At 69.8% G+C, this 57,671-nt stretch carries 46 protein-coding genes and 3 pseudogenes (1 of these 49 only partly in view); 23 read left to right on the forward strand and 26 right to left on the reverse strand.

The annotated features are described in order from the left end of the window. The 3 genes in view from ACFY0P_RS30025 to ACFY0P_RS30035 are tightly spaced (each overlapping or abutting the next) and all read right to left on the reverse strand, a layout consistent with a single transcriptional unit that may run on beyond the window. Positions 1–557 carry the 5' portion of a cytochrome b/b6 domain-containing protein gene (locus tag ACFY0P_RS30025; protein ID WP_388919807.1) on the reverse strand. 133 nt of this gene lie to the left of the window's left edge, so only the first 557 of its 690 coding nucleotides appear in the window; it begins with the start codon at positions 555–557; the stop codon falls past the left edge of the window. Then, the gene (locus tag ACFY0P_RS30030; protein WP_388919810.1) at positions 541–1,263 is read right to left on the reverse strand and encodes a molybdopterin-dependent oxidoreductase; all 723 of its coding nucleotides are present in this window, start codon (positions 1,261–1,263) and stop codon (positions 541–543) included. Before ACFY0P_RS30030 ends, ACFY0P_RS30025 begins: the two co-directional genes overlap by 17 nt. After that, complete coding sequence (locus ACFY0P_RS30035; RefSeq protein ID WP_388919813.1) at positions 1,260–1,463, reverse strand: hypothetical protein; 204 nt, start codon at positions 1,461–1,463, stop codon at positions 1,260–1,262. The genes ACFY0P_RS30030 and ACFY0P_RS30035 overlap by 4 nt, the downstream gene beginning before the upstream one ends. A gap of 340 nt (positions 1,464–1,803) precedes the next feature. Between ACFY0P_RS30035 and ACFY0P_RS30040 the strand changes: the two genes are divergently transcribed. Both ACFY0P_RS30040 and ACFY0P_RS30045 read left to right on the forward strand, forming a co-directional pair. Then, on the forward strand, positions 1,804–2,748 hold the full coding sequence (locus ACFY0P_RS30040; RefSeq protein ID WP_388919816.1) for an AraC family transcriptional regulator: 945 nt from the start codon (positions 1,804–1,806) through the stop codon (positions 2,746–2,748). 269 nt (positions 2,749–3,017) lie between these two features. Continuing rightward, positions 3,018–3,546, forward strand: a pseudogene (locus ACFY0P_RS30045) (alpha-L-arabinofuranosidase); the annotation flags it as partial. A gap of 116 nt (positions 3,547–3,662) precedes the next feature. On the opposite strand, the gene ACFY0P_RS30050 reads toward ACFY0P_RS30045, so the two are convergent. Continuing rightward, positions 3,663–4,736 carry a lipocalin family protein gene (locus tag ACFY0P_RS30050; RefSeq protein ID WP_388919819.1) on the reverse strand — a complete coding sequence of 358 codons (1,074 nt, stop codon included), beginning with the start codon at positions 4,734–4,736 and terminating at the stop codon, positions 3,663–3,665. A 452-nt stretch (positions 4,737–5,188) separates the two neighbouring features. Here ACFY0P_RS30050 and ACFY0P_RS30055 point away from each other — a divergent pair, with 452 nt between their 5' ends. Continuing rightward, entirely contained in the window at positions 5,189–5,761 is a 573-nt protein-coding gene (locus ACFY0P_RS30055; RefSeq protein ID WP_388919821.1) for a TetR/AcrR family transcriptional regulator, read from the forward strand. A 130-nt stretch (positions 5,762–5,891) separates the two neighbouring features. Here the strand turns inward: ACFY0P_RS30055 and ACFY0P_RS30060 are convergent, their stop codons facing one another. The 5 genes from ACFY0P_RS30060 to ACFY0P_RS30080 form a co-directional block, all read right to left on the reverse strand. Beyond that, entirely contained in the window at positions 5,892–6,035 is a 144-nt protein-coding gene (locus ACFY0P_RS30060) for a hypothetical protein (protein ID WP_388919824.1), read from the reverse strand. Between the two features lie 130 nt (positions 6,036–6,165). After that, the gene (locus ACFY0P_RS30065) at positions 6,166–7,002 is read right to left on the reverse strand and encodes an SDR family oxidoreductase (protein WP_388919827.1); all 837 of its coding nucleotides are present in this window, start codon (positions 7,000–7,002) and stop codon (positions 6,166–6,168) included. A 36-nt stretch (positions 7,003–7,038) separates the two neighbouring features. Then, entirely contained in the window at positions 7,039–7,860 is an 822-nt protein-coding gene (locus ACFY0P_RS30070) for an enoyl-CoA hydratase-related protein (RefSeq protein WP_388919830.1), read from the reverse strand. Continuing rightward, positions 7,857–8,759: a fumarylacetoacetate hydrolase family protein gene (locus ACFY0P_RS30075; protein ID WP_388919832.1), complete on the reverse strand. Its 903-nt coding sequence runs from the start codon at positions 8,757–8,759 to the stop codon at positions 7,857–7,859. Before ACFY0P_RS30075 ends, ACFY0P_RS30070 begins: the two co-directional genes overlap by 4 nt. A gap of 17 nt (positions 8,760–8,776) precedes the next feature. Then, the gene (locus tag ACFY0P_RS30080; RefSeq protein WP_388919835.1) at positions 8,777–10,072 is read right to left on the reverse strand and encodes a CaiB/BaiF CoA transferase family protein; all 1,296 of its coding nucleotides are present in this window, start codon (positions 10,070–10,072) and stop codon (positions 8,777–8,779) included. A gap of 454 nt (positions 10,073–10,526) precedes the next feature. Between ACFY0P_RS30080 and ACFY0P_RS30085 the strand changes: the two genes are divergently transcribed. Further along, positions 10,527–10,820: a putative quinol monooxygenase gene (locus ACFY0P_RS30085; protein ID WP_388919838.1), complete on the forward strand. Its 294-nt coding sequence runs from the start codon at positions 10,527–10,529 to the stop codon at positions 10,818–10,820. A gap of 212 nt (positions 10,821–11,032) precedes the next feature. Continuing rightward, positions 11,033–11,632 carry a CoA transferase gene (locus ACFY0P_RS30090; RefSeq protein ID WP_388919840.1) on the forward strand — a complete coding sequence of 200 codons (600 nt, stop codon included), beginning with the start codon at positions 11,033–11,035 and terminating at the stop codon, positions 11,630–11,632. Here the strand turns inward: ACFY0P_RS30090 and ACFY0P_RS30095 are convergent. Next, complete coding sequence (locus tag ACFY0P_RS30095; RefSeq protein ID WP_388919843.1) at positions 11,592–12,197, reverse strand: TetR/AcrR family transcriptional regulator; 606 nt, start codon at positions 12,195–12,197, stop codon at positions 11,592–11,594. The two genes, ACFY0P_RS30090 and ACFY0P_RS30095, sit on opposite strands and share 41 nt — an antisense overlap. 794 nt (positions 12,198–12,991) lie before the next feature. Here ACFY0P_RS30095 and ACFY0P_RS30100 point away from each other — a divergent pair. The 6 genes from ACFY0P_RS30100 (at position 12,992) to ACFY0P_RS30125 (ending at position 19,610) form a co-directional block, all read left to right on the forward strand. Continuing rightward, a complete protein-coding gene (locus tag ACFY0P_RS30100) occupies positions 12,992–13,765 on the forward strand; it encodes an IclR family transcriptional regulator (protein WP_388919846.1) in 774 nt (257 codons plus the stop codon). A 36-nt stretch (positions 13,766–13,801) separates the two neighbouring features. After that, entirely contained in the window at positions 13,802–14,395 is a 594-nt protein-coding gene (locus ACFY0P_RS30105; protein WP_388919849.1) for a DUF3500 domain-containing protein, read from the forward strand. 327 nt (positions 14,396–14,722) lie between these two features. After that, positions 14,723–15,163: an Lrp/AsnC family transcriptional regulator gene (locus ACFY0P_RS30110; RefSeq protein ID WP_388919852.1), complete on the forward strand. Its 441-nt coding sequence runs from the start codon at positions 14,723–14,725 to the stop codon at positions 15,161–15,163. A 66-nt stretch (positions 15,164–15,229) separates the two neighbouring features. Next, positions 15,230–18,184, forward strand: a complete 2,955-nt coding sequence (locus ACFY0P_RS30115; protein ID WP_388919855.1) for an aminotransferase — start codon at positions 15,230–15,232, stop codon at positions 18,182–18,184. 92 nt (positions 18,185–18,276) lie between these two features. After that, positions 18,277–18,915, forward strand: a complete 639-nt coding sequence (locus tag ACFY0P_RS30120) for a flavin monoamine oxidase family protein (protein ID WP_388919858.1) — start codon at positions 18,277–18,279, stop codon at positions 18,913–18,915. Then, positions 18,822–19,610, forward strand: coding sequence for a flavin monoamine oxidase family protein (locus ACFY0P_RS30125; RefSeq protein ID WP_388920021.1), 789 nt, complete (start codon positions 18,822–18,824; stop codon positions 19,608–19,610). The genes ACFY0P_RS30120 and ACFY0P_RS30125 overlap by 94 nt, the downstream gene beginning before the upstream one ends. 436 nt (positions 19,611–20,046) lie before the next feature. Here ACFY0P_RS30125 and ACFY0P_RS30130 read toward each other — a convergent pair whose 3' ends face one another. The 4 genes from ACFY0P_RS30130 to ACFY0P_RS30145 all read right to left on the reverse strand — a co-directional run bounded on the left by ACFY0P_RS30130 (position 20,047) and on the right by ACFY0P_RS30145 (position 25,760). After that, on the reverse strand, positions 20,047–22,509 hold the full coding sequence (locus ACFY0P_RS30130; RefSeq protein ID WP_388919861.1) for a glycoside hydrolase family 3 protein: 2,463 nt from the start codon (positions 22,507–22,509) through the stop codon (positions 20,047–20,049). A gap of 97 nt (positions 22,510–22,606) precedes the next feature. Beyond that, entirely contained in the window at positions 22,607–23,419 is an 813-nt protein-coding gene (locus ACFY0P_RS30135) for a carbohydrate ABC transporter permease (protein WP_388919881.1), read from the reverse strand. Then, entirely contained in the window at positions 23,416–24,384 is a 969-nt protein-coding gene (locus tag ACFY0P_RS30140; RefSeq protein WP_388919884.1) for a carbohydrate ABC transporter permease, read from the reverse strand. Before ACFY0P_RS30140 ends, ACFY0P_RS30135 begins: the two co-directional genes overlap by 4 nt. 2 nt (positions 24,385–24,386) lie before the next feature. Further along, the gene (locus ACFY0P_RS30145) at positions 24,387–25,760 is read right to left on the reverse strand and encodes an ABC transporter substrate-binding protein (protein WP_388919887.1); all 1,374 of its coding nucleotides are present in this window, start codon (positions 25,758–25,760) and stop codon (positions 24,387–24,389) included. 134 nt (positions 25,761–25,894) lie between these two features. Between ACFY0P_RS30145 and ACFY0P_RS30150 the strand changes: the two genes are divergently transcribed. After that, positions 25,895–26,641: a GntR family transcriptional regulator gene (locus ACFY0P_RS30150; protein WP_388919890.1), complete on the forward strand. Its 747-nt coding sequence runs from the start codon at positions 25,895–25,897 to the stop codon at positions 26,639–26,641. A gap of 30 nt (positions 26,642–26,671) precedes the next feature. Here the strand turns inward: ACFY0P_RS30150 and ACFY0P_RS30155 are convergent, their stop codons facing one another. The 3 genes from ACFY0P_RS30155 to ACFY0P_RS30165 are packed head-to-tail and all read right to left on the reverse strand — an operon-like array spanning position 26,672 to position 29,877. After that, on the reverse strand, positions 26,672–27,706 hold the full coding sequence (locus tag ACFY0P_RS30155; RefSeq protein ID WP_388919894.1) for an N-acetylglucosamine kinase: 1,035 nt from the start codon (positions 27,704–27,706) through the stop codon (positions 26,672–26,674). Further along, positions 27,703–29,004, reverse strand: a complete 1,302-nt coding sequence (locus ACFY0P_RS30160) for a hypothetical protein (RefSeq protein WP_388919897.1) — start codon at positions 29,002–29,004, stop codon at positions 27,703–27,705. The genes ACFY0P_RS30155 and ACFY0P_RS30160 overlap by 4 nt, the downstream gene beginning before the upstream one ends. Positions 29,005–29,058: 54 nt before the next feature. Next, a complete protein-coding gene (locus ACFY0P_RS30165) occupies positions 29,059–29,877 on the reverse strand; it encodes a 6-phosphogluconolactonase (protein ID WP_388919900.1) in 819 nt (272 codons plus the stop codon). A 533-nt stretch (positions 29,878–30,410) separates the two neighbouring features. On the opposite strand from ACFY0P_RS30165, the gene ACFY0P_RS30170 reads away from it, so the two are divergent. Continuing rightward, entirely contained in the window at positions 30,411–31,622 is a 1,212-nt protein-coding gene (locus tag ACFY0P_RS30170; protein WP_388919903.1) for an oxygenase MpaB family protein, read from the forward strand. Positions 31,623–31,775: 153 nt separating this feature from the next. After that, on the forward strand, positions 31,776–33,284 hold the full coding sequence (locus tag ACFY0P_RS30175; protein ID WP_388919906.1) for an MFS transporter: 1,509 nt from the start codon (positions 31,776–31,778) through the stop codon (positions 33,282–33,284). A 325-nt stretch (positions 33,285–33,609) separates the two neighbouring features. Here the strand turns inward: ACFY0P_RS30175 and ACFY0P_RS30180 are convergent, their stop codons facing one another. Then, positions 33,610–37,269 (reverse strand): LamG-like jellyroll fold domain-containing protein, encoded by a 3,660-nt coding sequence (locus ACFY0P_RS30180; RefSeq protein WP_388919909.1) that lies wholly within the window; start codon positions 37,267–37,269, stop codon positions 33,610–33,612. Positions 37,270–37,706: 437 nt separating this feature from the next. Between ACFY0P_RS30180 and ACFY0P_RS30185 the strand changes: the two genes are divergently transcribed. The 6 genes from ACFY0P_RS30185 to ACFY0P_RS30210 all read left to right on the forward strand — a co-directional run bounded on the left by ACFY0P_RS30185 (position 37,707) and on the right by ACFY0P_RS30210 (position 45,712). Beyond that, positions 37,707–38,729, forward strand: a complete 1,023-nt coding sequence (locus ACFY0P_RS30185) for a LacI family DNA-binding transcriptional regulator (protein ID WP_388919912.1) — start codon at positions 37,707–37,709, stop codon at positions 38,727–38,729. 182 nt (positions 38,730–38,911) lie between these two features. Further along, the gene (locus ACFY0P_RS30190) at positions 38,912–40,159 is read left to right on the forward strand and encodes an extracellular solute-binding protein (protein ID WP_388919915.1); all 1,248 of its coding nucleotides are present in this window, start codon (positions 38,912–38,914) and stop codon (positions 40,157–40,159) included. A gap of 10 nt (positions 40,160–40,169) precedes the next feature. Next, a complete protein-coding gene (locus ACFY0P_RS30195) occupies positions 40,170–41,153 on the forward strand; it encodes a carbohydrate ABC transporter permease (RefSeq protein WP_388919918.1) in 984 nt (327 codons plus the stop codon). Further along, positions 41,150–41,974 (forward strand): carbohydrate ABC transporter permease, encoded by an 825-nt coding sequence (locus tag ACFY0P_RS30200; protein ID WP_388919921.1) that lies wholly within the window; start codon positions 41,150–41,152, stop codon positions 41,972–41,974. Before ACFY0P_RS30195 ends, ACFY0P_RS30200 begins: the two co-directional genes overlap by 4 nt. A gap of 82 nt (positions 41,975–42,056) precedes the next feature. Next, entirely contained in the window at positions 42,057–43,787 is a 1,731-nt protein-coding gene (locus ACFY0P_RS30205; protein ID WP_388919924.1) for an amylo-alpha-1,6-glucosidase, read from the forward strand. Positions 43,788–43,858: 71 nt separating this feature from the next. Then, on the forward strand, positions 43,859–45,712 hold the full coding sequence (locus ACFY0P_RS30210; protein WP_388919927.1) for an RICIN domain-containing protein: 1,854 nt from the start codon (positions 43,859–43,861) through the stop codon (positions 45,710–45,712). Between the two features lie 506 nt (positions 45,713–46,218). Here ACFY0P_RS30210 and ACFY0P_RS30215 read toward each other — a convergent pair. Further along, positions 46,219–46,428 carry a hypothetical protein gene (locus tag ACFY0P_RS30215; protein ID WP_388920041.1) on the reverse strand — a complete coding sequence of 70 codons (210 nt, stop codon included), beginning with the start codon at positions 46,426–46,428 and terminating at the stop codon, positions 46,219–46,221. 238 nt (positions 46,429–46,666) lie between these two features. Then, a pseudogene (locus ACFY0P_RS30220) lies at positions 46,667–46,867 on the reverse strand (hypothetical protein); the annotation flags it as partial. A 574-nt stretch (positions 46,868–47,441) separates the two neighbouring features. On the opposite strand from ACFY0P_RS30220, the gene ACFY0P_RS30225 reads away from it, so the two are divergent. Beyond that, a complete protein-coding gene (locus ACFY0P_RS30225) occupies positions 47,442–48,248 on the forward strand; it encodes a MarR family transcriptional regulator (protein WP_388919929.1) in 807 nt (268 codons plus the stop codon). A gap of 29 nt (positions 48,249–48,277) precedes the next feature. Here the strand turns inward: ACFY0P_RS30225 and ACFY0P_RS30230 are convergent. Continuing rightward, positions 48,278–48,523 (reverse strand): annotated as a pseudogene (locus ACFY0P_RS30230) (LexA family protein); the annotation flags it as partial. A 410-nt stretch (positions 48,524–48,933) separates the two neighbouring features. Here ACFY0P_RS30230 and ACFY0P_RS30235 point away from each other — a divergent pair. Further along, positions 48,934–49,692, forward strand: a complete 759-nt coding sequence (locus tag ACFY0P_RS30235) for a hypothetical protein (protein ID WP_388919931.1) — start codon at positions 48,934–48,936, stop codon at positions 49,690–49,692. Positions 49,693–49,874: 182 nt separating this feature from the next. Here the strand turns inward: ACFY0P_RS30235 and ACFY0P_RS30240 are convergent, their stop codons facing one another. From ACFY0P_RS30240 to ACFY0P_RS30255, 4 genes are all read right to left on the reverse strand, one after another. Then, complete coding sequence (locus ACFY0P_RS30240; protein ID WP_388919933.1) at positions 49,875–49,997, reverse strand: hypothetical protein; 123 nt, start codon at positions 49,995–49,997, stop codon at positions 49,875–49,877. Between the two features lie 66 nt (positions 49,998–50,063). After that, positions 50,064–52,145, reverse strand: coding sequence for a M48 family metallopeptidase (locus ACFY0P_RS30245; protein WP_388919935.1), 2,082 nt, complete (start codon positions 52,143–52,145; stop codon positions 50,064–50,066). A 35-nt stretch (positions 52,146–52,180) separates the two neighbouring features. Then, positions 52,181–52,660, reverse strand: a complete 480-nt coding sequence (locus tag ACFY0P_RS30250) for a hypothetical protein (RefSeq protein WP_388919937.1) — start codon at positions 52,658–52,660, stop codon at positions 52,181–52,183. Between the two features lie 472 nt (positions 52,661–53,132). After that, on the reverse strand, positions 53,133–53,612 hold the full coding sequence (locus ACFY0P_RS30255) for a hypothetical protein (protein ID WP_388919940.1): 480 nt from the start codon (positions 53,610–53,612) through the stop codon (positions 53,133–53,135). A 353-nt stretch (positions 53,613–53,965) separates the two neighbouring features. Here ACFY0P_RS30255 and ACFY0P_RS30260 point away from each other — a divergent pair, with 353 nt between their 5' ends. Then, positions 53,966–56,599, forward strand: a complete 2,634-nt coding sequence (locus ACFY0P_RS30260; protein WP_388920024.1) for a hypothetical protein — start codon at positions 53,966–53,968, stop codon at positions 56,597–56,599. Positions 56,600–57,078: 479 nt separating this feature from the next. Here ACFY0P_RS30260 and ACFY0P_RS30265 read toward each other — a convergent pair whose 3' ends face one another. Next, positions 57,079–57,612 carry an AAA family ATPase gene (locus tag ACFY0P_RS30265; protein ID WP_388920027.1) on the reverse strand — a complete coding sequence of 178 codons (534 nt, stop codon included), beginning with the start codon at positions 57,610–57,612 and terminating at the stop codon, positions 57,079–57,081. Between the last annotated feature and the right edge of the window lie 59 nt (positions 57,613–57,671).

A 57,671-nucleotide genomic window follows, 5' to 3' on the forward strand; every position in this document is an offset into this window, starting at 1 on the left:
GTGCGCAGACCGGTACGCGCCTCGGGATCCTGGGATGCCATCCAGATGTGGCCGGCCACCAGGGCACCGATGAGGAGAGCCAGCCAGTCGTGGACGAACGTCGCCCCCGTCCGCAGGAACAGCGGGGTGAGGCGCGGAAACCACATGATGACGCCGGTACCGATCATCACCAACGCGGCTCCCGAGATCACGGCGGCGTACAGCTTCTGCCCCGCGTTGAACTTCCCCGACGGGTGCGGGCGCCGACGCATCGTCGCGCGTATCCAGCCCCGGTCATGGGGACCGAACCGGTTCAGACGGACGAGATCGGCACGGAAGGCCCGTGAGACCAGTCCGGCCAGCAGAGGGACGGGCATGGCGATGCCCGCCCACTCGTGCACGGTCACCAGCAGGTTTCGCCGGCCCACGATCTCGGCCAGCGCGGGCAGGTAGAGGAAGGCGGCGGTGACGAGGGCGGCGCCCATCAGCGCGGCCGTGGTGCGGTGGATCCAGCGTTCGGCGACGGTGAAACGCCGTATCAGCTCGGCCGGATCAGCCGGATCAGCCGGTTGAGTCATCGTCGCGTCCGTTCGACCTGCCGACCCAGGCGTCGATGTCGTAGCCGCGCGGCTCCCAGTAGCCGGGTATCACGCGGTCGGTGACCGTGATCTCGGCCAGCCACTTCGCCGACTTGTAGAAGTACATCGGAGCGGCGTACAGCCGCACGGGACCGCCGTGCGGGGCGGTGACCGGCTTGTCCTGCATCTCGTAGGCGACGAGCATGTCGGGGCGCCGCGCCTGCTCCAGGGTGAGGCTTTCGGTGTAGACACCGTCGAAGCACGTGAAGTGCACCGCCCTGGCCTCCGGTTTCACCCCGGCCGTCGCCAGCAGGTGGGACAGTCGCACGCCGGCGAACGGGGTCTGCGGCACCCGCCAGCCGGTGACGCACTGGACGTCCCGGACCAGGCGGGTCCGCGGCATGGCCTTCAACTCGTCCAGCGTGTACGACGCCGGGCGGTCGACGAGGCCGTTCACCGTGAGCCGGTAGTCGGCGGGAGAGCGACGCGGAATGCTGTCGGCGACGGAGTAGAAGCGGAAACCCCCGCCGCCCGGCAGGAGCCCGGTCAGACCTGTGGGGTCCTTGCTGCTCACGGTGGCCAGCAGGCCGTCCGTCACGTCCTGCAGGCGCGCGCCGGCGGGCACCGCGACGGCGCCGAGTCCGAGGATGCCGAGGATGACCCGTCGTCCGACCGGCCTGCCCTCGCGGTCCGCGTTCTCGGTCAAGCCTTCTCTCCCGCCCGCAGCTTCCTGACTCCGCCGACGAGCAGGATCGCGCCGATGACGGCCACGAACAGCCCGATCACCAGCCACTGCGCCTGCCCGGACATACCGCTGCCGCCCACCGCGCCGGAGCCCTGCAGGCTCCACACCACACCGGAGAAGAGCAGCAGAACCCCCAGCACCAAACGAATCCAGACCTTCATGCCGTGCTCCTCACCATATGCCGAAGGCTCCGCGGCCTTCTTCGACGTTCGGTTCCGTGACCTTGGGAAAGTCAGGAGCACGGAGCTTGGGGCGGCGGACCGAGGCCGGCCGGACCACGAACTCAAGGTGGCCACAGATATGTCGGTGGGACAACTCCGGCCCGCTCGCCGGTCTGCCATGGACACCGCACGTCTCACGTCCGACCAGCAGAGCGTCGATCCCGTACGGACGTTGATCATCCGCTCCGCCGCCACGCTATGCGGAGAGACAGGGGCCCCCAATAAGTGCAACTCTCAACTTCATGCGTCAAACTCTCGCACGTGGCCATAGGCTGCCCTCATGGATGTGCTCAGCGACGTGATCGCGGCCATGCACGTCGGCCGTCCGCACTCTGCCCGCGTCGAGCACCACGGCCCGTTCGCCGGGCGCCTGCCCACCACCGTTCCCGGAGCCGGTTTCCACGTCGTGCTCCAGGGGACCTGCTGGCTGCTCCCCCGGCGCGGCGAACCGATCCCGCTCGACTGCGGCGATGTGGCGTTCCTTCGTCACGGCTCCGAGATCGGGATCGCCGACCACCCCTCCACCCCCATGACCGAGATCCCCCTCCCCACACTGGTCGGCGTCTCGGTGAGGCGCGGAGAGCCCCTCGCCGGGGTCGCGGGCAACTCGCCGGATGCCCCGGCCACTCCCACAGTCATGCTCTGCGGCGCGTATCTGCTGGACGAATCCCGTCCCCACCCGCTGCTCCAGGAGCTTCCGGAGCTCATCCACCTTCCCGCCCGTCTGGGACACCGGCCGGAGATGCGCTCCGCCATCGAGCTGCTGAACGGCGAGTTGGAACAACCCCGCGAGGGTACCGACGCCGTCGTCCGCGCACTGCTGGACATGCTCCTGCTCTACATCCTGCGCACCTGGCACGACTCGCAGGCAGGCCACCACAGGACCACCGGCTGGGCCGCGGCACTGCGCGACCCGGCCACCGCATCAGCGCTGCGGGCCATGCACGCCGATCCGTCCCGGCAGTGGACCGTCGAGGAACTGGCCGCCCACGCCGGCCTGTCACGTCCCGCCCTCGCACGGCGCTTCACCGCCCTGCTCGGCGAACCGCCGTTGAGCTACCTGACCTGGTGGCGCATGACCGTCGCCGCCAGACTCCTCCGGGAATCCGACGCCCCACTCCTGACCGTCGCCAACAACGTCGGCTACACCTCGGAGTTCGCCTTCGCCAACGCCTTCAAGAGGGCCCACGGCACGGCCCCCGGCCGGTATCGGCGACGACCATGACCCGGCCGGGCAGTTCCGCCCGGATCGTCCGATCATCGGTCCGTCCGTGTCACTGGCTGACGCGGCGGGCACCGATCGAGCCGTGACTCCCCGGCCGGACTCCCAAGGGATGACCGCGAGCACCCCCTCCTCTCCCGCACACAATCGGCCGGCAGTGCTCATGGAACTCCACCGCCCGATTCCGGTGAGCGTGCCCTCGCAAGGTCACCTGCATGGCGGGTCTGCTCCGTCGGACCTCCGCCTGGGCCAGCGGGCAGCGCCTGCAGGCCATGTCCCACCCCGGCACCACCCCCGCACGCTTCACCCTCGGCCCGGCCTTCGCCGTGGGCAGCGTCAACCCCGGTCTGTACGGATCGTTCATCGAGCACGTCGGCCGCTGTGCCTACACCTGCGTCTACGAGCCCGGCCGGCCACCGCCGGCGGGGACGGCCTGCGCGGGGACGTCCTGGAGCTGGTCCGCGAGCTCGGCGTCACCACCGTGCGCTGCCCGGGCGGCAACTTCGTCTCCGGTTACCGCTGGGAGGACGGCGTGGGCCCGCGCGAGGAGCGGCCGGCCCGGCTGGACCTGGCCTGGAGGTCCACGGAGACCAACGAGTTCGGCCTCGGCGAGTTCATGGGCTTCTCTGCCAGGACCGGCATGGAGCCCATGATGACGGTGAACCTCGGCACCCGCGGGGCGAGGACGCCCTGCGGCTGCTGGAGTACAGCAACCACCCGGGCGGCAGCCCTCTGACTCCTGGGCACTGGGCACTGGGCACTGGGCACTGGGCACTGGGCACTGGGCACTGGGCACTGGGCAGTTGAAGCATGTCCGCACGGGCAACGACATCACCGATCAGACGCGATGGCATGCGGGTGCGGCCCCTGGCGGAACCCCTGCTCATCGAGCAGGGGTTCCGTTTGCCACCACGCGATCAGCCGGTGACCTCGATGTAGGTGGTGCCGGTGACCCGGCGGTGGCCGTAGGTGCCCGTCACAGCGGCGCTGCCTTCGTAGCGGGGCCCGGTGGTCACCAGTTCCTGGTCCTTGGCGTAGACGGTGACGTTCAGCTTGGCGTGCTCGCCCGGGATCGTGACCTTCCAGCGCGTGGGGTAGCTCTTGCCGGTGGTCGGGCTGGTCCAGCGGGTGGAGTCGTCGGGCTTGAGGGTCGCCTCGGCAACAGTCTGGGTGCCGTCGGGCTTCAGGACGGTCGCGAAGTCGTTCTTCTTGTCGCCGTACTTCTGGTTCCAGACGCTGATCTGGTCGCCGTTGGACAGGCTGAGGTTCATCCAGGACCACGAGGCGTTGCCCGAGGCCAAGTCGGGCAGCGGTCCCCACTGGCGGTCCAGCCACGACTGCCCGCGGACCTTCTCGCTGCGGCCGTTGAGGGTGAGCGTTCCGGAGGTGTCCATGGTGGGCAGGGCGTACTCGTAGTTCGAGTACTTGGCGTCGCCGAACATGGGGAAGTAGCCGGTGCCCATGTTGTAGAGGGCGTTCCCGCGGGGGCGGAACGTGACGTCGATGGTTCCCTCGGGGACCTTGGCACGCAGCTTCTGCTCCTTGGCGTCGCCGGTCCAGGTGATGTTGTCGGTGTGGATGTCCACGCCCTGCTTGTCGGACAGACCCGTCCCGGGCGGGAGGATGATCTCCGACTTCGTGTACCAGCCGGTGTCCTCGTCGGTGATCGACACCGATGACGTGCTGCGCCCTTGCTTGCCGTCGCCGGCACTCAGGTAGTGGGCCAGGAAGCCGTACCGGTGCCCCCCGGCGGTCACCTGCGCCGTCACGTACCAGGACTGGTTGACCCTGTCAGGGTTGGCGGCGAGGTCTGCGGCGGGGTCGATGAGCACCGGGACGCTGGTCCGGGTGAGCCCCTGCTCGGGTGTGGTGCGGTGCGCTGTGGTCGAGTCGGCGGCGGTGGTCGCGGTGGCCGTTCCTCCCCAGGCGAGGGTGAGCGAGGCGATGAGCGCGGAGGCGACGGCGGCCGCGCCGACGGTGGTCTTGCGCATGATGCTTCCTTGTCTGCGGATGCCCTGCACGGACGCGCAGGGATTGTGTGTACGAAACTGTTTCGTACTCTCACGGAACGTTGTTGTGGGCGGACGGTTGACCGGCTCGACGGAAGGGGGTGGCCATGCCAGGCGGTGCGGACTCTCGGGCTGTGTGCGAGGACACCCGCTGCAATATCCGACAGGTGTCAGGTTATCTGCTGCTCGATACGTGTCAACTGGTGATCGCGTGGGAACCGCCGCGTCAGGTCCTCAATGAGGCCGCTGACCTGGGACGGTGCTCAGAAACGCGCCGATCCGGGAAGCTACGCTGGTCCGACTGGCGGGCACGCGCCCGTACAGCCGGTTGAGGAGGACACTTGGCAGGAAAGTCGAGTACCACTCGACGCCCCGGGCGCCCCAGCGGGGATTCCGCAGCGGTGCCTGCGGAGCGGGATGTCCTGGGACGGGGCTTGGAGGCGTTCGCGGAGCTGGGATACGACGGGGCGTCGGCGCGGGAGCTCGCGCGCCGTCTCGGGGTCAGCCACACCTTCATCAACGACCGCTACGGTTCCAAGGCGGCCTTCTGGCGTGCAGTGGTGGACGCCGCCCTCGGGACTCAGCTCGCGCGCATGGCGCCGGCCGCACCCGGGAGCGGCGACGAGGACGTGGTACGGCAGTTCGTCATGGAGTTCTACCGCGTCAACACCGGCGAACCGTACCTGGCTTGGCTGATCGCGGATGAGTTCGCACGGGACACCGAGCGGCTCGACTACCTCTACCAGCGTTTTGTCGAACCGGCGCTGGCCCTCGTCGTGCCCAGCATCGAGAGGCTGATGGCATCCGGGCGCATGGCACGGGTTCCGATGGACGTCCTGTTCTTCGCCATCATCGCTCGCGTGTCCGGGCTGGCACAGGAGCCTCTCGCCCGGCGCCTGGGCCGCCCCGAGCACCTGCCGCAGGCGGACCGTCTCGCCAGGGCGGAGGCCCTGGCCGGACTGGTGGTGGACGGCCTGCTGGCCCCGGGCGACACAAAGGGCCGGTAGGGAGTAGCCGCCACGGTGGTCGTTGGGTCACCGGTGCCGTCTGCGGGATGGGCATGAAGGAACGAGCGCCTTGGCAGAGACACGGTTGAAATCGGCCGCTCTCGCCAAGGAGGCCCGTTGCCACGTCAGTTCACCAGCGACGCCGTCGGCGAGCCCCCCTCCGGTCATCCGCGAGCGTATAGGCGCGATGGCGCACCTTCTCCACCTCGTTGTCGACCTCGCCGTCGCATCCCGGATGGCGCGGCGCGTTCGTTCCGTAGGCGGTGACGAACATCCCCGCTCGACCTCGCCGCGTTCCGAAGCCTGGCCAAGGAGCATGGCGTCTGCGTCCGAGTGGTCCCGCTGAACGGCGAGCGCGGCTGCAGCGCCGCCGACTCCTGCCACACGGCCGAACACCATCACGGTCATCCCGTCCGCGGGGGGTCCACGAAGAGGTCGAGTTCCGGCCGCGGTCCCCCACCGTACCGTGTCAGGTCCATGATGCCGGCGTCGGCCAGGACTTCCGCGTCGACGAGAGTCTGGCCGGTCTGCTCCTGCGGAGAGCGGGAGAGCACGGCGACGGCCGCGTCCGCCATGATCTCAGGGTCGCGTGCCCTGGAGACAGCATTCTCTCCGCCGAGGACGTTGGCCACCGCGGCGGTCGCGATCATGGTCTGCGGCCACAGACAGTTCGCGGCGACTTCGTGCTGCGCGAACTCGGCCGCCCAGCCGAGGGTGAGCAGCGTCATCCCGTACTTCGAGAGAGTGTAGGCGGGGTGGGCCCCGAGCCAGCGCGGGGCGAGGTTGAGCGGGGGCGACAGGGTCAGGATGTGGGCCTGGTCGGACCGCTTCAGATGCGGCAGGCAGGCTCGGGTCAGCAGGAACGTACCCCTGCTGTTGATCGCCTGCATGAGGTCGAACCGTTTGAGGGTCAACTCCTCTGTGCCTCGCACGTCGAGGGCGCTGGCGTTGTTGACGCAGATGTCGATGCCGCCGAACCGGTCGACGGCGGTGGCGACCGCGCGTTCGACGTCGGCCTCTTCGCGGACGTCACCGACCACCGCGACGGCGGATCCGCCGACGGCCTCGATCGCGGCAAGGGCCGTGTGCACGGTGCCCGGCAGTCTCGGGTCAGGCGTGTCGGTCTTGGCCAGGAAGACCGAGTTGGCACCCTCGCGTGCCGCGGCGGTGAGGATGGCCAGTCCGATGCCGCGGCTGCCGCCGGACATCACGATGGTCCGGCCCTTCAGTGATGTCCCCATCCCGGGGCGCTCCCCTCATCGTTCGTGCAGTGGTTGTCAGCGGCCGGTGAAGCGCGCGGGCCGCTTCTCCAGGAAGGCGAGGGCGCCTTCGCGCAGGTCGTGCGAGCCTCGGCAGCGGGCCACGGCCTCCGTCGCGAGGACCAGCGCGGTGCTGCCCGCGGCGTCGTCGCCCTCACTCAGGCGGCGGACGGCCCTGATGGACGCCTTGGCTGCGCGCACCGACAAAGGCGCGTTCGCCGCGATGGTCGCGGCGAGTTCGTCGACGGTCCTGCCCAGTTCGCCGGGTTCGACGACCCGGTCCACCAGGCCCAGGCCGTACGCCTCGGAGGCCGGGAGCCGGCGGCCGGTGAACAGCAGGTCGCTCGCGGCGGCCGGTCCCACGGTCTGGACGAGTGCGGCGGTCTGTTCCAGGGGGTAGCCGACGCCGAGGCGGGCGGCGGGGATGGCGAGAACGCTGCGCGTGTCCGCGTAGCGCAGGTCCGCTCCCAGGGCGAGGGCCATGCCGGCGCCGAGACAGTAGCCGTGGATGCGTGCGATGACGGGCACCGAGAGCGCGGACAGCTGCGTGAACAGCGTCGTGGCGGCGTCGTCCGCCGCCTGTCGTGCGGCTTCGTCCTGCCGACCGGGGAACTCGCTGATGTCCGCGCCGGAGACGAAAGCCTGTTCGCCGGCGCCGCGGAGGACGACCACGCGGACGTCCGGGTCATCGTCCAGCGCCCGCAGGGCGACGGCAAGTTCGGTCATCATCGCCACGGACAGCGCGTTGTGCCGAGCCGGATTGCTGATCTCCACGGTACCGACGGCGTCCCGTATCTCCGTACGGATCCGGGCCGGCGAGGTCTCGGTCACCGCGGTCATCCGGTCTCCTCGTTCACGAAGCGGTTGCGCAGTGCGCCGATCCCCTCGATGCGTACCTCGAACTCCGAGCCGTCGCGCAACAGCACCTTCGGCTCGCGAACGAAGCCCACCCCGGAGGGGGTACCCGTGAGGATCAGATCGCCCGGCTCCAGCGTCATCACCGTGGTGATGTAAGCCAGCAACTCCGGTACGCCGAACAGGAGCGAGGAGGTTCGGTCGTCCTGCAGCACCCTTCCGTCGAGCGCGCCCGTGATGGCGAGATCGGGCCGGACACCGCCGAGTCGGGCGGCGGGCACGACGACCGGCCCCAGCGGGGTCAGCCGGTCCCAGGCCTTGCCGGCGACCCGCTGGGACGTGTGGAACTGGAAGTCGCGGACCGAGACGTCGTTGGCCGCGGTGTACCCGAAGACAACGCTCTCCGCGTCCTTGGCCGCGACCCGGCGGGCATGGACACCGATGACCACGGCGAGTTCGCTCTCGTAGTCGATCTGGTCCGACTCCGGCGGCAGCGCCACCTCCGCGAAGGGCGCCGCCAGCGAGGTGTGCCATTTCGGAAAGAGATCTGGATGGCCCGGCCCTGTGTCGCGACCGCCCTCATGCACATGCGCGAGGTAGTTCTGCCCGATACAGATGACCTTGCCCGGCCGTCCCACCGGACTCAGCAGCTGGTGGTCCGGCGCATCGATCACGGCGCCCGCCTCGATGACCGCCGCATCACCCTCTGCCGCTTCGAGCAGCGCGGGCAGATCGTCGAACACATGGCCGTCCACCAAGGCCAGGCGTGCCTCGGCCGCCCCGTCCCGGCGCAGCGCGACCACCGGGCCGCCACCGTGCAGGACGCGGGCGAGACCGAGGCCGTCCGTCCAGTCCACCGCTGACGTCTGCGTATGAGTGGTCATGCAGGGGCCCTCCTGGTTCATTTCTGTGCCTCGGCGCCTCGGACGGCCACGGCGGCCGCCCCCGTCCTCGGGCTCACGGCGCCGGTCGCGGCCTTCTCGGCATCGGACACGGCGACGACACCCTCCTCCACGAGGGCGGCGATCCGCTCCTCGTCATATCCCAGTTCGGCCAGGACCGCGCCCGTACTGGAGCCCACTTCGGGCGCGCGACCGCGGGCGCGAGGCGCCCCGTCGGCGACGATGGGCGTGTTCACGATCGTCGGCTCCGCGAAACGCTCCTTGTCGTGCACGAACAGGCCGCGCACGGCGAACTGCTCGTCGGTGAGGATGTCACCGATCCCGTTGACCGGACCGCAGGGGACTCCGGCCGCCCGCAGCACGTCCATCCAGTGGTCCCGGGAGTCGGTGGCGAAGCGTGCCTGGATGATCTCCGCCAAAGGCGCGCGGTGCAGGAAACGCTCGTACTCCGTGGCGAAGCGGGGATCGCCGCGCAGATCGAGCTCCAGTACCGCGCACAGCGCCTCCCACGCCCGGTCGACCGCACCGAGCACGAGGGTCGCGCCGTCCTTGCAGGTGAACGCCTCATACGGTGCGGCCAGGCGGTGTGCCGTGCCGAGCGGGGCCGGCTCCACACCCGTCGCCACATAATCGGCGACCTCCCACAACGACCACGCGGCCACCGAGTCGGCGAGCGCCACGTCGACGTACGCGCCACCACCGCCGGCGCGGGCCCGCAGCAGCGCGGCCAGGACCCCGATGGCGCCCCACATCCCGGTGCCCACGTCGGAGACGGGGAACCCCGCCTTGGCGAGTTGTCCGTCGGTGGTCCCGGTGACGGACATCAGGCCGCTGTAGGCCTGCGCGATCAGGTCGATGCCCTTCGCGTCCCACATCGGCCCGAACTGCCCGAAGCCGGAGATCGAGCAGTAGACCAGGTCGGGGCACTCCGGGCGCAGGTCCTCGTAGCCGAGCCCGAGCCGCGCCATGGCACCTGCCCGGAAGTTCTCCACCAGGACGTCGCTGCGTCGCGCCAGAGACCGCACGATGCCGGCACCCGCGGGCGACTTCATGTCGACCGCGAGGCTTCCCTTGTCACGATGGGTCAGGTCGAAGGGAATCGACCTGTGCTGCGGTCCCATCCGCCGCGCACGCAACCGGTCACCGGTGACCGGCTCGATCTTCAGGACGTCCGCGCCCAGGTCGGACAGGATCGTCGTGCAGTACGGGCCGGCCAGCGCCCCCGTCACGTCGAGGACGCGTACGCCCTCGAGGAAGGCCGGACCGCGCTCGGCGGACTGCGTCGGTGCTGTCATGGTGCCCTTCATTTTCCGCCGTCGGTCCACAATGTAGACCACTGGACCATATAGAGGACCTCTGGCAAAGTTAGGCCCGTGATTCCGGGAAGGTCAAGCGCACAGGCCCGGCATCCCCGGCCGCGCCCTGCCTGGGCAACCGCGACACGGCACGCTCGCCGCCGGCGGGGCGCCCAGGAAAGCCGCAACCGAAGCGACGAGGACATCCAGCGGTCACCAGGGCAGCCGGACGTGGCGGGAGACCAAACGCCGCGGCCCGTCACGGACAGCCACGACTTCAAGACCTTCACCGTGGGCACGACCTGGCCATCAGCCGCCCGGTCACCGTCGGCCACGTCACGATGCGCCCCCTGGGGCGCCCCCGGCCACCACCCCGAAAGTCCGGCCGTCGGCGGGTCCGGCCGACGCCGCCGCAACCACACCACCGCACGACGAAACACCGAGGAGCACCCCCATGGCCATCGCTGTCTCCGCCGCCTGGACGGCCCACCCCGGCAAGGAGGACGTCGTCCGCGGCGCCCTGGCCCAACTGGCCCCAGCCACTCGCGCCGAACCCGGCTGCCGGTCATACGTCGTCCACCGGGACCCTCAGCAGCCCACGGTCTTCAGGTTCTTCGAGATCTACGACGACGAGGACGCGCTCAAGGCGCACACCGAGTATCCGCACTTCACGAAGTACGCGGTTGGTCAGGCGGCTCCGGCACCGGCGGACCGCTCCCACCACTTCACCACCGTGCTCGAATTCTGACCCACCCCACCCTGTCCGCGAGCCATGCGTCATCCCGGAGATGTCCCGGCTCGCGAGTCAGCCGGGCGGCGACCCGCAGGGAACCGGCCGCGTTCGCGGCCCTGGCGGCCGGGCCGACGTACCGCAACCCGCAAAGGGGCTGCAGCGGCACGGCCACGGTGTGGGGTTTCCGACACGGCGCGACTATGGACCACGGTGAAGTGAAGGTCACCATGACAGCAACGACGCAGTCCGCCGAGCGCGGTCCGGCCTTCCCTGAGGGCGTACGCGTCCCCGATGTGACGGGGGCTCTGGGCGGCCCGTACTGCACGACGACCCTGTCCTACCTGCGTGCGGACGTTGTCTGCTGCTCGATCTCCGGTTTCGGGAAGTTCGGGCCGATGCGGGACGCGAAGCGCATCGACCTGATCGCGCAGGCCTACAGCGGCCTGATGTCCTCACCGGGACCACCGACGGACAACTCGCCAAGGCGGGGTTCCCCGTCTCCGGGGAGCGGACCTGCTCGCTGCCGGCCCACCTCGACGTGGTGCAGCGCGATGCGGGACGCCGTCAACCTCGCCTGGCGTCTCGACCCCGTGCTCGCCGGCAGGGCCTCCACGTCGGTTCTCGACAGCTACGGTCCGGAGCGACTCGCCCACGTCGCCCCCCTCGTCCAGGGTTCGCTGATGACGTGGTCCCTGGCCGCGGAGACCGACCCGGAGAAGGCCGCCGCCGGCGACGCCTTCCTCCGACCGGCGCAGCAGCGAGCCAGAACCGCAGAACGCACCGCGTTCAGGAGCGGGTTGCCGGTCCCGAAGCGAGCAGCCCGTTGACCACAAGTGTCGAGAGCTCCTCGGCGGTGGCCCTGAGCTCTTCCGGCGAGGCGGGCTCAGGCCGCCCCAACCGTCGTGCCAGCGGCACCTCCACCATTCCGGAGATGGGAGGAATGATGATGAAGAACAGGACGTGCATCGGGACCGGGGCCATGCGCCCCGCAGCCACGAGGCGATCGACAACGTCCCCCATGCTCTGCATGATCGGGGCGATGAAGTTCTCGTACAGGAAGTCCAGCCGCTCGCTGTCCAGAGTGAATTCGTTGAGGAAGATCCGCCCGATCTGTGGTGAGTCCGCCGCGGCCACATAGAAGTCGGTGATGGTCTGCCGCAGCCGCTCGGCGTCGTCGAGCGAGGGATCCACCTGCGGCATACCCGCCAGCCGTGTCCCCAGCGCGTGGTTCACCACCGCACGCCAGAACGCCGCCTTGGAGCCGTACCGGTCGTTGAGGAAGTTGTGGCTGACACCCAGGCGTCGGGCCAGCTCGCGCGCGGAGGCGTGTTCGTAGCCCAGTTCCGCGAAGGCTTCGAGCCCGCGTACCAGAATGCTCTCCTCCGCAGGCACCGCGGGAGTGCCCGCGCCAGGGCGCCCCGGGCGTCGGGCGGACTGGGCTCGTACTTCCACCGCTGTCTCCATTGCTGCTTGTCCGGCCCTGCGTACCGTGAGGGGTACCGAGGCGTGAGCACCCCGAGACCACCGACCAGCTTACTTGACAAACGTCAGATTAACCTAACGTTTCAAGCCCGACAAACGGTCGCGGAGCCCACGTGATCGGACAGGGCGCTAGGTCACGAGCATCATGCCGCTCGGCATCGACAGGGAGAGGGTTGGACCGACTGCGCCGGGGCCGGCCGATGGAGGGCCGCTGTGCGGACATGCGGTCGCCCCGCAGGCTCACTCGTACGGGGCTGCCGGTCGTACTTCCGGCGACGGGATCTGCCGGGCATTGCGCAGCAAGTGCGACGACCGGCAGGAACGCCGTGAACATCAGGCGCTGGACCGTCCGCACGAACGGCGGCGGTTTGCCGATCTCGAACTCCTCCTCCATGCCGTTGCGTAGCCGGCTGGACGGCCGCTGGGCGGCTACGACCTCGAACTGGCCCGAGGAATGGCTCGGCACCTGCGCGACGGGTTCACCCAAGGAGTGCGCGGCCGATCGGTTCACGCCAGGCGCCTGCCTCTCCTCGCTCAGGCGGCCGCTCCGGACACCGCTTCGCGCCGCGGTGGCGCAGCCAACATAGAGCCGATCCATAATGCGGTCAAATGGTCCATAATGCGAATCAACATCCCGCTACCAGGAGTACTGCCCCTGTCGCCCTCACTACGATGAACGAGGTCTACCACCGTAGGGAGAGAGCGTGAGTGAGTCGTCGGACACGCGGCAGGGGATGCAGTCGGTCCTGCGCGCCCTCGATGTCCTCGAGGCCGTGGCCCGGTCGCAACCGGTCGGCATCAGCGCCCTCGCGAGGGCGCTGGGGATCCCGAAGGCGACGGTCCACCGGATCCTGCGCACACTCGGCGAGGCCGGCTGGCTGGCCCCTCAGGGAGCACCGGGAGAACAGCGCTGGGTCCTGACGGCACGGGCGCTCGCGGTCGGAGCAAGGGTCATGAGTCAGGACGACCTCCGGGAACGGGCCCGCCCCATCCTCGAAGAACTCGGCCGGCGGACCGACGAGAACATCCATCTGTCCGTCCCCGACGGCGAGTCACTGGTCCTGATCGACAAGGTGCCGTCCACCCGCCCGGTACAAACGGTCGCGCAGGTCGGCGAGCGTGTTCCCATGGTCCTCACGGCCTCGGGCTGGGCCTTCCTCTCCCGCCTCCCGGTTTCGGAACTGGCCACCCGCATCCCGCCCGTCGTCGACCTGGCCAACGGCACACGCCTTACCCGCAAGGAAGTCCTCGCCGAACTCGAGACCGTCGCGAAACAAGGTTTCGCCGTCAACCCGGGGCGCTGGCGCCCGGACGTCTCCGCGATCGGTTCGGCGATCAACGACCGCCAGGGGCAGCCTGTGGCCGCATTGTCGATCTCGCTGCCCAGCTACCGGCTCACCGACGATCTCCACGGGCCCTACGGGCAGCTGGTGATGGAGGCGACGGAGCGGATCTCGGCGGAACTCACGCGCCACTGACGAACATCTACAGACCCCCGGCCGACCAGGGCGGCGGTGCTGCTTGAACCGCTGTTCCTGGGTGCCGAACTCTGCGAGATCAAGTCCGGGCAGTACGAGGGGCTCTCGGTCTACGGACCGGAACAGGACGCGGGGCTCGCGCTCGGCCGTACGCTGAACGGCCGCCAGCGCGACCGGGCGATCCTCCACCCCTCGATGCTCTCAGCCGATCTCCCCGCGGAATCCGGCGGACCGGTCGACGGCCGGCACATCGGCGGTGCGGGCCGTGACAACGAAGTGGTGCCCTATGCGGGAGTCCCGGCCGGCGAGTTGACGTCCGAGCAGCGCGCTCTCCTGCTCGATCTGATCGATGTCTACCTCGGCAGGCTCCCGGAAGAGCGCAGGCCACACAATCAGCGGGGGGTACGGGCTCACCTCGACGAGATCCACGTCGCCTGGATCGGGGACCCCGAGAAGGTGCCGTTCTCCTACCGGGTGCACAGTCCGACGAGCTGGATCGAGTTCGACCACCATCCGGAACTGATGCCGGAGAGCTCCCTGGAGCTGGACCGCCGCCACGTCCACACCATCATGCGGGCACCCAACGGCGGGGACTACGGCATGGCCCTGATGCCGGACTCCACCGTCTGAACGTGCCGGGAACCATCCGGACAAGGTCGCCGCGGCCCTCTGCCACGCGGCTCGGCCCGCCCTCCCCCAGCCGGACGGCCATCGGCTCCACCCATTCGCGCCGTCCAGGCGGCCATCAACCGACGGCCGCGCCACCGCTGCGTTTTCGACGCGGTCCGACCTCCGCTCCAGGCCCGGGGTCTCGGCCCGCCCCGATCGCGGGAGGCGAGTCCATTCACTTCGAACGCTCGATTCGATCGCTCGGTCACTTGATTCGCGCGCCAAAAACCGGCATGGTGCTCGAAACAGCGATTCAGAACCACTGTTCCGGCAGCGAAGAGGTGCTTCATGGACGAGATCGACCGTGCCATCCTGCGGGAGTTGCAGGTGGACGGCCGGATCCCCTACGCCGACCTGGGACCGAAGGTGGGTCTGTCGCCGTCCGCCGCGCGGCTCCGGCTGCAGCGCCTGATCGACACCAAGGCGGTGCAGGTGGTGGGGGTGACCGATCCGATGACCATGGGGCACCAGACGATGGCCCTGCTGGGCCTGCGCGTCGACGGCGACCCCCGGACGGCGGCCGATGCGCTCTCGCGCCACGACGAGGTCGTGTACGTGGTCCTGACCGCCGGAAGCTTCGACCTGTTCGTGGAGGTCGTCTGCGCGGGTCCCCTCGACCTGCTGGCCTTCGTCAACGACGTGGTGCGGGCCGTCGAGGGCGTCACGGCAGTGGAGAACTTCCCCTACTTCGCGATCCACACCCACCGCTTCCTGTGGCACGTCGACTGAGGCGCCGCACCCTTCCCGATCCGCCCCTGCCGCCCGCGCACCGCGCACCACGCCGAGGACTCCGCATTGCAGCCCACCGAGCACCGCACGATCGACTTCTTCGCCCTGGACGCGCTCCCCGCGCCTGGGACCACACCGGCGGAGGCCGAGCTGATAGCCGCTCAGGACCTCGGCGCCGATGCGCACGCAGAACCGCTGGGGAGCCAGCAGGACGCCAACTTCTCGCTGCGGGACGGGAACGGGACGGTCCTGGCGGTGCTGAAGATCGCAAACCCTGTCTTCGGTCCCGTGGAGGTCGAAGCCCAGGACACCGCTGCGGACCTGATCGCATCGGCATACCCCGACCTGCGTGTCGCCACCGTCCTGCGCCGCCCCGACGGCACCCCCCGCCGCACGACGGTGGACACCGACAAAGGGCCGGCCGTCGCCCGGCTGCTGCGGCACCTGCCCGGCGACGCGCTGTCCGGACCGCGGCACTTGTCCCCCGGCACGGTGGCGGCGATGGGCGCGATCGCCGCCAAGGTGAGCACCGCCCTGCGCGACTTCCGGCACCCGGGACTCGATCGCGTGCTCCAGTGGGACCTGCGGTACGCCGACCGCGTCGTCGCGAGGCTCGCCGGACACGTCGACGAGCCCGAGCGGCGGGCTGCCGTCCAGGACGCCGCCACCGAGGCCTGGGCCCGGGTCCAGGAGGTCGCCGCCGCGCTGCCCCAGCAGGCGGTGCACCTGGACCTCACCGACGACAACCTGATCCGCCGTCCCGGCAGCCGCCCGCCGGTGCCCGACGGGGTCATCGACTTCGGTGACCTGACGACGAGTTGGGCAATCAGCGAGCTCGCCGTGTCACTTTCCTCCATGCTCCACCACGACGGCGTCGAACCGCACCACGTGCTGCCCGCCGTCCGGGCCTTCCACGCGGTGCGACCGTTGTCGGCCGCGGAGGCAGAGGCACTCTGGCCACTCGTGGTGCTGCGCGCCGCCGGCCTCGTCGTGAGCGGACGGCAGCAGGCCGCCGTCGACGCGGACAACGCCTACGCCACGGCCGCGCTCGACCGCGAATGGCGCATCTTCGAACAGGCCGTCCGCCTGCCGCTGCCGGTGATGACCCGGCTCGTCACGGACGCGATCGGCCTCGCCGGCATCCCTGTCGCGGCCGACGTGCCGGAGCTCTCCCTGCTGCGTGGCATCACCGCCGACGGCATCGCCGTACTCGACCTGTCCACCGGCGCCGACTCCATGGACGGCGGGGCATGGCTCGACTCCGATGCAGAGGAGGCGCACGCGGCGGCCGCGCTCGCGAACGGCGCGGCCGCGACGGTCACCCGGTACGGCCAGGCGCGGTTGAGCCTGGCCCCGGCCCTGTCCGCGCGCTCTGCTGCGACGGTTCCCACCGGCATCGATCTGCGACTCGGCCGGGCGGCGGTGCTCCAGGCCCCCGGTGCCGGACAGGTCCTGACCGCCGAGGCAGGGGGTGTGGAGGTCACCCACGGCGCATTCGTGCTGACGGTGTCCTCCCCCACCGCCGCTCCCGCAGTCGCGGCCGGTGCGAGGGTCCGGGCGGGCGACGACCTCGTCCATCTCCCCGCCGGGAGCCGCGCCCGCTTCGCACTGCGCGCGTCCGGCAGCCTGGCCGTCCCGCCCCTGGTGCGTCCCGAGTACGCCGCCGGCTGGCTGCCGCTCACCGCCGACCCCGCCCCGCTGCTGGGCCTGCCCGCCACCGACCGCGCGGAGCGCACCGACCTGCTGGAGCGGCGCGACGCCGTGTTCGCGACGGTGCAGGAGCACTACTACGCCGCCCCGCCCCGGATCGAACGGGGCTGGCGCCACTACCTGTTGTCGACCGACGGCCGCTCCTACCTCGACATCGTCAACAACGTCACCCCGCTGGGCCACGCCCACCCCCGCGTCGAACAGGCGGTGGCCGCGCAGTTGCGGAGGCTGAACACCAACTCGCGGTTCCACTACGCCTCGGTGGTGGAGTTCACCGAACGCCTCGCGGCCCTGTTGCCCGAGCCGCTGGACACGGTGTTCCTGGTCAACTCCGGCTCCGAGGCGGTCGACCTGGGCCTGCGGCTGGCCATCGGCGCCGCCGGCCGGCCCGACGTGGTCGCCGTGCGCGAGGCCTACCACGGCTGGACCTACGCCTCCGACGCGGTCTCCACCTCCCTCCAGGACAACCCGAACGCCCTTGCCACCCGCCCAGGTTGGGTGCACACCGTCGACTCGCCCAACTCCTACCGCGGCCGCCACCGGGGGACGGACGCGGCGCGCTACGCGCCGGAGGCCGCGGCGGTGATCGACGGACTGGCCGCCGCCGGGCGCCCCGCCGGGGCGTTCGTCAGCGAGACCTTCTACGGCAACGCGGGTGGGGTCGCCCTGCCCGACGGCTACCTCGCCGAGGTGTACGCGGCGGTCCGCCGGCACGGCGGCCTGGCGGTCGCCGACGAGGTTCAGGTCGGCTACGGCCGACTCGGCCACTGGTTCTGGGGCTTCGAGCAGCAGGGGGTCGTCCCCGACATCGTGTGTGTGGCCAAGGCCATGGGCAACGGGCACCCGCTCGGCGCCGTCATCACCTCCCGGTCGGTCGCCGACCAGTACCGCGAGCAGGGCTACTTCTTCTCCTCCACCGGAGGCAGCCCGGTCTCCAGCGTCGTCGGTCTCACCGTCCTGGACACCCTGCGCGACGAAGACCTCCAGGGCAACGCGGTCCGAGTCGGCGGCCATCTGAAGAACCGGCTCCAGTCCCTGGCGAACCGCCACCCGCTCATCGGCACGGTCCACGGCGCGGGCCTCTACCTCGGCCTCGAACTCGTCCGCGACCGGACCACACTGGAGCCCGCCACCGAGGAGACCGCCGAGCTCTGCGACCGCATGCTCGAACTCGGCGTCATCGTCCAGCCCACCGGCGACCACCTCAACATCCTGAAGATCAAACCCCCGCTGTGCATCGACACCACGGCCGCGGACTTCTTCGCGGACATGCTCGACCTGGCCCTGACCCAACTCGGCCACGGCGGCTGACTCGCCCAGCGACGGGCCGAGTTCCGGTGCGGTGCCCGTCTCCGCCGGTCACCGGGCAGATCCGATGTCAAGCTCCTTGGAGAAGAGTGAAGATGATGGACACCATCGTCGTCGGGGCGGGAATGGCCGGCCTCACCGCGGCGCGGCTGGTGCACACCGCGGGACAACGGGTGGTCGTGCTCGAAGCGCGGGACCGCGTCGGCGGGCGACTGTGGACGGACCGTACGGCGGGGTTCTCCGTCGACCGCGGCGCCTCGTGGATCCACGGCCTCACCGGCAACCCCCTCACGGAACTCGTCAGCCCGCTCGGGATGGAGACGCACGAGTTCACGGTGGGAAGCTTCCAGGCCGGCGGACGGCCGATCGCCGACTACGACGAATCGCAGCGCCTGCTGGACGAAGACGCGACACGGCGATGGACCGGCGACGTCGACACGGCGGACGCGCTCTTCCAACAGACCATCGCGCTGCACGACCCGCCGAGAGTTACGCCGCTGCGGCCGAGCGCACCCTCGCCGCAACCGGATGGAAACCCGAACGCGTCGAACGCCTCCGTGTGTTCTATCGGCATCGCACGGAGGAACAGTGTGGTGCGGAGGCCGAACAGGTCGCCGCTCACGCCCTCGACGAGGACACCATCGACGGTGACGAAGTCATCTTCCCAAGTGGCTACGAGGTTCTTCCCCGCGCTCTCGCGGAAGGCCTCGACGTGCGTCTGGGAACGGCCGTGACCGCCGTCACCAGGTCGGCCACCGGAGTACGGGTCGACGCGGAGAACGAGTCGTTCGACGCCGCCCAGGTGGTCGTCACGGTACCGTTGGGCGTACTCAAAGCAGGGACGATCGAGTTCACGCCCGCCCTGCCCGACGCCGTCGCGGAACCGATCACCCGACTCGGCATGGGCGTGTTCAACAAGGTCTTCCTCCAGTTCCCGGAGCGGTTCTGGCAGAGCGACGTCTACGCGATCCGGCAGCACGGCCGGGCCGGCGTCCCCTGGCATTCCTGGTACGACGTCTCCGTGGTGAGCGGCGAACCGATGCTGCTGACCTTCGCCGGCGGCGACTGGGGCCGGCAGATCGAGAGGATGTCCGACGAAGACGTGGTCTCGTCGGCGCTCGGCTCCCTGCGCAGGATCTACGGTGGCTCCGTCCCCGACCCGGTGGCGCACTGGATCACCCGCTGGGGCGCCGACCCTCTCGCCCTCGGCTCGTACTCCTACGTGGCCGTCGGCTCCTCGCACGCCGACCACGACGCGATGGCGGGCCCCGTCGACGGCGTTCTCCACTTCGCTGGAGAGGCTACGTGCGGACATGAACCGGCCACCGTGCACGGCGCGCTGTACTCGGGGCATCGCGCGGCCGAACGCGTCCTCGGCTCACCGGTCTCCCTGGCCGAACTCACCAGAGGCGTATCTCCTTCGACGTGACGCAGCCGGGCCGGCTGTCCTTCCCCCGGTTCCGGGCGGCAGCGCACCCCCGCGCGCGTCGCCGCCACGGTCGACGGGACGGGGCTGCGGGCGCCGTCCCGGGTGACGAGCGCTCGGCGGCGGCTCTGGAGGTCCGCACCCAGCAGGATCCAGGCGGTTCCCGGCTCGCCGGGACGCAGAGCCACGGACCGGCCTTCCGCGTCGGCGGTGACATGGGTGCCGTCGTGGAGGGGCGGGCTGAACAGAGCGGCTACCGGGGCACTTGCGCTTCGGCGACGCCGTCCCGAGGGAGGCGTACAACCTGCCGACTGAGATGTGCTCCAAGGGCCGGAACCCCTCGCCCGACAGTCCTCGTGTGACGGTCTCTTCCGGGCCCGCGGGCCCCGGTCCGGGTGTCAGGGGTCCGGACCGGGGCCCGCGGGAGTAGCGGGCGGTCTCAGACGTGGACCGGGACGGTGATCCTGCGGTCGATGATCGAGCGGCCGACCTGGACGTTGTACAAGCCCTTCACGAAGACCCATGAGCTGGATGCCTCGTCCCAGATCTCGAAGGCACGGCGAGGCATCTCGACGACGGCTTCGACGGTCTCCCCCGGTCCGGCGTCCACGGTGGCGAAGCCCGCGAGCCAGCGCACCGGGCGGCCGGCCTCACGCTCCGCCGGGGAGAGGTAGACCTGTACCACCTCCCGGCCCGGCCGGTCGCCGCTGTTGTGCACGCGCACCCTGGCGACGTTGCGGTGCACCTCCACGGACTTGTAGGTCCAGTCGGTGTAACCAAGACCGTGGCCGAAGGGGTACGAGGGCACCCGGCCGGCTCTGTCCCACGCGCGGTAGCCTATGAACACGCCTTCCTCGTAAGGAAGTTCCCCGTTCTCCGGGACGACTCGGGTGACCGGGGCGTCGGCGAGGGCGCCCCAGGTGGTGGGGAGCCGTCCGCCGGGCTCGTGGGCTCCGGTGAGGACGTCGGCGAGGGCGGCGCCGCCCTCCTGACCCGGGAACCAGCTGAGCAGGACGGCGGCGACCTCGTTCCTCCAGGGCAGTTCCACCGGGGAGCCGGAGTTGACGACCACGACGGTGTTGGGGTTGGCGGCCGCGATGGCCCGCACCAGTTCGTCCTGGTGGCCCGGCAGGTTCAGGTCGGTGCGGTCGAAGCCCTCCGACTCGACCCGGTCGGTGGTGGCGACCACGACGACCGCCGTGTCGGCCGCGCGGGCCGCTTCGACCGCCTCGGCGATCAGCTCGTCCGGGTCGCGTTGCGGATCCTGGTGGGCGAGGCTGATCGTGATGTCCTCCCGCGTCCAGTCCTGGAGCGCGACGACGTGCGAGAGGCTGACCTCGACGGGCTGTCCGGCGACGAGCTCCAGTCGGGCGCGGGGGGTGGGAGAGCTGAAGAAGCCCTCGAAAGGGTCGTCCTGGTCGGGTGCCTGGACACCGTCGAAGTGGGTGACTCCGTCCACGGTGAGCTTGAAGGCGCCCTTGCCCTTGATGCCGAGGGTGTGCAGGCCGGTGTGGCGTGGCGTGAACGTTCCGGTCAGTTCGACCGTGTGCAGGGTGCCGAACGTGACGCCGTCGGGAAGGTCCGCGAACGACCAGTGGATCTGGCCGTTGGGAACGGCGGTGCCGGCGAGAACCGCGCCGTCGGCGCCGCCACAGACGGCACGGAGGGTGAAACCCCTGTCTGCGGTGGTCAGTTCGGTGTTCGGGTCTGCTCCGACCGCGTAGCTGAGGGTGTTCTCGGGGAGTGCTTCGGTGAGGCCGTCGAGAGGGGAGACGACCCGGTCCGGGAAGACCGTGGCGGAGCCCCCGCCGAGGACGCGGGCGTCGCGGGCGGCGGCGCCGATCAGGGCCACCGTGCCGCCCGGCTGCAGAGGAAGGGCGTCGTGGTCGTTCTTGACGAGGACGAAGGAGCGCCGGGCGATCTCCCGGGCCAGTGCGGCGCCGTCGACGGTCTCGGGCAGGTCGGTGACGGCCGGCTCGGCGCCGCCCAGGGCCCCGACCCGGGCGGCCAGCCGCAGGACGTTCCGTACTGCCCCGTCGACGGTGGCCTCGGCGACTTCTCCGTCCTTGACCGCCTGGGCGAGGGCCGCGCCGTAGACGGTCCGCGGTCCGGGCATCGCCACGTCGAGGCCGCCGTTGACGGCGTCGACGGTCGACCGGGCCGCCGTCCAGTCGGAGACGTTGAAGCCGTCGAAGCCCCATTCGCCGCGCAGGACCTCGTTGACCAGGTAGTGGTGCTCACTCATCGTCGTCCCGTTGACCGAGTTGTAGGCGGTCATGATGCCCCACGGGTGCGCGTTCTCGACGATCGCCTCGAAGGGGGCCAGGTACAGCTCGCGCAGGGCACGGGCGGAGACGAGGTTGTCGACGGTGAACCGGTCGGTCTCGGCGTCGTTGGCGACGAAGTGCTTGACGGTGGTGGCGACGCCGCCGGACTGCACACCGTTCACGTAGCCGGAGCCGATCACCCCGGTGAGATACGGGTCCTCGCTGTAGCATTCGAAGTGCCGCCCGCCGAGCGGTGACCGGTGCAGGTTGACCGTGGGCGCGAGGAGGACGTGGATCCCCTTGCGGCGGGCCTCCTGGGCGAGCAGCACACCGGCACGGTGGGCCAGTGCCGGGTCCCAGGTGGCCGCCAGGGCGGTCGGCGAGGGCAGCGCGATCGAGTGACTGTCCGCGCTCCAGCGCACCCCCCGCACACCGATCGGCCCGTCGGACATGACCAGGGACTCGAGGCCGATCTCGGGAACGGGCGGCAGGGACCACCGGTCCTGCCCCGCCAGGAGCCGGGTCTTCGTGTCCAGATCGAGTCGGGCGAGGGCCGTCTCGACAGCCGCTTCCGCGGCACTGAGTGCCTGTGTCACAGCGGCTTCTCCTCCGGAAAAGTCTTCGGCCGTGTTCATTGCGTAGTCATTTCGTAGAGAGCGGTGGATGTCGGCGTGGGGGTGAGGGCGCGTGGCCGGCGGTCGGGTGGTTCGGGCGGGGGCGGATCTGCGCGGCTCAGCCCTTGACTGCGCCGGAGAGCATGCCGCGGATGAACTGCCTCTGGAAGAAGAGATAGAGGACCACCACGGGAACGCTGATGAGCACCGCTGCCGCCGCGAGCAGGTTGACGTGGACGAGGTAGCGGCCGGAGAAGGCACCAAGGCCCAGCGTCATGGGCTGGTGGGAGGGGTCGGAGACAAGGATCAGGGAGAGGAAGTAGTCGTTCCAGGTCCACATGAAGCTGAGGAGCACGAACGTGAGCACCGCGGGCCGGGCGATCGGCAGGTAGACGCGCCACAGCATCGTCCAACTGCCCGCGCCGTCCATCTGCGCCGACTCGCCGATGCTGGGCGGTACCGCGCGGAACGCCGCGCGCATCCAGAAGGCGCCGAAGCTCACGCCCAGGCCCACGTGGGCCAGGATGACGCCCTGATAGGTGTCGGTCAGGCCCTCTGACTGCAGGTCGTAGTAGAGGGGGACGATGATGGCCTCCATCGGGATCATGATCCCGACCAGCAGCAGAGGGAAGAGGACCCTCTCCCCCACCACGCCCAGCACTCCGAAGGCGTAGCCGCTGAGGATCGCCAGCACCGTCGAGGCCGACACGACCGAGCCGGTGATGATCAGGCTCGACTTGAGGTACTCGCTGAAGCCGGCCTGCCGCCAGGCCTCGGCGAAGTTGGACCACTGCAGGTGACCGAGGTCGAGTGTCCCCGCGATGTCCGGGCTCACCGCGATACCGAGGACCCAGAGCACCGGGAAGAGGACGCCGACGGCGAGCAGGGTGAGGAAGGCATAGTTGAAGATCTTCTCTGGCCTGGAGATCATCCGTCCTCCCCTTCCGACAGCTTGACGACGACGAGCGACACGGTCAGTGAGACCAGGGCCAGGACGACACCGATGGCGCAGGCGGCCCCGACATCGGGATTGGTGAAGGCGCGCTGGTAGAGGACGATGGTGGGCGTGATGGTGGCCGTCCCCGGGCCTCCCTTGGTGGTGAGCCACACGATGTCGAAGACCCGGATGGCACCCAGCAGCGTGAGCGTGAGCACCACCGCGAGCTGCCCGCGCAGACCCGGCAGGGTGACGGTGAAGAACTCCCGTACCGGCCCGGCCCCGTCCATGCGCGCGGCGTCGTAGAGCTCACCGGGGATGTTCTGGGTCCCGGCGACGAACAGCACCATGCACAGTCCGTAGGCCGCCCAGGTGCCGGCCAGGCCGAGAGCGGGCAGCGCCCAGGTGAAGTCACCCAGCCATCCGCGGGTCAGGCCGCCCAGGCCGAATGCCGTGAGGACGGAGTTGAGGGGACCGTCCGGTGCGTAGATCTGCTTCCACACCACGGCGCTCACGGCCGGGGTGAGCACCTGGGGCAGGAAGATGACCGAACGGTAGAAGCCGGCTCCGCGGATGTCCCTGCGGGCGGTCAGCGCGGCGCTCACCATCCCCAGGAGGATCGGCAGGACGGAGAAGAACACGATGAAGAAGAGGGTGTGGGTGACGGCCTGGCGCAGCGTGGCGTCGCTCAGGAATCCCGTGTAGTTGGCGAACCCCGCCCAGGTGGCGGAGCTGACCCCGTCCCAGTGGTAGAAGGACAGCTGGAGCCCCTGGCCGGCGGGCAGCAGCACGACGAACGCGTAGACCAGCAGCGCGGGAGACAGGTAGACGAGCCCCAGCAGACGCCGGCGGCGTCGGACGGAGGAGAAGCGCCGGGTGCCCCGTGCGTCGCGGGAGCCACGCCCGGCGGTGCCGGCGACGGCGGCTTCCGAGGGGGATCGTTCCTTCAGTGCGGCCATGCCTAGCGCCCCAGGGTCTTCGCATAGGCGGTGGCGTCCCGCTCGGCCGCGGTGACCACCGCCTCCTGGGGGGTCCGGCCGGCCAGCATGCTCTGCATGGAGGTGTTGATGGTGGTGTAGAGGGTCGGTGTGGCCCAGTCCAGGTAGGGCACGGAGGTGCCGTTCCGCGAGATGCTCTGGGCGATGGCCACGTCGTCCGCGAGCAAGGGGTCCCCGCCGGGGGCCTTCACGTCGTGCAGCAGCGGCATCGTCCCGTTCTGCACGGCCAGTTCGGCCGCCTGCTCACCGGCGGCGAAGTCCACGAAGGCGGCGGCCGCGTCGGGGTGCTCGGTCTTCGAGGAGATGGAGAAGTTGGCCGCGGAGGAGGCCGTGGCCACCGCCTCGCCACCGTCCGCGCGTGGCAGGACGAACGAGCCGAAGTTCTTGGACTGACCGGTCTTGAGGGGCAGGGAGCCGGAGTAGTCGAAGTGGAAGAGCCCCTTGCCGTTGACGAAGGACTGGGTGGCGTCCGCGGAGGCGACCCCGGCGTAGTCCTTGGTCATGTAGCCCTTGTCGGACCACTGCTTGAACGTGGACACCGCCTTGGGGAAGCCGGTCTCGGTGATGCCGACGTCGTTGTGGGAGTAGACGAAGTCGGAGATCCTGCCCTGCTCGCCCAGAGAGTTCATCAGTGAGTAGAGCGTCTGGGTGACTCCGTTCTGATCGGAGTTGCCGACGGCGATGGGCGTGATGCCGGCCGCCTTGGCCTTGCTCAGATCGTCCTGGAACTCGGCCAGGGTGGCCGGTACCTCTGCTCCGATCTGCTTCAGTAGCGAGCGGTTGTAGTAGACCTCCAGCAGGGAGGCCCGGGCGACCGGCATGCCGAACACCGAACCGGTGCCCATCTGCTTTGCGTCGGTGCTGAACTCGTGCTCGCTCAGGATCGACTGCGGTACGGACTTCGTCCATCCGTAGGCCTTGGCGTAGCGGTCCAGGTTGAGCAGCAGCCCGCCGCGGACCAGGGTTCCCATGGACTGCCAGCCGTTGTTGGGCGGCACGATGTCCGGAGCGTTGTCCGACTTCAGCTTGAGCGGCAGGGCCGCCATGGCGTCCCCCCAGGACATCGGCGTCCGCTTGATGGTGATGTTGGGGTACTTCTTCTCGAAGGCCCCGACCACATCGGTCATCCAGGCGTTGTCCGTGCCGCCGGAGAAGGTGTCGAGCACCTTCAGCGTGACCTTGCCCATGGTGGCCGGGTCCGTGGCGACCGCACCCTCGCCGGCGCTGTTGGCCGAGTCCACTCCGCTGGTACCCGGCACGCAGCCGGCGAGCAGCCCTACCGCCACGGCGGTGACGACCCCGCCGGTGATCCGTCGGGTCCTCCTACGCGAGACCACGGTGTCTCCTGTCCTCGATGAGTGCCCGAGAGCCCGGGTGGATGCAGCCTAAGTCGCGGCATACCACTTAGTCCAGATTCGCGAAGCTGGTTTGTTGATTCCACTTGGCAGACCAGTTTTGGTAGCCTGGGAGTATGACGAGCGTGGAAGAGACCAGGGCGGGGGCCGCCGTCGACCAGACCTACCGTCGGCTCGGTGACGCACTGCGCCGCGGGGTGTACCCGGCGGAGAGCCGGCTGCCCGGCGAGCGGGATCTCGCCGTGGCCCTCGGGGTGAGCCGTTCCACTCTGCGCCTGGCCCTGAGCCGGCTGGCCGAGGAGAACAAGCTGGAGCGCTCCTCGCAGCGCGGCTGGTTCGTACGGCGCAGTGTCGTCGGTGAACCACCGAGCACGCTGCAGAGCTTCACGGAGATGGCACACGCCCGCGGACTGCGACCGCAGTCCAAGGTACTTCACCAACGCGCCCGGTCCGCCACCTTCGAAGAGGCCGAGCAACTGGCCGTCGCCCCCGCCTCCCGGGTTCTCGACCTGCGCCGACTGCGCAGCCTGGACGGAGTTCCGGTCTGCGTGGACACCAGCGTGGTGGTGCTCTCCCTCGCCTCCCGGCTGGCGGAGACCGATCTCACCGACCGCTCGCTCTACGAGACCCTGGAGCAGACCTGCGGGCTGCGCATCGCCCGCAGCTCCTACACGGTCCGGGCGGCGGCGGCCGACCCGGCCACCGCCGAACTGCTGGATATCCAGCCCGGGGACCCGGTGCTGATCGGCGAGGAGCTGACGTACACCGACGACGGCTCCCCGGTGCTGGCCGGCCAGATGGTCTACCGCAGCGACGCCTACCGCTTCCAGGCCGACCTGTTCCGCCCGATCGCCTCGGGCTGAGGCCGCCGGGGGCACGGCCCCGCCGGCCCCTCAGGTCGCGAGGAAGTCCTGGGACGGCATGGTCCTGGTGACATGGTCCACCACGGCGGCTGCCGCCTCCGGTTCGTCCAGTCGAACGCCTCCCTCGCCCAGCGCGTCCAGCAGTGCTCCCGCCACCGGCGGGAGCACACTTTGATGCAGCACCGCACCGGGCACGTGCGCGGGCAGCTCCGCTCGCAGCGCCGCGGCGACCGGGGAGTCCGGGGCCATCAGCACCGAGCCGGACAGCACGATGTTCACCGGCCGGCCTGCCTGCGCGAGTCCGGTCCGCCGTGCAGCCACGCCGGCGTACCGTGCGAAGTGGCCGCCCTGGGCACGGACGATGTCCAAGGCCACCGGATCACCGGCTCCCGCCACCGCCGTGACCACCCGGGCGCAGCTGTTCCGCTCCGGCCCGGAGGCACGGCCGTGGCGTCGCGTCAGCCAGTGGTTGAGGTCCGCCGCCGAGGACCTGCCGTAGTGCGTGAGCAGCGCCTCGGTCAGGGCGGTCGCCGGGCCCAGGTCCAGCTCCGCGAGGAAGACCGCCCGGAAGGCCTCGTTGGCCAGCCCGACGGCGCCCATGGCGTGCTGGCCCCACCAGCCCATGTCCCACAGCTCGCCGCCGGGCCCGCGCGCGGCGATCGCCGCCGCCGTGCCCCCGGTCACCGAGATTCCGACACCCGAGGGGGCACCGCACCGGATCGCGGCATAGCCGTCGTTGAGGATGCTTCGCACGGCCAACGCGCCCGGACCGTGCCGGGTCAGGGCCTTGTCCCAGTAGTCCCGGTCCTCGGGCCAGTCGACGCCGGCCAGCCGGAAGGCCGCGCCGGCGACGTCCGCGAGGTCCGCCCCGGCCCGGTCCAGCGCCGTACGCACGGCTGCCAGCACCTCGGCCACGGCGGATTCGGGGTCCGGGGCGCCGTAGATGTCGCCGCAGCCCGAACGCCCGGCGCCCACCACCTCGCCGGAGGCGGTGGACACCAGGGCGGCGGTCTTGCTGTTGCCCGCATCCACGCCCAGGAAGAGTGCCGTCTGCGCCCTGGTCACGGCAGCAGACGCTCCGGCAGCCAGGCACGCTGGGCGTGGGCCATCTCGGCGTACAACGCCTCTGCCACCGGCAGCGACGGCACCAGCGGGTTGGCCGTCATGGCGCGGACCGCGTCCGCCACGCCGCCCTCCCAACCGGCCCTGGCGGTGAGGATCTGGTACTCGGCCAGCTGCTGGGTGATGCCGAGCACGGAGTGCGGCAGCGGCTTCTGCTTCTCGGGGTGGAAGCCCTTGCCGTCCACAGTGCCCCACAGCTCGACGACGGTGGACTCCTCGAAGCCCGGTAGCCAGCCCTCGGTGTTGGTGATGTTGAAGGGCTGCCGGATCGGAGCGTCGTTGTAGTACGCGCTGATCGCGTCGATGGCCAGCTCCAGCTCGTGGATGCCACCGCGGGAGCACTCCTGCCGCAGCTGCGGGGCATCCGAGTCCGCCTGCTCACGGTAGTGCTGCCAGTAGCCGGGCAGCGCGTCCATGATGATCTCCGAGCGGGTCTTCTCCGCCAGCTGCCGCTCGCGCAGGATCTCGTCACGGAAGTAGTAGTAGTTGAAGTAGTCCGAGGGGATGGACTCCACGGCCACCGCCAGGTGCAGCGCCCGCAGACCGTTGATGTCGTCGGTCGGCTTGTCCTTCAGCGCCTCGTACCGCTCGCGCAGGATCGGGAACGCGTCCTGCCCGTCGTAGGTGACCTCGTTGGACCAGCAGTTGTGGTTGATGCCGACCAGGTTGGCCTTGAGCTTCTCGGGGTCGAGCCCGGCGGCCTTGGCCACCACCGGCGGGAAGACGATCGGGCCCTCGCAGAAGGAGACGATCGGGATGTCGGTGTAGTCGGACACCGCCTGGGAGACGATGTTGACCGGGTTGGTGTAGTTGAAGATCCGCGCACCGGGGGCGACGTCGGCGAGATCGGCACAGAGGCTCTTGATGATCTGGATCGAGCGCAGCGCCATCATCATGCCGCCCGGCCCCTGCGTCTCCTGGCCGATGACGCCGTACTTGAGCGGGATCCTCTCGTCCAGCGCGCGGGCCTCGAAGCCGCCCGGACGGAAGCTGCTGAGCACGGCGTCGACATCGCGCAGGGCCTCACGCTGGTTCGTCGACGTGGTGATGGTGATGTCGAGACCCTGGTTGCGGGCCATCTTCCGGGTGAGCTTCTGGACCACGTCGAGCCGGTCCTGTTCCAGGTCGATCAGGACGAACTCGGAGCCGTCGAACTCCTTGCCGTGGTGCATGAACGAGGCCATCGTCCCCGCCGCACGGGAGGAGCCACCGCCGAGGTAGGCGATCTTTACGCGTGCCATCGATCCTCCAGGATCTGTGGGTGAAGCACTTCGGTTTGCGAGAGGGGTGCGACGTCAGAACGAGGCGAACGACGCGGATGCGGCGACCGCCGCCTGGTCCAGGTAGAGCTGTGGGTGTGCGCATGCGGCGAGGACGGTGGCCGGCCAGTCGGGCTCGTACCCGGCGGCCAGTGTGAGACGGCGGGCCGCCTGACCCTTGTCCTGGCCGTGGACGACCATCACCACGCGCCGCGACCGGGACCGGATGGTGCCGAGGCCCACGGTCACTCCGTACCGGGGAACCTCCTCCAGTCCCGAGAAGCTCGGAAAGGTCGAAAGGTTGTCGACCCGGGTCTGCTCACCCAGTTCCACCACTCTGGTACGGGAGTCCAGCGCGCTGCCCACCGGATTGAACGCGATGTGCCCGTCCCCGGCCCCGGAGGCGAGCAGGAAGAGGTCGATGCCCCCCGCCTCCGCGATCCGGCGCTCGTAGGCCTCCGGATCACTCGGATCGGGCACCCACAGCCGGTCCGCGGCGATACCCCCGCCCGGTCCGGCGGCCGCGTTGAGGGGTTCCACTATCTCCTCGCGCCCGAAGCGACGGCAGCTGTGGGGCAGGTCCGGGGCGATGACCCGGTACTGCGGGCCGAGGGAGTCCGACTCCACGGCCTCGACGTACTCGTCCATCATCAGTATCACGACGTGACCCAGGTCCAGCCCGCGCACCGCCACCTCCTGCGCGAGCGCCCGGTAGGTACTGACGGCACTGCGACCGCCCGGACAACCGAGAACGTAGGTCCGTCCGGCCCGCCCGGCCTCTTCGAGCTCGTCCGCGATCCCCGCGGCAAGCCTGCGCCCCAGTACCTCTGCGTCCCGGAAGACGATCGGCGACACCCGCACAGGATGGACTCCTTCTCAGTCGGCCGAAGCCATGGATGAACCAGTTACGCCAGCAATACTATGCTGGTCTGACTGGTATAGGCAATGACACATCGACGCCTCCGTCACTACCACTGGTTCGGTTCGCACGGGAGCACGACAGGCACCGCGAACCACCGCCGCAGCGACGGACGCGCTTCGGAGGCGGGGGAACGCCCTGAGCAGGCCGCCCGAACCGGTCGCTCTCGACAGGCTCCGCGGCCTCCGGCTCCAGTGGCATGGCCACACCCCCGCGCTCCGGGACTGTTTCGCACCCGCGAGGCCTCCGCCGGAACAGACGAAGACCGGGGGCGACTTCATGACACGAGCCGTTACTTGACACCTGTCAGAACCAAGCTAACCTGACATGTGTCAGAACACGTCGATGACCTCTGCGCAAGCGGCCCGGAAGGCCGCTTGCGCAGAGCAGGCGCTGATCGACGCACGAGCACCTCTCCCCCTCGCCTGGCGGCCCGGACCGCCCCAGCTGCTCGAAAGCGAGAGACCCCATGACCGCGAACCACACACGTGCCAGGCCGCCCCGACGCCTGGTCGACCTGGACGCGGAGCGCCCTGGGCACGGTGTCGACGTCGACCGTGTGGCGGCCCTGCTCACCGTCGGGGATCCGCTCGCCGACGCCGTCATCGCCGAACTGGACCGACACGGCGCTCGGGCTCGGAACGCCCTCGCCACCGGACTCAGGCGCGGTCTGGCAAGCCTGAGCCCACAACCCCCCACAGCCGTCGCCGCGCTGCTCAGGCACCTGGAGGCCACACCTTCTCGTGTCGACCCCCTGATGCTCCATCGGGGCGATCTCGTCAGCCTGTCCGTACCCCCCATGTGGTTCGAACTCTGCTCGGTCACCAGCGCGCTCGCCTACGTCTACCGGTCTCCGGCCGTGGCGCGAGCGCTGACCGGGACCGGCGGGCCTGCGGATGTGGCGGTACGACTCGCGGAGACCGGGGTGTGGGCGCGGCGGACCATCCAGCCGGGAGGGCTGTTGCGCGGAGGCCCTGGTTACGTGGCCACCGTCGAGGCCAGGCTTGCGCACGCCCGGATGAGGGCCACGGCTCTCGCGGACTGGAACAGGGGTGTGCGGGGCCTGCCGGTCGGCCATCTCGACCTGGCCCGCACCTGGCTCGGCTTCACCCTCGTCGCGTATCGGTGCCTGGCGGGCGTCGGCATCGACATCAGCCGCGACGAGGAGCGCTCCCTCTACCAGTACTGGTCGTATGTCGCCCACCTGCTGGGGCTCGACGAAAGCCTGACCAGCGACCTGGTGGACCACGAGGGCGCGCGCCGTCTGCATGACCTACTGGACGCGACGACGGCTGGACCCGACGAACACTCGACGGCTCTGACCGCCGCAATGATCGACGCGCAGTCCCACGCAGTGGCCGGCACGCCCGGTGCCGTCCTGCCCGAGGAACAAGTGCGCCAGCTCATCGGCAGTGTGCTCCGGCAGGCCTTCGGGGACCAGTGGGGAGTAGACCTCCCGGGCTTCCCCGGTACCTCCGCCGCGACCGACCTCATGCCGCTGATCAACCACCTCAACCGCCAGGCGCGGTACTGGCAGACCTACTCCCCGGGCTCCGCCCAGGAGGCCCGCCGCAGACCACTGGAGGAGCCAGGGCCGCAGCCGCGGGCAGCCACGCACTTCTGTGGCCTTTCCTGCCGTCGTCATACGGCGGCCGACTGCCCGGCGTTCCGGGCGGCCTGATCGTCCCCTCTCCCGCGCCACCTCCCGTCGCCGACCGGTCACCGTCGGCGGCCGGAGGCCGGCCGGATCGTGTGACGGGCTCCAACGACGCAGCCGTCCCGCACCGCACCACCAAACCCTCTTGATCTGTTCCACTCGTCTGGAGTTCTCGTCATGCCCGAACCCCTCGTGGACGCAGCGCACACGGCCACCGTGTCCGCCCTCCCGACTCGTGATGCACCGCCTCGCCACCGCTGGTGGATCCTCGCCGTCATCGGCGTGGCCCAGCTCATGGTCGTCCTGGACGCGACCATCGTGAACATCGCCCTGCCCTCCGCCCAGAAGGACCTGGGCTTCTCCGACGGCGACCGGCAGTGGGTCGTCACGGCCTACGCGCTCGCCTTCGGCAGTCTGCTGCTGCTCGGCGGCCGTATAGCCGACCTGTTCGGCCGCAAGATGACCTTCCTCGTCGGCCTGGCCGGCTTCGCCGGAGCCTCCGCCCTGGGCGGCGCGGCAACCGGCTTCGACATGCTCATCGTCGCGCGTGCCGCGCAGGGCCTGTTCGGCGCGCTGCTCGCACCGGCCGCACTGTCCCTGCTGACCACAACGTTCACCGATGCCAAGGAACGCGCCAAGGCCTTCGGTGTGTACGGCGCCATCGCCGGTGCCGGCGGTGCCATCGGACTGCTCCTCGGCGGCGTGCTCACCGAGTACCTCGACTGGCGCTGGACCCTGTACGTCAACCTCGCCTTCGCCGTCGTGGCCTTCGTGGGCGGCGCCCTCCTGCTCCAGCGCACCACCCGCGACAAGACCGCCACCATCGACATCCCCGGCGCGATCCTCGTCGGTGGCGGCCTGTTCAGCCTGGTCTACGGCTTCTCCAACGCCGAGTCCCACGACTGGAGTTCGCCGGCCACCTGGGGCTTCCTGGTCGCCGGGGCCCTGCTGCTGGCCGCGTTCACCTGGTGGCAGACCCGCGCCACGCACCCCCTGCTCCCCCTGCGCGTCCTGCTCGACCGCAACCGCGGCGCGTCCTTCATCTCCGTCCTGATCACCGGCGCCGGCATGTTCGGTGTCTTCCTCTTCCTCACCTACTTCCTCCAGCAGAACCTGGGCTACACCCCCATCAAGACGGGGCTCGCCTTCCTGCCGATGGTCGCCGGCCTCATGCTCGCCTCCACCCTCGCCACCACCATGCTGATCCCCCGCATCGGCCCGAAGGCGATCGTGCCCCTGGGCATGGGTCTGGCCGCCGCCGGCATGGTCTGGCTCACCGGGCTCGACCTGGGCAGCAGCTACGCCTCGGACATCATGCCGCCGCTGGTCGTCGCGGGCCTCGGCCTCGGGCTGGTGATGGCCCCCGCCATGAGCCTGGCCACCGCCGGCGTGGACGCACACGACGCCGGCGTCGCCTCCGCGGCCGTCAACACCATGCAGCAGGTCGGCGGCTCCCTCGGCACCGCCCTGCTCAACACCCTTTTCAGCAGCGCCGTCACCAACTACCTCGACGGCCGGAACCCCAAGGACCCGGCCGTCCTCGCCCAGGCCGGCCTGGAGGGCTACTCCACCGCGTACTGGTGGTCCGCGGCCTTCTTCGCCGTCGGCCTGGTCGCCAGCGTCGTCCTCTACCGGCGTGGAGTACCCGAGCAGGACCCCGACGCAGCACCCGTCGTGCACATGTAAGACCCGAACAAGCGCAGCCCTGTGAGTGAATCCGTACCGGATGGCCAGCCGTGGATCCACCGGCGCCCAGGGGCCGCACCGACCCGATGACCGGGAAGGCGGCACCGCAGCCGGGATTCCACCGCGGTCAGCCTCGTTCAGCGGCAAGCCCTGTCCATGGCTGCTCCGGGCCCAGGGCAGCCCCGCGGCGAGCCCGTCTCGATGTCGCTGCCAGGGATTGATGCACCGGCGTCGAAGCGGCGCGGCCTGTCGGGCGGGGCCCCGGGAGGAACGCCCCGTTGCCCGACCGTGGTACGTGTCGCTTCGCCGCCGGTGGACAGTCACCTCATCGCACCTCTCGCGCGTACGGCGCGACGACGATCCGGTCGATCAGTGGCGCGTAGCGGGAGCGGAGCAGTACTCCGGGGAAGGTGTCCGAGGCGTAGGTGCTGCCGTCGAAGTTCGGCAGTTCCTCGGAGCGGAAGGTGATCGTGTTCTGTCCCTTCTTCAGGTGGACGGGGACTGTCAGTTCCCAGAAGTTGTCCTGGTGGAAGGTGTGCGGGAAGCCGACGCGCTGTGTCCGGCCGCCGTTGACGGTGATGTCGGCGTGGCGGGCGAGCGGGTCCGGGTTGTAGTGGGTGGCTTCGGACTGCTCGGGGTTGGAGTAGCGGATGCGCAGCGCGTACAGGCCGGCCTTGTCCGCGGCGACCGTGAACGTCGCTGTGTTGCCGTTGCCCGGGTCACCGCCGATCCCGGTGATCGCCGTACCGTCGGTGGCCAGGGGCAGCGGGGTCAGCGTGGCCGAGCCCGCGAGTCTGGCGTCCTGCGCCTCGTACGTACGCGCCTCGAGCGTGCCGTCGGTGGGCATGACGGTCAGCCGGTCGACGAGCGTGGTGTCCGGACCGCCGGTCACCGTCACCTTGTTGATGCCGCCGGAGAGGGAGACGGCGACCTCGTGCCTGCCCTTGGTCACGTGTAGTACGTCGTGCCCGTTGACGGAGAGCCGCGCGTGCGCGCTGCCGAGGGTGTCGACCCCGAGCGTGGCCTCGCGGTCGGCCGGCGAGTAGACCCAGAACGTGGCCGTCTGGTTCTTTGCGAGCCGGACCGCTCCCGAGCCGGTGGCAGGCGCCGGGGTGTGCTTCGGCAGGTCGTAGACGGGGTGCGCCCCGCCGCTTGTCCAGGCCAGCTCTCCCTCGTAGACGTCGGTGGCCGCCGAGGGAGACGGCAGGGACAGGGTGAGGCGGTCGACGATGGCGTCGCCCTTGGTGACGCGCTTGCCGTCGAGGCTCTTCGCGGCGAGCGTCAGGGTGTGTTGGCCTTTGGTGAGGTGGACCTTGGTGTCGGTGTGGTCCCACACCACCCATTTGTAGCCGAGCGGCAGGTACAGCTCCTGCTCGCTGTCCGCCTGGCCGTCCACTCGCAGGAAGACGTTGGTGGGTCCCTGGTCCTTCACCTTGTCGAAGGTGTTGAGGGAGTTGGCGAAGACGCCGAGGTCGTAGGTGCCGTCCTCGGGCACGTCCACGGGGAAGTCGAGCGTGACGTCCGAGCCGGTGCGCAGGCCGCCGACGTCGTAGCCGCCGGAGGTGTAGAACTTCGACACGTCGCTGGTCGAGCCCTCCGGGCCGTTTTTGGAGTAGCCGGACCCGGTGTGGGCGGCGTCCTCCGCCTCGTACGACCCCTGCCACCGCACAGGTGCGCTCTGCGTGCCCTTCGCCTTGCCGGCCGGGCTGAGGACGATCTCGTACGCCGAGGACTCCTTCAGCTCCGGCAGTCTGCCGTCGCCGAAGTCGACGACGACCCTGCCGTCGTCACCGACCTTCAGGTTGGTCTCCGTCAGGAGCTTCGGGCCGGAGTTGTCGCCGACCTGGCCACTCCAGTCGATCTCGCGCACCCAGGCGTGGACGCTGTCCCCGAAGACCTTCTTGGGGACGCCCGCGAAGGTGATGTGGCCCTTGCCGGTGGACCCGCCGAAGATCAGCCGGGACTGCTTCTTCTTCTCGTCGAGCGTGGCCACACCCTGCATGGTGTAGTTCTGGCCCGGGAACGGCGGGGTCACTGTCACGGTGTGCCCGCTCATAGAGGCGTAGGAGTGCAGCAGCCACCACTGGCCGTTGCCGCGGTTGGACTGCACGGCGGAGTCGGAGAGGTTGCCGTCGATGTTCCAGTACGCGATGTCGGCGTCCACCTTGGACTCCTCGATCGCGGACACCCACTGGATCATCTGGCCGGGGACGGAGGTGTGGTAGTTGAAGGCGTACTCGTTGATGTTGACGGGGAGTTGGGTGCCCTCGCGGTCGGTGCCCTTGAAGAGCTCCTTCTCCCAGGCCCGGTACTTGGCGACGCTCTGGCGGACCGCCTCCGGGTGGCTCAGCTCGTGCCAGGTGATGACGTCGGGAAGCGTGCCGGCCGCCAGGGTGTGCGTGAGGAAGCCCTTCACCTGGTCGTACAGGACGCTGGTGTTGGGTCCGGCGATGCGGGCGGTGGGCATCTTGCTCTTGATGAGCTTGTAGACCTCGTCCCAGGCGGCGAAGTAGTCCTTGGGGTCGGTGAGCCAGCTGACCTTGTCGTAGCTCCAGTCACCGGTGCCGAACATGTTGCCCTCGGGCTCGTTGAAGGGCACGAAGACGATGTTGTCCTGGTACTGCTCAGGCAGCTGCAGCACCTGGTCGACCTGCTTGGTGATCTTCTCCTCGTAGAGCCTGAGCTTCTCCTGCGGGGTCTCGCCCGGCCACTCGTACGGGAAGCCGCGGTGGATGTCCGTCATGTAGATGTACACGTCGCCGTCGGTGGAGTCGGCCAGCGGCTCGACCACGTCCAGCGCGTCGGCACCAGGGTGCTGCGGGCCGTCCTGGGCCTTGGTGGAGACCGTGCGCAGGCCCATGCCCTCGATGAGGTTGTTGGTGGGGACGTCCGGTCCGTACACGCCGTAGAGCGTGCCGGACGCGCCGCCGTGGAAGGCGCCGGTGTCCGAGCCGAGGTCGACGGTGAGCTCGCCCTCGCGGACCACGGTGACGGTCGCCTGCACTGCCTGTCCGGCCGCCGTTCCGGCCACCGTGAACGTGCCCGACCCGGCGTACTTCTCGGGCGGTACGGCGTCCCAGGTGATGGGCGTGTCGCGGTCGTAGCCGTCGGAGAAGGTGGAGCGGACCGAGGCGGGCAGGGACGGGGCGGTCCCGGTCGTCGTACGGACGTCGAAGGACGTCCGCGAGAGCTGCTGGAGGGTGGGCAGGGTCCCGACCGTGCCGGCGACCTGCTCGGCGGTGAGCGCCGAGTGCCAGACGGTGAACTCGTCTATCGCGCCCTTGAGCAGCGGGTCCTGGTAGAAGGACTTGCCGATGTAGCCGGCCGCCGTGGCCGAACCGTCCAGCAGGTCCTTGGCCCTGACGGACGTCGCGGCGGAGGAGACCGCCACGCCGTCGAGGTAGGTGGTGACTCGGTGGGCAGCGGCGTCGAGAGTGACCGTCACCGTCCGCCAGCCGTCGGCGGGCAGCGGCGCGTAGCCGGAGACCTGCGCCTCCGCGCCTCCGCCGCCCGTGGTCACGGCGGTGCGCAGCACTCCGCCGTTGGACGGCGTCGTGAACAGGTATCTGCCGGTGTCGGTGCCCAGATCGAAGATCCGCTGCCAGGCCGACTTGTCGTCGCCCCACTTCACGCGGGCCGAGACCGTCAGGTCGCTCGCGTCGCCGAGGACTTCCCGGGGCAGGCGGACGTACGCGCCGTCGGATGTGGGCGCCCCGCCGGGCAGGGACAGCGCCTTGCCGCCGTCGGCGCCCGCGACGGCCTGGGCGGTGGAGGCGTTGACCAGGGTCGCTGTCAGGCCATTGCCGGAACTGTCCGCGATCTTGCCGGAGGCGAGGTCGTCCTGGTCGAAGGTGTAGTGCGCGGCGGGCTGGGGCGGGTCGGCCGCCAGAGCGGGGACGGCAGGTGCGGCCAGCAGGCCCGCACCGAGGGCCAGCGCCACCGCGGCCGGGGCCCGGCGCCGGGTGGAACTGTCAGCGGATGGCATGGGATCGCGTCCTCAATCCTTGAGTAGCGGGGTCCGACAGGACCGCCTCGGCCGGCTGCTCGTCTGTATGCCGTGACCAGTGAGGGAGGGCCAGGCTTGCCGTTCTGTCGAATCGGTTCGATCGCTGAAGACCACAGATGACAGGGCGTTCGGGCAACCGGGAGGTCGCCTCGTCGAACCGGTTCGCAGGAAGTTAGCACCGGGGAAATCTCGCAGCAATACCCCTGACGAGAGCGAGCGGGACGGCACACCCAGATCTCCAGGCTGTTACGAGCAGCGGCGTTCGGAGTATTGACAGCCGCCCGGGTTGTTCCTAACTTCACTTCACGCGAACCGGTTCGACAACCGGTGAACGACTCTTTCCTCGCCCTAGGATCCACGCGACCGGCCCCTCTGCTCCGCAGGGGCATCGAACCGGTTCGACCTAAGGAGTTGCCGTGAACATCGGTGAGATCGCCCGGCGGGCCGGTGTCTCGCGGAGCACCGTGTCCTACGCGCTGAGCGGCAAGCGCCCGGTCTCGGACGACACGCGCCGGAAGATCCAGCAGGTCATCGACGAGTTGGGCTACCGCCCGAACGCCAGCGCGCGTGCCCTCGCCAACGGCCGGACCAACACGATCGGCCTGGTGTTCCCACCAGCCGGCACCCACTACACCGGGATGCAGCTCGACTTCATCGGGAGCGTGGTGGAGGCCGCAGCCACCTACGACTACGACGTGCTGCTGTCCCCGAGCGGCGTGGACAGCGACCGTTCGTTCCAGCGGCTGCTGGGGGAGCAGCGTGTCGACGGCGCGATCCTGATGGAGATCCGGCTGGCGGACGACCGGGTCGATCACCTTGCCGACCTGGGCTTCCCTTCCGTCGCCATCGGCCGCACCGCCCACCCGGAGGGCGGCTGGTGGGTCGGCCTGGACCACACCGCGCTCGCTGCGGCCTGCGTGCACCACCTAGCGGACCTGGGCCACACGAGGGTCGCCTTCGTCAACCGGCCCGAGCAACTGCTGCGGGCCGGATACGAGTCCGCGCACCGCGGCCTGGACGGCTTCACCAAGGCCGCGGCCGAGCGGGGGCTGACGGTACGGACGTACTGCTGTGAGGACGACGCCGCCTCCGGCGAGGCCTGCCTGGATCGGATCCTGCACGATGAACCGGCCACGACGGCCCTGGTCACGCTGAACGAGGCCGCGCTGGGCGGTCTCTACCGGGGGCTGGCCCGGGCGGGCCGTCATGTGCCGCGCGACTTCTCCGTCACCGGCGTCGTCGCCAGCCGGTGGGCGGAGACGGTGACCCCGCAGCTCACCGCCGCCGACGTACCGGCGGAGGAGATGGGCCGGCGCGCCGTCGACCTGCTGGTGGAGCGGCTCGACCACCCCGAAGCGCCGCCCCGGCACCACCTCCTCGCTCCTCCCATCTCGCTACGGGCCAGTACTGGTCCCGCCGGGACCAGTACCGCGACCTGAACATCACCCAGTCCTGACCGCACCCACGTAGCTCGCCCGACTTCCCTTCACCGGGCCCCCGAACCGCTCGACCGCGCTGTTCGCCGTGCCCGTCTCTCTTCGCGCCCCAGGCCTACACCACCGCGCGCCTTCACCCCCCATGCCCTCGGCACTGGCATGCCCAGAACAAAGGAACCTTCGCGATGAACAGCTCCTCCAGACACCGCCGACTGACCGCCGCGGCCGTCACCGCCCTCGCCGTGGCCACCGCCGCCACCGCCTGCTCCTCCGGCTCGGGCAGCACCGGCGCCCAGAGCGCCGGCAGCGGCACGTACACGATCTGGGACCCGTACCCGCAGTTCGACAAGACCTCGGACTGGGCGAAGCTGCTGGACCAGTGCGGCACCAAGGCCGGAGTGAAGATCAAGCGGACCGGCTTCGACACCAGTGATCTGGGCAACAAGACCCTGCTCGCCGCCCAGCAGGGCAACTCCCCGGACGTCCTCATAGTCGACAACCCGGTGGTGTCGACCCTGGCCGAGGCGGGCGTCCTCACCACGACCGACGACACCAAGCTGGACACCTCGAAGGTCGACCCCAACCTGCTCGCCGCCGGTCAGTCGGGCGGCAAGACCTACGGCACCCCGATCGGGGCCAACACTCTGGCGCTCTACTACAACAAGGAGGTGCTGAAGAAGGCCGGCGTGGACGTCGCCTCGGTCAAGGACTGGACGTCGCTCACGGCGGCGCTGGCGAAGGTCAAGAAGGCAGGCAAGAAGGGCATCACCTTCTCGGCGATCGGAACGGAGGAGGGCACCTTCCAGTTCCTGCCCTGGTTCTGGGGTGCGGGCGCGAAGCTGACCGAACTCGACTCCGCCCAGGGAGTGTCCGCGCTGGCCCTGTGGAAGGACTGGCTGAAGAACGGCTACGCCCCCAACTCGGTCCTCAACAACACCCAGACCACCAGCTGGCAGGAGTTCGCCACCGGCGACTACGCGTTCAGCGAGAACGGCACCTGGCAGCTCGCCAACGCCAGGAAGGCCGGCTTCGACTACGGCGTGCTGCCCATACCCGGAGTGAACGGCGGGAACGCCGCGGCCCCGACGGGCGGCGAGTTCGTGACCGTCCCGGTCCAGAAGGACACCGGCCGCTACGCCACCTCCCAGAAGCTGGCGACCTGTCTGACCAGCACCACCAACCTGTACACCACCGACACCACCCTCTCCTACGTGGCCCCGACCGCAGAGGTCCAGGACAAGCAGGTGGCCGCGAACGCCGAGCTGAAGCCGTGGGTCGAGGCGGTCAAGGCGGCCAAGGGCCGTACCAGTGACGACCTGGGCACCAAGTACCCCAAGATCTCCGAGCAGATGTGGAAGGCGGTCCAGTCCGCCCTCAGCGGGTCCCAGTCGCCCAAGGACGCCCTCACCGCGGCGCAGGCCGCCGCCAAGTGACGTGAGTCCGATGAAGCAGAGAACACATCCGCCCGGCCGATGGTCCGCAGACGTCCGGAACGGGGCGGCGGCCGTCGTCCCGCCCCCGGCGCCCAGCCCGAAACGCCGCCGACCCAGCTCCACCCAGTGGGCCGCCTGGGGATTCCTCGCCCCGGTGACCCTCTACCTCGGCCTCTTCTACGCCTACCCCCTCTACCGCAACCTCGACCTGAGCCTGCGCGACTACACCGTCCGCTCCTTCGTCCAGGGCGACGCCCCCTTCACGGGCTGGGCCAACTACCGCAAGGTCTTCGACGACCCGACCTTCGCCCCGGCCCTGCTCCACACCACGGTCTTCACCGCCGTATGCCTCGTCTTCCAGTACGCCATCGGACTCGCCCTCGCGGTCTTCTTCAACCAGAACTTCCGGCTCTCGGCCACGCTCCGCGCCCTGTTCCTCGTGCCCTGGCTGCTGCCGCTGATCGTCTCGGCCTCCACCTGGTCCTGGATGCTCAACAGCGAGTCGGGCGTCGTCAACGCCACTCTGCACGCCATCGGCATCGGGCCGGTCAACTGGCTGACCTCACCGTCCTGGTCGCTGACCTCGGTCATCATCGCGAACGTCTGGATCGGTGTCCCCTTCAACCTGGTCGTGCTCTACAGCGGCCTGCAGTCCATCCCAGTGGGCCTGTACGAGGCGGCCGCGATCGACGGAGCGGGTGCCTGGCGGCGCTTCTGGAGCATCACCTTCCCGCTGCTGCGCCCGGTGTCGGCGATCACCCTTCTGCTGGGGCTGGTCTACACGCTCAAGGTCTTCGACATCATCTGGATCATGACCAAGGGCGGCCCGGCGGACTCCTCCACGACCTTCGCCACCTGGTCCTACCAGCTCGGCTTCGGCAACCTCCTGCCGGCCTTCGGCCCCGGCGCGGCCGTCGGCAACCTGCTCGTGGCCGCCGCCCTGGTCTTCGGCCTGGTCTACGTCCGGGTCCAGAGAAGGCAGGCACTGTCATGAGCCGAAGCCGCAGGCGTACCTGGGTGAAGACCACGATCGGCGTCGTGCTGACCGCGATCATGCTCTTCCCGGTCTACTGGATGGTCAACGTCTCCCTCACCCGCGACCAGGACATGCGCAAGAGCCCGCCGGACCTGCTGCCGCTGCACGGCACCCTGGCCGGCTACCGCACCGTCCTCGACGAGCAGTTGCCCTACCTCGGCACCAGCCTCGTCATCGGCCTGGGCACCGTCGTCGTGACCGTGGCCCTGTCCGCACCCGCCGGCTACGCCCTGGCCAAACTGCGCCCACGCGGCGGCGGCATCCTCAACTTCGCCCTGCTGGCCGCCCAGATGATCCCCGGCATCATCATGGCGATGGGCTTCTACGCCATCTACCTCCAGCTCGGCCTGCTCCAGTCCGTCCCCGGACTGATCGTCGCCGACTCCACCCTGGCCGTCCCCTTCGGCGTCCTCATCTTCACCGCGTTCATGTCCGGCATCCCCGGCGAACTCCTCCAGGCCGCCACGACCGACGGCGCCGGACCACTGCGCACCTTCTGGTCCATCGTCCTGCCGATCAGCCGCAACGCCGTCGTCACGGTGTCCCTGTTCGCGTTCCTGTGGTCCTGGTCCGACTTCGTCTTCGCCAGCACCCTGGTCAACGGCGGCGCCCACGAGCCGATCACCCTCGGCATCTACCACTACATCGGTAACAACAACCAGCAGTGGAACGCCATCATGGCCACGGCCGTCGTCGCCTCCCTGCCGGCCGCCGTCATCCTCGTCCTCGCCCAGCGCTACGTCGCCGCAGGCGTGACCGCCGGCGCCGTCAAGGACTGAGCCTCCCACCCCTGCCAGGCCGGCCGACCCTCTCGTGCGTCGTCCGGCCGCCGCCCCCTGCCCAAGAAACGAGTCACGCCACATGACCGCCGCCCGCCCCGGCCCGGCATTCTCCGTCCACGACATCCCGTTCAGCACGTACGGATCCTGGTTCGACATATCGCCCGTGATCGCGGAGCAGACGTACGCCGAGGACCTGCACCTCGTCTCGCACCAGAACGGCATGCACGGCGTCCTGCGCCTGGTCCCCCTGAACCCGACGACGGGCGAACGCGCCGAGACCCGTGTCGCGGCGGCACCGGGCCTGCTGAGCTGGATCGGCGAGAGCGGGCGCGTCGACCTCGCCTACGAGTCGCCGGACACCGTGCGACTGCGGGGAAGCGGCCTGGGCATCGGCGTGTTCGCCGCCGCGCGGACCCTGACGCCGTTCAGCGGCACGTACCTCTTCCACGATCCGGCGGCGGGCGCGCACGTGTTCACGTCGTACGAGACCGGGCGCCGCTACCGCGTGACCCTGTTGTCCGGAGCCATCGCCGAGGCGACCGGCGCCCAGGCCCTGGGCAGCGCCGACCGCGGCGTCGCGGTCACGGCGGACAGGCCCTGGGAGATGGCCATCGAGGAACTCGACACTGCCCGCCCGCGGTATGCGACCTCGACCGCCTTCGATGACATCGTGGAGACCGCACAGGGCGCGTTCGCGAGCTTCGTCGAAGCGGTGGCCCCCTGGCGCTCGGCCGCCACCCCGGCCGCCGAACTCGCCGCCTACGTCATCTGGTCGGCGACCGTACGGCCGACGGGTCTCGTCACCCGGCCCGCCGTGCTGATGTCCAAGCACTGGATGGACAAGGTCTGGAGCTGGGACCACTGCTTCAACGCCCTTGCCCTGACGTCGGGTCGGCCGGAACTGGGTTGGGACCAGTTCCACCTGCCCTTCGACCACCAGGACGCCACCGGCGCTCTGCCCGACTCCGTCACCCACTCCGAGGTCCTGCACAACTTCGTCAAGCCGCCCATCCACGGCTGGGCCCTGGGCCACCTGCGCCGTCGCCTGCCGACGCCACCGAGCCAGGCCGAACTGACCGAGACCTACGAGCGGTTGGAGGGCTGGACGAACTTCTGGCTCACCGCCAGGCGTGCCCCCGCGGACGAACTCCCCTACTACCAGCATGGCAACGACAGCGGCTGGGACAACGCCACCACCTTCGACCCCGAGCGAGTGGTCGTCACCGCTGACCTGGCCGCGTTCCTCGTCCTGCAACTGCACGAACTCGCCGACCTGGCAACAGAAATAGGCCGGATCGAAGAGGCGAGGCGGTGGACTCGTACGGCCGAGGAGACCCAGGCCGCGCTGTTCGAGCAGCTCTGGACCGGCGACCGTTTCGTCACCCGCGGGGTCGGCACCGGAGCAACCTGGAGCGGCGACAGCCTCCTCGACCTGATGCCCATCGTGCTGGGCGAGCGCCTCCCCGCCGAGGTCGCCTGTGCGCTCGCCGACCGGATCAAGGCCCATCTCACGCCGTACGGCCTGGCCACCCAACTGACCACCTCGCCGCACTACCTCGCCGACGGCTACTGGCGCGGTCCGATCTGGGCCCCCGCCACCGTCCTCGTCGAGGACGGCCTGCGCCGCGCCGGCCACCACCGGCTGGCCGACGACATCAGCGTCCGCTTCCGCGCCCTGTGCGAGACCCACGGCTTCGCCGAGAACTTCGACGCGCTCACCGGAACGGGCCTGCGCGACCGCGCCTACACCTGGACCGCCAGCAGCTACCTCCTGCTCGCGGAAGCGCACGCACACCGAGACGGCCGCTGACCGGCCGTCGCCCGCACAGCCCCGGGGTCCCAGAGGTCCCGGTCCTTCCTCCCCTCCCCAGGAGCCGCACAATGAAGTCACCCACAACGTTCCCCGGAACCACCGCCCGCAGCAGACGCCGGGCAGTGTCGTCCGTCGCCGTCCTCATGGCCGCCCTGGCCTCGACCCTGGTGCCCGCCGCCCCTTCCCGGGCCGCCGACACCAGCGTCACCGTCGACTTCGCCACCGCCGGAGGCGCGCCCACCTATCACGCCGCCGGAATGATCTACGGGATGACGCCGGACGGCTCGCTCCCGCAGAACCACTTCTTCAAGGACATCAAGTGGCACTTCATGCGGGCCGGCGGCGCCCAGCTCAACAGCGGTGGCTACGCCACCAGTCTCGCCGACTACCAGACCCGCTGGAACTCGACCCTGGCCCAGTACAAGCGGACCGCCGCCCTCGGCGGCACGTTCGTGCTGCTTCCGCACGATCTGTGGGGCGCGGACGGCACCACCACCCAGGGCTGGCCCGGCGACAACGGTGACTGGACCCAGTTCGACAACTTCGTCACCCAGCTCATCGGCGACGTCAGAGCAAACAACATGACGGTCCAGTGGGACCTGTGGAACGAGCCCGACGGCGCCGGGTTCTGGAAGCCCTCGCAAGCCCAGTACCTGCAGATGTGGTCGCGCTTCTACGCCCGGGTCCGGGCCGCGTTCCCGAACCAGCTCATCGTCGGCCCCAGCATCGCCGGCCAGCCGAACTCGTCCAACACCTGGTGGACCGCCTACCTGAACTACGTCAAGGCCAACAACGTCGCCCCCGACGTCTACAGCTGGCACGACGAACCCGGCGACCCCGCCACCGACGTCGGCCGCGCCAACTCCACCCTCGCCGCCGCCGGGCTCACCAACACCCGCGCGTACCAGATCAACGAGTACGCCACCCTGTCCATGCAGTCCCCCGGCGGCGGCGCCTGGTTCATCGGCCGCCTGGAACGGGCCGGCGCCGACGGCCTTCGCGGGAACTGGGCCTCCGGCACCGGCCTGCACGACGACGAGGCCAACCTGCTCACGAAGAACAGCGCCGGACAGTACCTGCCGCTGGGCGAGTGGTTCATGTACCGCTACTACGGCTCCCAGACCGGCAACATCGTCAACCTCGTCCCGGGCACCGGCACTGACGGCCTGGCCACCAAGGACAACACCGCGAAGAACGCCAAGATCCTCCTCGGCAGCAGCGGCAACACCGGTACCGTCACAGTCAACCTGACCGGCCTCAACACCACATCGGTCGTGGAAAGCGGACAGGTACGCGCGGTGGTGCAGCGCGTCCCGTACAACAACGGCGCCGCGGTCGCCGGCCCCGAGACCATCGCCGACACCACGCTGAGCGTCAGCAACAACGCCGCCTCGATCAACATCCCCTGGAGCAACGCCAAGGACGGCTACACCGTCACCCTCCTCCCGCCCTCCACCACCGCCATCTCCACGGTCGCGGTCAGCGAGAACAGCGGCCAGTGCCTGGACGACACCAACCTCAGCACCGCCAACGGCACCCAGTACCAGCAGTACTACTGCGAGGGCGGCTACCAGCAGATGCTCGACCTCAAGCCGGTCAGCGGCAAGACCAACACCTACACCGTGGTCGACGAACTCAGCGGCAAGTGCCTCGACGTCTCCGGCGCTTCCACCGCCGACGGCGCAGCCGTCATCCAGTACACCTGCAACGGCGGGACCAACCAGCAGTTCACCCTCAATCCCGTGACCGCGCTCGGCAACAGCAAGGACTACCAGCTCGTCGCCGTCCACAGCGGCAAGTGCGTCGACGTCAGTAACATCTCCACCACGGCCGGCGCGCTGATCCACCAGTGGACCTGCGATCCGGCGAGCGCGCTGAGCACCAAGAAGAACCAGATCTGGCGCCTGCTCGGCAAAGCCTGACAGCTGGTACCGCAGGTCACCGAATCACCCAACTGATGTCCATCGCGAAGCCGTTGCACTCACGAGCAGCGGATTCAGTCCATTGGCCCCGAGAAGCCGTATTCCTATCGATCATGAGGTCGTTCTGATCGAACAGGGCGGCTGGGGCGGGTGATCTCGGTTGGGTGGATGCATGAGTACAGGACCTCTTGGTACCTCGGGGTTGCGACGCCACTCGAGTACCAGGAGGTCCTGTTGTTCCAGACTCGCGTGACGGTCCTCGACGCGTCCAGCTCCCGCGTGTCGTCGCGCGTCCAGCGCCCACGTGTCGTCGTGTGGTTGCCTCGCCCACGAGTTGGGGAACGCGGCCGACCGTCCGAACAGGGTGCGGCGGTATCCGTCGGAGATGCCGGATGCAGACCGGGTTCGTGGTGCGTCCGCTTCTCGCCGAGCATGCTCATGGCCCGGCGCCCGGCCCGCACCCGGCACGCCGGCCATGAGGACGCCGAGGGCGTCCGGGGTGGCCGTCATGTCGACGTGGGCGAGGAAGAAATCCGGGTCGGCGCTGTCGAAACGATCACGCGTACGGTGGCATCGCTGGCAGGCGTGGTGAGCAGGCGCCGCAGGTCGGTCATGACCGATACGCCAAGGACGTTGATCGGCGGGTTGTCGATCGTGACGTGTGCGACTCCGTCCTTCTGGCTGACCCGCAAGGTCTGGCAGGCGTCGTAGCCCATGGCTCTCCTCCGCAGGCCGACCTGACGCTGGGCCGCCACCTCCCTCGGCGACGCCCTCGGCAAGGCCGCCGGGACACGGGTTCCGGGGTCCAAAGACAGCTGACGGTAGGCCCTGTTGGCCGGCAGCAGGTTGTCTGCACGGACCACGAAGGCACGCCACCCTCGCTCGCTGCAATCCAAGACCGGCAAGCAGACTCAGCGAAGCTGCGACTAGGGCTGGTGAGTGATTGGTGAGGTCCGGCAGAGTGCGCGAACGCGTGGTGGAGCTGCGGTCGGCGTACCGCACGGCAAGGGTGAGTCGGCTCGCGATCTGACTTTCGCCAGGCGTTGGCCGGCCTGGTCGGCAAGTCGCGTGTAGCAGGACCTGGACGGCCAGCGCCCTGCTGCGGCCTCGATGGTCGCCGCAGGCGTCGGTCTCCTGGAGCGCGCGGCTGACCATTTCGGCGGCGGTGTGGGCGTCCTCGTAGCGGGCCGTGTCGCCGAGTCCCAGTGTGGTCCAGGTGTGCCCGTGGCCAGCCGGGCTCCGCGATACGCAGGGCCAGTGGGAGCCCGCCGCACGAACGCATCACGTCACGCGCCGAGTCTTCGTCCTCGTCCATCCGGTCAGCGCCACCGATCCGTCGCAACGGATCCCAGGCGTTGCCCCCGTCCAACCCCGACAATGCGACGCGCTCATCCACGGCCGGCGAAGCAAGAGCCTGGCGGCTGGTGATCAGGACAGCGCACGAAGACCCACCCGGTATCAGCGCGCCGACTGCTGTTCACGGGCCGCGTTGTCCAGGACAACCGGGACACGCGGGTCGGCCGACACCGTTCGGAACTGCCGTGTCCGCCCGGCCTGGTCGTCGGGGATTCCTCCGCGCGGCATTCCGAGCGCCACCAGGAACTCGCCGGCTTCCCTTCGGTCGCCGATGAGTTTCGGTGTGCCGGGAGGTCCAAGTCGGCACACCTGACAGAGGGAGAACCCGATGGGCACGACGCGCTCGCATCCGATGACTCACATCGCCCGTCGCATGTTCGAGCTCCTGGAGCCGATCTGCGTGGTCACCTTCATGGCCGACGAGTGCAACGAGGAACTGGCCGCACTCGGCCACCGCTCCTACTGGGACGGCTACTTCGCCAGCCGCGCCGCACCACTGGGACGGGTGCCGGCCCAGGTCGTGCACGCAGCCTTCTACAACTTCGCCGACGGGGAAGCCGCACGGCACATCCCCAGCGCCTGGGAGACGATCCCGCCCGAGGCCTCCGTCGCCGCGCGGGAGCGGGGCAGCGCGGCCTCCCTACGACGCATCCTCGGCGACGAACTGGCCGGCTCACCGGGCCTGGTGCGCGCCGCAGACCTGACCACCAAGGCCGCGACGAGCGCCCCCACCGAAGGCCGGGTGATGTACGCCGGCATGCGCACCCTTGCAGTACCCAGCGACCCCGTCGCCCGGCTGTGGCATTCCGCGACCATGCTGCGCGAACACCGCGGCGACGGGCACATCGCCGCTCTCGTCGGCGCACGCATCGGCGGCACGGAGGCCCACGTGCTCTGCGCCCTGGAACAGGGCATCCACCCCCCGGAGTCGTTCGGACGCATCCATCACCTGCCGAAAGAGCGCCTGGCCGCGGTCATGGACGGCCTGCGCGAACGCGGACTCATCGACACCCACGGCCACTTCACCGACGCCGGCCGCGCGACCAAACAGCGCATCGAAACCCTCACCGACGAACTCGCCACCCCGCCCTACGACGCCCTGTCCCCCGCCGAACTCGACGAACTGATCACCGAGCTCGAACCCATCACCGCGACCCTGGTGGCCACCGGCTCACAGTGACACGCAGAAATTGCCACAGATCCTCATGATCAGAGAAGGCACAGGACACCGACGCCCCTGCGGAGCACGCGGGTGCCATCGCCTGGGATCGGGTCGTACAACGGATTACGCGGCTCGAGCCACACCCGCCCGTCCTGCCGACGCAGCACTTGCACCGTGGCTTCGTCGTCCAGGAGCGCAGCGTCGATGTCGCCATGGTCGGCGCTGTCCGTCTTGCGTACGGTGACGGTGTCGCCGTCACAAATCGCCGCATCGATCATGGAGACGCCGACCACAACCGGCCTCTCGATCCTGCCTCGCAGGCCGGACGCCCAGTGACGCACGCGCCGCCGGGCTAGTGCGTGCCCCTTTGGTGGGTTGACCAGTTGATCGGATGCGTCTGTCCTACAGCCGCACACATACGACAGGACACCCTCCCACGTGGGGCGGGGCACAGGGAGTTGGATTGTTCCGGACGGGCTTTGGGAGAAGGGCGCGGCTGTTCTGACGTGAGCTCGTCGGTCGTATCACCAGCATCTTGACGTCTCTCAATGCCCTACCCCCATGACCCGGCTGGGCGATAGGCTCCAGACGTGCGTTGATCTTGCGGGCGGCAGCCACGTGCGGCCGCGGACGGTGCGGGGCGCCTCGTAACGGGGTCGCCCCAGCGGGCGTACCCGTCATCACCCCACCGGAGATCCACACCATGACTGCTCAGCAACCCCCCACCTACGACGCGTTCGTCGAGCTCGCTGCCGCTGATCCAGCTGTCGTCGGTCTCGTCCTCAAAGGTTCCCAGGCCCACGACGGCATGATCACCCCGCACTCCGACCACGACCTGTACGTGGTCCTTGCCGATGGCGCGACGACCGAGCTGACCCGTTTCGCGGGTCACCGCAGCACCGAGCTCGACCTCGTCATCGTCACTCTCACCGAGTTCTGCGGGGCCGGGATGCCCGGTTGGGAACGCTATGCCCTTGCCCGTGCGCGGATCGTTCTCGACCGGCTTGACGGAGGCATTGCCCGCATCGTCGCCGACTGGGGCCGGCTGGACGCCGCTGAGGCGTTCCGTGACGCCGCCGGATGGCTCGACGCGTACGCCAACTCTCTCTACCGCTCCGTCAAGAACCACCGGGACGGCCGGGCTCTGGCCGCCCGTCTCGACGCGGCCGACAGCATGCGGCTCCTGCTCGAGTTGCTGTTCGCTCTCCACCGTCGCCCCCGCCCCTACAACAAGTACCTGGAGTGGGAGCTCGCCCGGTACCCGCTGCCGGGCTGGGACACCGACGAGCTGCTCCGTGCCGTGTACCTCATCTCGGCAACAGGCGACGTTTCCCTCCAGCGGCACCTGTTCACCCTTGTCGAGAAGGCGGCCCGGGAGGCCGGACACGGCGAGGTGTTGGACGCATGGGGCGACGACCTCCACTTCATGCGACCACAAGAGACAGACAGCCACACTCCCTGAGCTCTGCCCTGGTGTCACGGCATCGGAGCCGCCCTGGACGGCCCCGTTCGCCGGGCTGGGCGAACGATCGCCGTAGCGGCGTTCGCGGCTCGGTCGCGAGAACGGCGAAACCGCCGGACCCGCGACGGAAAGGGGTTCCGTCGCCGGTCCGGGGCCGGCCCAGCGGGCTTTGGAGATTCAGTTCAGTCGGCGATCTCCACCCAGAACGCGTCCGAGCCGTAGAGGATGCGGTCCTCGAAGTAGTAGTTGATCAACAGGCCACCGGCCGAGCGATTCTCGGGCAGGTGGCGACGCTCGGCAGGCACAAGCCGGTTCCGGTCGGACAAGATCGAACAGTGCATCACGGGGTCCGGTTCACCGAACCGCACACTTCACGGCCTTGGTACCAGTGCCGCCGTGCGCCGGGACAGGAGGCGGCCGCGCGGGATCGCCGCCATGAGCAGGGTGCCGAGGACGGCACCCTCGACCCCGACGCCCAGTTGGAGACTCCACATGCCCGTCGGTACCGGCAGCGCCAACAGCAGGCCCACCGCCAGCGAGGCAGCCACGGCCCACACCATGCTGCGGGTCCTGGCCAGCCCACCGGACAGCGTCCCGGCTGCCACGGCCACGGTGATCGGGGTGAGGAGGCTCGGGGATGCCAGCCAGTCGAGGCCGCGCTGATGTGCCCACCAGGTGTAGGCGGGCGGCAGCAGGACCGCCGTCAGCGCGGTCGCACCCAGCACCGGGGCGAGGGCGCGCCGCGCCGGCCGCTCCGGCACCACCACGCCACCAGACGTCCGCCGCCCGCGTACTGCACCGGCCAGCGGCACCCCCAGGAGTACCGCGAGCAGTGCGAGCAGCCACCAAGGGGAGAGCAGCTCTGTCATATAGGTGTACTGCGTCCACACTGCGGCGTGCAGCGGGCCCGGCAGAGCGGCCAGGCGCTTGTCCATGAACTGGCCGTACTCGATCTGCCACTGGAGCCCGAAGACGGTTCCCGCCTCCGCCGCCACCGCCCACGCCACCACGAGACCCACCCCCGTGAGGGTGACGAACGGCCGGCGTGCCAGGTCGACCGCACGTGCCCAGGAGTCACCGAGGTACTGGCACCACATGGTGAACAGCAGTGTGAGCAGCGCCACCGCCAGCCAGCCGGAAGCCTGTGAAGAGAAGCGCATCCCCGGCAGCATCAGATGGTCCGCGACCGCACTTGGTGCAAGCGCGAGGCCCGCCAGCACCCCGAGGCCCACGCCCAGCCGGAACGGCACCGGCGAGGGCGCCCCCGCCCGATGCCTCAGCTGGTGCAGCGAGGCACGGACCGCAGTCAGTAGCAGCACCAGCACCAGCAGCAGGGTGATCAGCCCTGGTGGCCACCAGCCGCTGATGCCGCCGCCCTGCCGGACCTGCGCGGTGACCGAGGAGACCGGGTCCCAGGCGGCAGGCAGGCAGAACCCGATGACGAAGGCGAATCCGAAGCCCGGGTGCATCAACAGCGCCTCGTCGGCCAGGCAGGCCCGACGTTGGGCGAACGTCGGATGGGTGCGGGTGGTCCTCGCCCACCAGCCGCGCACCGACCGTGGGGGGCGGCCGCCGGACGCGGCCGAGGCGAGGTCGAAGGCGTGCAGCAACGGCTGCGCCGTACCCATCCACTCCATGACCCGGGCGTCGGCCCGGAACTCCCTGGTCCGCAGGATGGTGGAGCGGGCGGCGAGCAGCACCGCGCCGAACACGGCCGAGTCGAACAGCGCCGGCCCGGCGTACGGGGCGGCGCCGGGCACGAACAGCAGTCCGACCAGGTCCCCGAACATCCGGGGGAACAGCATCAGCACGAAGTAGCACCGCAGCAGCCCGAGGGTGACAAGAGTGATGTCGACGTCGCGGTTGCGTAGGTGGGCCAGTTCGTGGAGGACGACGGCGCGGAAGGCGGCGCGATCTGAGGTGCTCCCGTCGAGGAGCCGGATCAGGCCGCGGCTGAGGATGATCCGCCGGTGGCCGGCCCGGCCGAAGGTGACGCCGTTCACCCCGGAGTCGAGGAAGTCCACCAGAAAGGTGACCCTGCGGGCCTGTCCGGCACCGACGGCCAGGCGGCCGGTCTCCGTGTGCAGGACGGGGAAGCGCGCCGGGTCCAGCGGCCGCACCCCGCGGCGGCGCGCGCGGCGGGCAGACCGGAACCGGTAGTGCCCGGCGGTCGCCACGGCGAGGATCGCATACGACACGAGGATGCCCTGCGAGGTGCGGTCGTCACCGGAGTCGCACTGCCGCTGCCGGGTGTGGGACTGGATGAAGTTGCCCGTCCCACCGGCCTTCCGTATCGCTTCGCGGACGCAGCTGTTGAGGTCTCGGCCGCCTCGGTCACCGGCGATGACGTCGGCGTAGCCGGGGTGCAGGACCGACAGGAACGACAGCACCGCGCAGATCAGCAGCACGAACGCGACGAGCGTGCCCGAGGGCAGCGGTCGGCGCGGCGGCACCGTCTCCTGGGGCGGTGCACCACTCCCCGTGGCCGTCATGCGCTGGGCCGGTCGGCCGCTCTCAGATGGTCCCGGACCGCTTCAGCGAGCAACTCGGAGCGGTCCGGCGGTAGACCGAGGAGGACAGCGCTACGTCCTGCGGCTGCCCCCAGTTCGGCGATCCGTTCCTCGGTGAGGGCAGGCGGCGATGCCTGGCCGCCGGGATCGGGCTCCGCCGGATCTGCACTGCGGCCGCGGGTCAGCAGCCGCCGGAGCCGGGCAACCAGTCCGCTGCCCACCGTCGCGCCCATCGTCTTCACCACCTCGGTGGCGACCCCGCAGGCGATGCTGGTGACGACCAGTTCGGCGGCGCCGCCGAAGGCCAGCGGATCCTCCTTGGGCCCCCGCCGGCCACGGCTGCGCGTACCTCGGGGCAGGCTTGCCGCGGTCTCTTCGAAATAGGGCAGTTCCTCAGGAGCGATCCGCGCCACGATGGCCCGCCCCAACGCGAGATCCGCGGCCTCGGGCTGTTCCACGAAGTCTTCCTCCTCCACGGGACGCCAAAGGACTGGCAACGTAGCGCAGAACGGCCCTGCGCAGGCCGGCTTCAGGTGCCTCTACCCAGTTTCACGACAGGCCGCCCTCGACTTCGGCACGGCTGGACACCATGTCCGACCACGTCCGCCCGCAGGAGAAGACTGCCCGTGATCCGTGACCACCGCTGGCTCGAGCGGCGCGGTCCAGCTCGGCGCCACCCGCCCCGGGCACCGCCGGCCGGGACGACGGCCGGATCCCTGTAACCCCCGGACGCCGCGCGGTGGTCAGGGCGGGCGCTGTGCCGTGCAGGTGCTGTTCGGCGTCTCGATGTCGACTGCTCGCCGCGGCGCTGCCGAGCGGGCCCTCATCACCGGCTGGACCACGGCACCGGGATCGAGCGGGCCGTACCCGCAGCCTGCGTGCGGCATGGTGGCCCGCCCCCGGCCTGGCCGGGGGCGGGCCACGGGCGGGTTAGGGAAGCCGGCTCCCCAGCGCCCTGCTGCAGCGTGGGTCACTGGCGTGGGACTTGTCGAAGACGAAGGAGAACCCGTAGTCACCGCCGCCGCGGCCGTAAGACCCGCCCAGCCAGTGCCACTGTCCGTCCTGCCTGGCGCTGTGCGTCTTGTAGACGAGCTTCGGGGCCACGCCGCCGTCAGCCCAGGTGACGTCAGCCTTGTTCCCCCCGCGGTTACCACCCTTGGTGATCTTGTACTGCACCCAGTTGACCTTGTCGGGCCTGCCTGACTGGCGGGTGTAGTTGACGTAGAGGTAGCCGGTGAAGCCGCCCTTGGAACAGTGCCACGTCGCGCCCTTGGAGACTGCAGCGGTGACTGCCTGCTGTGCAGGAGCCGAAGTGACGGCCGGGACGGCCGACGCCGCCGCGGAGGCCAGCAGTCCACTGGAGAGCGCAACCGCTGCCAGGGCGGTCGCGCTGCATCGCATCAGGTACATGAAGTGCTCCTTCTTGAGCCGTCAAACGACTCCGCCAGGAGGCCCATCGGCCAGGGACATCCCTGGCCGCCGACCTCGTCTGACCTCGACTTTTCCGGGTGTGGCATTGAATGGCAGCCCACCTCAACCACCCTGATCAATGGCAGGGCGCAGGTCAGGGGCACAGGGCCGGGGATCTGACCGAAGAACGTGCTCGTGGATTGCCCGTCCGCTACGGGGTGCGTAGCTTGTGGGCCTCACGCCGCGTACACGGGGATGCGGTGCAGGGGGGGTTGTTGATGGCGGGGCGTCCGGAGAGTCCGCTGGATCCGAGTGCGGGGCCGGTGGCGCGGTTTGCTGCTGAGTTGCGCAAGGTGCGGGCGGAGGCCGGCAGTCCGACGTACCGGGTGATGGCCGAGCGCGCGAATCAGGGAGCGAGCACGCTGTCGCAGGCAGCGGCTGGGGAGCGGATGCCGACGCTGCCGGCCGTACTGGGCTACGTGCGCGCCTGCGGCGGCGATGAGGCGGAGTGGGAGGGGCGGTGGCGTGAGGCGGCCGCAGAAGCGGCGGCCCAGCCTCGTACCGAAGATGAGGAAGCCGCGCCCCCGTACCGGGGCCTGGCCCGCTTCGAGCCCGGTGACGCCGACCTGTTCTTCGGCCGCAGCGAGCTCGCCGACCGGCTGCTCGACCTGACGCGCTCCCTCCGGTTCACCGCGGTCTTCGGCCCGTCGGGCAGCGGTAAGTCCTCGCTGCTGCGCGCCGGGCTCATTCCGCGTCTGCGCAATCTCGGCCCCGCCGGTCCGCGGCCGGTCGCCGTGCGCGTGCTCACTCCCGGCGAGCACCCTCTCGGCACCCACGCCGAGCGCTTGAGGCCGGCCGACGGCGACGGTGACACCTGGCTGATCGTGGACCAGTTCGAAGAGCTCTACACCCTCTGTGCCGACGCTGCCGAACGCAACGAGTTCATCGACCAGCTCCTGAGCGCCACCGGCCCGGGCACCCGGCTGCGGGTGGTCATTGCGGTCCGCGCCGATTTTCTCGGCCGCTGCGCTGAACATCCGGGGCTCACCGCCGCCTTGCAGGACACGACGCTGCTGGCCGGGCCGATGGGCCAGGACGAATTACGGGAGGCGATCGTCAAGCCCGCCCAGACCGCGGGGACGATCGTGGAACGCATCCTCACCCAACGCATTCTCGATGAGGTGGAAGACGAGCCCGGCGCCCTGCCGCTGATGTCCCACGCCCTGCTGGAGACCTGGCGCCGCCGCAAAGGCCGGGCCCTCACCCTGGAGGCGTATCAGGCTGCCGGCGGTCTCAACGGTGCCATCGCCCGCACCGCCGAAGACGTCCACTCTCAGCTGCCCCAGTCGCAGGCCGACCTCGTACGCCGCATCATGCTCCGCCTGATCACCCCGGGCGAGGGAACTCCCGACACCCGACGGCCTGCTCCTCGCGCGGAGCTCGACTTCGGCGACCCCGACGGCACGGCCAAAGTCCTCGAACGCCTCGCCCGCGCCCGCCTGCTGACCCTTGAGCAGGACACCGTCGACCTGGCCCACGAAGCTCTGATCGCCGCATGGCCCCGGCTACAGGCATGGATCAACGAAGCACGCGACCGCCTGCGTCTTCACCGTCAGCTCACCGAAGCCGCACGGACCTGGGACGCCCTCGACCGTGACCCGGGCGCGTTGTATCGCGGTACCCGGCTCACCGCAGCCGAGGAGACCTTCCTCCACACGGACGTGGAGAGCGACCTCACGGCTCTGGAGCGGGAGTTCCTCGTCTTCAGCACCACTGCCCGCCGCCGCGAAGAAGAAGCAGCCGACCGCACTACCCGTCGCCTGCGCCAGTTCACCGTGACCTTGTCGGTCCTGCTCGTGCTCGCCCTCACCGCCGGACTGATCGCGTGGCAGCAATACCGGGTCAGCGAGCAGCAGCGGCACCAGGCGCTCACCGCACAGCGGATGGCCGTTTCCCGCCAACTCGCCGCGGAGTCCGACGGTCTCATCGGGACCAACCCTGACCTGGCGTCTCTCCTGGCGGTTCAGGCGTACCGGACCAGTCCGACGAAGGAGGCCATCGCCAGCCTCTACGCTGCCGCGGCTCTCCCCCTCCAGCACCGCCTGACCGTGAACACCGATGGTGTGACGTCGGTGGCGTTCAGTCCGGACGGCCACACCCTGGCCACCGGCGAGTCGGATACGACGGCTTGGACACTCGATAACAAGGTCCGCTTGTGGGACACGGCGACGGACAAGCTGCGCAGCACTCTGAATGGACCCATCGATGGCGTGGCATCGGTGGCGTTCAGCCCGGACGGCCACACCCTGGCGGCCACCGGCGGAGCCGACGACGTCGGCGCGGTCTGGCTGTGGGACACGGCGACGGGCAAGCTGCGCACCACCATCAACGGACACACCGACACCGTCGTGTCCGTGGCGTTCAGCCCGGATGGTCACACCCTTGCCAGCAGCGGAGATGACGGGTCGGTCCTGCTGTGGGATGTGGCGACGGGCAAGTTGCGCACCACCCTGAACAGACACTCCGACATCCTCACGTGGTACACCAAGTCGGTGGCGTTCAGCCCGGACGGCCGCCTTCTGGCCAGCGGTGGAGACGATACGAAGGTCCGTCTGTGGGATGTGGCGACGGGCAAGTTGAGCGCCACGCTGAACGGACACACCGACGCCGTCGAGTCGGTGGCGTTCAGCCCCGACGGCCATACCTTGGCCAGCGGCGGAGCCGACCACACAGTCCGGCTGTGGAACCTTGCCACCGGCGGGCTGCTCACCACCCTGAACGGACCCACCGACACCGTCAACACGGTGGCGTTCAGCCCTGACGGCCGCGCCCTGGCCGGCGGCGGAGCCGATGAAAGGGTCCGGCTGTGGGATGTCACTCTGTCGGATCCTCTCGCAGCCATGAGGAAGATCAACCAGGCGGTCCACAGGTCCCTGACTCAGAGTGAGCGCTCGGCGTACCTGGCTGACCAGCTTGAGACTGCCTGAAACCGCGCCCCGATCAGAGCCCGACGGGCCGGTCGCGCCCTGTCTCAGCCGCATCGCCCCGGACGGAACGGCTCAGGCTTGTACCGGGTTCCGGTTCAGAAGGGGGACAGTTGGTCTCACTGTTTGGTCATGCGCTCATGCCGGTCCGCCGATGTCGAAGCGTCAGCGAGTGAGGGTGACAGCGACGGGCGAGGCGGGCCTGGCTGCCGCCGTGGAAGGTCAAGGCCTTGCCCACGCGGCTCCCGTCTGCGCGGACGACCTGGACGGTGTCAACGACTCGCCTGGGCAGCTGCCTGTTTGGGTGGAACAGTCCAGGTGTGAGTGGCGGTCGAGAACCGGATCAGCGTCCTGCGTGCGGGGGCCGGGCTGCCGGCCCGCTTCCCCTACGTCGTCCCCGTCCTCGATGCGCCGCTGGCCGGCCTGCTCCACCGCGGCCCCTCCGCACCCGCGTTGCGCCGTCCCTCGCAGCGGCGCTCCGGTCAGCGGTCCACGGCGGGCAGGTGGGCCAGGCCGGTGTCGAGCATGATGCGGTCGACGGTCTCGTGCAGTGTGCTGTCGGCGCCGATGACGGTCTCGGCGCCACCGGGCAGGAGATCGCGTGCCCGGTACCAGTCGCGCAGCTGCGTCTCGGTGACGTCGTCGGCGATCGGCTTGGTGGCGTGCCGGGTGAGGGTTTCATCGAACGGGACGTCCAGGTAGTAGCCGTGGGTCGGGCCGCGGTGGTCGGCGCGCAGCCCGGTGAGCATGTCGCCGTAGTGGTCGGTGTAGAGGATGCCTTCGACGACGACGTGGAATCCGGCGTCCAGGGCGTGGCGCGCGGTCAGGTCGATCAAGCCGATGTTCGCGGCGCCGGGCCGGTCGCGCTCTCGGAGCACGATGCGGCGGAGATTGTCCTGGGCGACCACGGCCAGGCCGCGGCCGAAGCGCTCGCGCAGACCGGCCGCGACGGACGACTTCCCCGAGGCGCTGTTGCCGCGCAGGACGACCAGCCGGGTTTCTTCGGTGCCCACCATCACGGCGGTCACGTTACCCACGGCCGGTGACAGTGCCAGGGGGTTTCCGGGACTGCGTC

The sequence above is a fragment of the Streptomyces sp. NPDC001714 genome, from assembly GCF_042892755.1.
Classification (GTDB): domain Bacteria; phylum Actinomycetota; class Actinomycetes; order Streptomycetales; family Streptomycetaceae; genus Streptomyces.

Bases quoted from the DNA above. Each gene is read 5' to 3' on its own strand.
- ACFY0P_RS30035 (WP_388919813.1), bottom strand. From the start codon at position 1,463: ATGAAGGTCTGGATTCGTTTGGTGCTGGGGGTTCTGCTGCTCTTCTCC.
- ACFY0P_RS30040 (WP_388919816.1), top strand. From the start codon at position 1,804: ATGGATGTGCTCAGCGACGTGATCGCGGCCATGCACGTCGGCCGTCCG.
- ACFY0P_RS30050 (WP_388919819.1), bottom strand. From the start codon at position 4,736: ATGCGCAAGACCACCGTCGGCGCGGCCGCCGTCGCCTCCGCGCTCATC.
- ACFY0P_RS30060 (WP_388919824.1), bottom strand. From the start codon at position 6,035: ATGTTCGTCACCGCCTACGGAACGAACGCGCCGCGCCATCCGGGATGC.
- ACFY0P_RS30065 (WP_388919827.1), bottom strand. From the start codon at position 7,002: ATGGGGACATCACTGAAGGGCCGGACCATCGTGATGTCCGGCGGCAGC.
- ACFY0P_RS30070 (WP_388919830.1), bottom strand. From the start codon at position 7,860: ATGACCGCGGTGACCGAGACCTCGCCGGCCCGGATCCGTACGGAGATA.
- ACFY0P_RS30075 (WP_388919832.1), bottom strand. From the start codon at position 8,759: ATGACCACTCATACGCAGACGTCAGCGGTGGACTGGACGGACGGCCTC.
- ACFY0P_RS30080 (WP_388919835.1), bottom strand. From the start codon at position 10,072: ATGACAGCACCGACGCAGTCCGCCGAGCGCGGTCCGGCCTTCCTCGAG.
- ACFY0P_RS30085 (WP_388919838.1), top strand. From the start codon at position 10,527: ATGGCCATCGCTGTCTCCGCCGCCTGGACGGCCCACCCCGGCAAGGAG.
- ACFY0P_RS30090 (WP_388919840.1), top strand. From the start codon at position 11,033: ATGACAGCAACGACGCAGTCCGCCGAGCGCGGTCCGGCCTTCCCTGAG.
- ACFY0P_RS30110 (WP_388919852.1), top strand. From the start codon at position 14,723: ATGGACGAGATCGACCGTGCCATCCTGCGGGAGTTGCAGGTGGACGGC.
- ACFY0P_RS30120 (WP_388919858.1), top strand. From the start codon at position 18,277: ATGATGGACACCATCGTCGTCGGGGCGGGAATGGCCGGCCTCACCGCG.
- ACFY0P_RS30130 (WP_388919861.1), bottom strand. From the start codon at position 22,509: ATGAACACGGCCGAAGACTTTTCCGGAGGAGAAGCCGCTGTGACACAG.
- ACFY0P_RS30135 (WP_388919881.1), bottom strand. From the start codon at position 23,419: ATGATCTCCAGGCCAGAGAAGATCTTCAACTATGCCTTCCTCACCCTG.
- ACFY0P_RS30140 (WP_388919884.1), bottom strand. From the start codon at position 24,384: ATGGCCGCACTGAAGGAACGATCCCCCTCGGAAGCCGCCGTCGCCGGC.
- ACFY0P_RS30150 (WP_388919890.1), top strand. From the start codon at position 25,895: ATGACGAGCGTGGAAGAGACCAGGGCGGGGGCCGCCGTCGACCAGACC.
- ACFY0P_RS30160 (WP_388919897.1), bottom strand. From the start codon at position 29,004: ATGGCACGCGTAAAGATCGCCTACCTCGGCGGTGGCTCCTCCCGTGCG.
- ACFY0P_RS30170 (WP_388919903.1), top strand. From the start codon at position 30,411: ATGACCGCGAACCACACACGTGCCAGGCCGCCCCGACGCCTGGTCGAC.
- ACFY0P_RS30175 (WP_388919906.1), top strand. From the start codon at position 31,776: ATGCCCGAACCCCTCGTGGACGCAGCGCACACGGCCACCGTGTCCGCC.
- ACFY0P_RS30180 (WP_388919909.1), bottom strand. From the start codon at position 37,269: ATGCCATCCGCTGACAGTTCCACCCGGCGCCGGGCCCCGGCCGCGGTG.
- ACFY0P_RS30190 (WP_388919915.1), top strand. From the start codon at position 38,912: ATGAACAGCTCCTCCAGACACCGCCGACTGACCGCCGCGGCCGTCACC.
- ACFY0P_RS30195 (WP_388919918.1), top strand. From the start codon at position 40,170: ATGAAGCAGAGAACACATCCGCCCGGCCGATGGTCCGCAGACGTCCGG.
- ACFY0P_RS30200 (WP_388919921.1), top strand. From the start codon at position 41,150: ATGAGCCGAAGCCGCAGGCGTACCTGGGTGAAGACCACGATCGGCGTC.
- ACFY0P_RS30205 (WP_388919924.1), top strand. From the start codon at position 42,057: ATGACCGCCGCCCGCCCCGGCCCGGCATTCTCCGTCCACGACATCCCG.
- ACFY0P_RS30210 (WP_388919927.1), top strand. From the start codon at position 43,859: ATGAAGTCACCCACAACGTTCCCCGGAACCACCGCCCGCAGCAGACGC.
- ACFY0P_RS30215 (WP_388920041.1), bottom strand. From the start codon at position 46,428: ATGGGCTACGACGCCTGCCAGACCTTGCGGGTCAGCCAGAAGGACGGA.
- ACFY0P_RS30225 (WP_388919929.1), top strand. From the start codon at position 47,442: ATGTTCGAGCTCCTGGAGCCGATCTGCGTGGTCACCTTCATGGCCGAC.
- ACFY0P_RS30235 (WP_388919931.1), top strand. From the start codon at position 48,934: ATGACTGCTCAGCAACCCCCCACCTACGACGCGTTCGTCGAGCTCGCT.
- ACFY0P_RS30255 (WP_388919940.1), bottom strand. From the start codon at position 53,612: ATGTACCTGATGCGATGCAGCGCGACCGCCCTGGCAGCGGTTGCGCTC.
- ACFY0P_RS30265 (WP_388920027.1), bottom strand. From the start codon at position 57,612: ATGGTGGGCACCGAAGAAACCCGGCTGGTCGTCCTGCGCGGCAACAGC.